This is a genomic window from Streptomyces sp. NPDC000983, assembly GCF_040299205.1.
Lineage (GTDB): Bacteria > Actinomycetota > Actinomycetes > Streptomycetales > Streptomycetaceae > Streptomyces.
Window position 1 is genome coordinate 286,380 of record NZ_JBEPBM010000005.1, and the last position, 40,721, is coordinate 327,100.

A 40,721-nucleotide genomic window follows, 5' to 3' on the forward strand; every position below is an offset into this window, starting at 1 on the left:
GTTCCCACTGCCGGCAGCAAGCACCTTCCCCCCGACGCGCGCTACATGGAGGCCCTGAGCAGCCAGGGCTACGGCTTCGAGGTAGCCATCGCCGACCTCGTCGACAACTCCATCGACGCCGGAGCGAAGGACGTGGTGATCCACTTCCTCCGGGACGGCGATCAACTCGTCAGCCTCCTCGTGGTCGACGACGGCAAGGGCATGACGGACGAGGAACTGGACATCGCGATGACCGTCGGTGGTCGGCGCGACTACGCCGAGAACGCACTCGGTATGTTCGGCACGGGTCTGAAGTCCGCCTCCCTCAGTCATGCCTCCTCAGTGACCGTCGTCAGCACCACCAAGCGCACGCGTGCCACGGGGCGCCGCTGGCTGATGGAGCGAGCCGTCGCCGGATTCGAATGCGACATCGTGGACCCGTCGTACGCCCAGACGCTCGTCGACCGGTACGCGGAGCGCCCCATCGTCTGGCAGGGCACCGTCATCCGTTGGGACGGCGTCAAGGACTTCCCGAAGCACGGCGGGGGTGGCCAGACCGACCGCTACCTGCAACGCACCATCAACAAGCTCGGCCTTCACCTGGGTCTGTACCTGCATCGGTTCCTGGCACGGCCCGACTTCAACATCACGATCGCCGTCGAGGACGTACGAACGGGCACCGTCTACCTGGACTTCGGCGTCGAGCCCCTGGACCCGTTCGGCTACCCGGTCAGTGGCCACCCCGAGTACCCGCGCCGATTCCTGGCGACGCTGCCCTCGGTGGGAGACGTGTCGCTCTCGGCACATGTGTGGACGCCGAAGTCGAACCTCGACGAGTACAAGGCCGTCGGTCCCGTCACCGAACGTCAGGGCTTCTACTTCTACCGGCACAACCGCCTGGTCCAGGCGGGAGGGTGGAACAACTTCCGGCAGCCCGAACAGCACCTCTCCCTGGCGCGCGTCGCCATCGATCTGCCCGGCACGACCGGCGACGTATTCCGGCTCACCGTGAAGAAGGCAGGTGTCGATGCCTCGCCCGAGTTCTCGGCCGCCCTGGAGAGTGCCGCCGACTCCGGCGGGCGCACCTTCCTCGACTACCTGACCGAGGCGGACGGCGTCTATCGCGACGCGCGAAAGCGGGCAGGCACCACACGCAAGGCCGTGATCCCCCCGGGCAAGGGATTCGACCCCACCGTGCGCGAGACGATCGCCGACGAACTCCCCACGATTCCGCACGAGGAGCCGATCTCCGTCCGCTGGCAGAAACTGGACAACAGCCTCTTCTTCGACATCGATCGAGGCATCCGCACCATCACCCTCAACCAGCACTACCGGACGGCCATCCTGGGAGGTCGCCGCGGCGGTCTCAACGACGCCCCGCTGCTGAAGTCCCTGCTCTACATCCTCCTGAACCAGGTCTTCGAGAAGGAGTACAGCGGCAGCCGAGAGAAGGACAACCTCCTGTTGTGGCAGTCGATCCTGGTCTCTGCCGCCCGGGCCGAACTCGACAAGGTGGCGGACGATGACTGAAGGCCCCCATGTCGCGTGGACCGAGGTCGAGTACTTCCTCGGCAAGGGACAGGCCACGACCTTCCCCCTCTCACCACGCTCGGTCCGTCCTGAGGTCTCGTACGTCGTCGGCCACGGAGGCCGGGACATAGCACTGCATGTGGAACTGGACCGACGCCACCGGCCGCCCCGCTCCTCGTTGCCCACGATCCGCATCGAACAGATCGCGGATCGGACGGGCAAGCGACTGGCACGCATCAGCACCACCCAAGTCACGCTGATGCGCGACTTCCACGACTTGTTGACCGCGGTCGCCGACCGCATCGTGACGCACGGCCGCACCCTTGACCAGGCATTCGAGGAAACCGTACGCGCTTGGAACGCGCTGCTGAGTCGCCCCCGCGGCCTGAGTGCGCAGAAACGTCTCGGCCTGTTGGGGGAACTGGCGACAATGCGCTGCGTCGCCGGCGAGCACGGTTGGGAGACGGCCGTCGAGTCATGGACCGGTCCGGACGGCGAGGAGCACGACTTCGGTCTGCCGGACTACGACCTGGAGGTGAAGACGACGGCGGCGGAACGGCGGCGGCACACCGTACACGGCATCGGTCAGCTCGACTCCGCCCCCGGACGTCCGCTGTGGTTCGTCTCCGTTCAGCTCACCCGGGGCGGCGCCAACGGACGAACCCTGTCCGAGTGCGTCCGAGCCGTACGCGCGGCCGTGGCGGAGCAAGCACCCGCTTCGCTGAACCGTCTGGACCGGCAACTGGCGGCATCGGGTTGGACGGAGGACATCCCCGACGACGAACGCTGGACACCTCGGTCGGAGCCGACGGTACTCGACGCTCCGTCGTTGCCTCGCCTGGACACCTCGTCGTTCTCGGACTCGGCACGGGATCGCGTCACCGACGTCCAGTACACGATCGACGTCACCGGCCTCGACCCGACCCTCGAACCCCCCTCCGTACTGGCTGACTTCCGCCTCCCCTAAGAAGCCTCGAGGAACGCTCTCCATGAACAACGACGACATCGTGCGCATCACGCTCCACAGATCGGCCCTCGGAGGAATGCAGGCCAACCGTCCCAAGAACCTTCAGCGCGCGCTCGCCTACCAGGCGGAGGACGAGGGACCCGAGGCTGAGTCCCTGGCCGACGAGGCGGACTTCCAGCGCGCGCTCGACGCCTCGCACTCCACGGACCAACTGGTGGTGCTGTGGCGCAAGCAGCTGACCCAGTGGGACTACGCGGAAGGGCCCGTCTGGTCACACACGGAGCCGCGCACCGAGGAACGTCGAAGCGAGGTGTTCGAGCTACTGGGGCTGCGGGAGGAGACCCGCCGGCTGCTGACCTCCTTGGTACCGGTGCCGCACGAGGCCGGTGACGTGGTCATCAGCAATGATTTCGAGCCCTGGTACACACCTCAGTCGCAGCAGGGGCGCAGTTGGTACTGGCCCGCCTACCGGCGCCTGCTGGAGGACAAGGGGTGGCCCGAGACCGCGGTCGCCGCGCTGGACACCGCCTCGGACCATGTCGTCGAGCGGCTGGCGAATCCGACCGACGAGGCCGCCTACCAGTCCAAGGGACTGGTCGTCGGATACGTGCAGTCCGGAAAGACCGCCAACTTCACCGGTGTCATCGCCAAGGCGGTGGACGCCGGCTATCGCCTGGTCATCGTGCTCGGCGGCACGCTCAACCTCCTTCGTGCCCAGACGCAGCGCCGCCTGGACATGGAACTGGTGGGGCGCGAGAACATCCTGCGCGGAGCGGCCCAGTACGAGTCCGACTACGCGGACGACCCCGCCTGGTCTCAGGGCAAGTTCCTCTCCCACAAGGGGCTTCCCTCGACTCTCGGCGCCTTCGACATCGTCCGTATGACGACCAGGGACAACGACTACAAGAGCCTCCTCCAGGGGATCGTCGCTCTCGAGTTCGAGAAGCGGGAGCCCGCGCTCCCGCTCCACCACCCGCAGAACCTGCACCGTTCCTCGGCACGCCTGATGGTCGTCAAGAAGAACAAGACGGTCCTCACCAAGCTGGTCCAGGACCTCAACAAGATCAAGACACCGCTCTCCGAGATCCCGGTGCTCATCATCGACGACGAGTCCGACGAGGCTTCGGTGAACACGGCCAACCTGAGCAAGCCCGACTCCGAGCGCACGGCCATCAACCAGAAGATCTCGGAACTCCTGCACATGCTGCCGCGGGCCCAGTACGTCGGGTACACCGCCACGCCCTTCGCGAACGTCTTCGTCGACCCCAGCGACACGGAGGACATCTTCCCGAAGGACTTCATCGTGTCGCTGCCACGCCCTGACGGATACATGGGGGTGCAGGACTTCCACGACCTGGACTCCGTGATCCCCTACGAGGAGCGGACGTTCGCCAACTCGAACGAGAAGGCGCACGTACGCGACGTCGTCCTCACGGACGAGGAGGACGACACCGCCCTGCAGCAGGCCATGGACATGTTCGTGCTCTCCGCCGCGATGAAGCTCTATCGCGAGGAGAACGGCCTGGGCCACCGGTACTTCCAGCACCACACGATGCTCATCCACGAATCCGTCCGCACCTTGGCGCACCGCGAGCTGCTGGGTCAGGTCACGAAGCTGTGGTGGGACGCCGGTTACACGGGAGCGGCCGGCCACGAAAGGCTGCGGAAGCTGTTCGAGTCCGACCTCCTGCCGGTCTCCCGCGAGCGTGCCGACGGACACGCCGTCCCCGAGACGTACGACGACCTCGCACGGCACATCGGAGCCGCCGCGATGCGGATCGGCGGGGACGACCAGCCGATCATCGTCGTCAACGGTGACAAAGACATCGAGACGGGCGAGGCGGACTTCGACAAGCGGTCCATCTGGAAGATCCTCATCGGCGGCCAGAAGCTCGCCCGCGGCTTCACCGTCGAGGGACTCACCGTCACCTACTACCGGCGCCGCACGAACAACGCCTCGACGCTGATGCAGATGGGCCGCTGGTTCGGCTTCCGCAGGGGCTACCGGGACCTGGTACGCCTGTACCTCGGTCGCCAGGAGACCATGGGTGCCAAGGAGGTCGACCTCTACGAGGCGTTCGAGGCGATCTGTCGTGACGAGGAGACCTTCCGCCGCGAACTCCAACAGTACGCGAAGCTCGTCGACGGCAGACCGCAGGTGACGCCCGCCCAGGTGCCGCCACTCGTCTCCCAGCACCTGTCGTGGCTGCCGCCAACCAGCCGCAACAAGATGTTCAACGCGCGACTCGTCAACAAGAGGTCGCCGGGGCAGTGGGAGGAACCCACTGCCTACCCCGAGAACGCTCCCGCGCTCCGCCACAACACCGGTCTGTGGTTGCCCGTGCTCGAATCCCTGTCGTCGACACCGACCGATTTCTCGTACGCGCACTCCGACGCGACCCATCGGTTCGCCGCGCTGACCGGCCGACTCACCGCGGACGACTTCCTCACCCTGGTCCGCTCGCTGAAGTGGGGGGTGCCGTCACAGTTCGAACCTCATCTCGCCTATCTCGAAGAGATCTGCGGATCGTCTCGGCCGGCGGTCGACGACTGGATCGTGCTCGCCCCTCAGCACGCGACAGGGAACAAGAAGCTCACGATCGGCACATCGAGTCGCCCCCTCTCGTGGTTCGCGCGTGACAGGCGGCGGGGTCCGCTGTTCGGCGCCATTCGGGATCCCAAGCACACGGCCACCGCGTACCGCATCGCGGGCGCGCTCCCGGCGAGCGGCGATGCCGCGACGGAACGGTACGTCGCGGAGCGGCGAGGGGCCGTGGTGCTCTATCCGATCGTCGAACGACGACACCGGGAGGAGATGGCGGGTTCCGGCGCGATCGATCCGGGCAAGCTGGTGATGGCGTTCTCCTTCGTGGCGCCGGCCTCCGCCCACGGCCGTGACGGCAAGGCCGTGCTCTTCACCACGATCGACTCCTCCCCAGACGCGATCATCACCAGGACGGGGCCCGATCCCTCCTGACCTGAATCAATCGTCCTGCGGGGTGCGCCGCCCCCGGTTGCGCCCCGCAGGACCTCGCGAACCCGCTCGTCGCCCTACCCTGAGAACTGCGCGGTCGGTCGTGCGCAGGGGGCGGGGGACACAGACGTATGCAGGAACACCGATTCACCGTGATCGACCTCTGCGCGGGAGTGGGGGGCCAGGCTCTGGGTCTCGAGGAAGCCGGCTTCGAGGTGACGGCGGCGATCGACATCGACGCCGACAGCTGCGGCACGATCTCCGGCAACCGGCCCCACTGGTACACCGTCCAAGCCGACCTGAAGCGCCTGGAGCCACTGGATCACGCGCCACTGGACCACGCCGACGTGCTGAGCTGCGGTCTGCCCCGTTCCCCCTACACGATCGCGGGCAAGCAACTCGCCACGGTGGACAAACGGGACACCTTGCAGGCGGTCCTCGACATGGCATCCTTCGTGCGCCCGCGCGTGCTCCTCATCGAGAACATCCCGACCTTCGTCCGGGCCGACAAGTTCGAGGCCGAGCGGCAGAAGGTGCGGGAGGCGGTGGAGGACCTCGGCTACCGGATGACCTCGGGCGTGCTCACGGCAACGGACTTCGGAGTTCCACAGCATCGAGCGCACGGCTTCATGATCGCCATGCATCCGGAGGATCTGGCCTGCTTCGTATGGCCCGACCCGACCGCGACACGATGCCCGACCCTCGGGGAGACCTTGCTGGAGTCCATGGCCTCCCGAGGGTGGCCAGAGGCAGCGGAGTGGGCCGAACGCGCCTGCGAGCCCGCACCGCTGATCATGGGCGGCGCCACCGGGCGCGGAGGCGCCGACCTTGGCGCCAGTCGAGCGAAGTCCATCTGGGCCCGGTGGGGCGTCTACGGCGGAAGCATCGCCGACACCGCACCTGGACCGGACTTCCGGCTGAATCACGAGATCGAGCCCCGCTTCGGTCTCCCGCGCCTCACGGTCGACCAGGTGGCTCTGCTCCAGGGCTTCGCTCCGGACTGGAAGATCGCCGGCCGGAAGACCTCCGCCTACCGACAGATCAGTCAGACGACGCCACCACCGGTCGCGGCCGCTCTGGGGCACCGGATCGCCGAGGCACTGCGCAGGTCGCCGCGCAGATGATCGGGGAACAGTCGCCGCGACGGACGCTGATCGCCCCACCCCCGGCGCCGCGGGAGTGCCCTCCGCCTTCTGCTTGATCGCCTAAACTCTCATCCCATGGCCAGCCTCCCGTCCGACCCCGCAGCCGGTGCCGTTCCGGCCGAATCGTCGATCACCGTGGTCGATCTGTTCTCCGGGGCCGGCGGATTCTCGGCGGGATTTCGCGCCTACGAGCCCGACGGCCCTGGTTCCTCGCCGTTCCGATCCATCGCCGCGGTCGAGTTCGACGAGGCGGCGGCAGCCACGTACGCGGCAAATTTCGGTGGCTCGCACGTCGCCAATGTGGACATCGCGCTGTGGGATGCGAAGCCGTACGCGGGCAAGGTCGACGTGATCATGGGCGGGCCGCCGTGCCAGGGCTTCTCCGGACTCCACCGGAACAACCCCGAGAAGCCGAAGGCCGACGATCCACGTAACCGCCTGTGGGTGGAGTACGTGCGAGTGGTCAAGGACATACAGCCCAAGATCTTCGTTCTGGAGAACGTGGACCGCTTCTTGACCTCCCAGGAGTTCGCCGGCCTGAAGGGGGCCACCGCGGAGGGCGGTCCGCTGGCCAACTACACCCTTCGTTGGAAGGTATTGAACTCCGCGGACTACGGCGTCCCTCAGGCGCGAAGGCGAGCCATCGTCATCGCGACCCGCAATGACATCGGGGAACCGCTGGAGCATCCACGGCCTTCGCACTCCCGTGACGGCGGCCCCGCCCAACCCGGCCTCGACGAGCCGGAAGGTTCGTCCTGCGAGCTCCTGCCCTGGGTCCCGGTCGGCCCTGAGGTCTTCGCCCTCACGCCGAAGGACGCACCGCAGCTCGATCTCCCGGACAGTACCGACAAACCGCTGGGCGTCGTGCTGCCCGGTCCGTTCAAGACCACCGAACTTCACATCGGGCGCAGTCCCACGGCTCTGTCGAGAGCGCGCTACAGGGCCATTCCCCCGGGTGGAAACCGTCACGACCTGAGAAACAAGTGGGAAGTGATCGAGGGGGTCGACACCTATCTGTCGACCCCGAGCTGGGACCGGCACAACAGCGGTTCCGGGGACGTCATGGGACGCATGCACTTCGATCGCCCGTCCGTGACGATCCGCACCGAGTTCTACAAGCCCGAGAAGGGGCGCTATCTCCATCCGAGGAGCAACCGGCCGATCACTCACTACGAAGCCGCGTTGATCCAAGGCTTTCCAGCCGATTTTCAGTGGTACGGAAGCAAAATCCAGATTGCTCGACAGATCGGCAACGCGGTTCCGGTCGGCCTGGGCCGTTCGTTGGCCCAGGCCATCCACAAGCGCCTAAGAAGGTGAGTACGGCTTGTCGAGGCTGACGCCCCGACTCGGCACGGCCGGTATCGGCTGCTCCTTCTCCCGCCCTCGAATCGGAGCCTCGGTGAAGAGTTCCGCGAAACGACGGACCAGGGCGTCCACCGATTCGGATGGAATCCGGCCGTCGTCAGGACCGGTGGGCAGGTTGTCCAGGGGCACCGGGCCCGCGTTCTCGGCCTCGTCCGTCCAGTACCGTCGTGCCCCGGCGTCCGGACCCTCGTCGGGTGCGAGCACGTCGTACAGGAGAGTGCTCGCCGCGGTGTTGATCGCCGTGGCCAGTCCGTTCACCTCACGACCCGTGCTGACAACGCCCTTCTCCAGCAGTCGCACCACGGCTCGAGCCGTCGGCCGGTGGTCGATGACCTCCAGGCGAAGGATGGTGTTCAGGACGTCCTGGTTGCCGCAGGCGACTCGGACGGGCTCGTAGTCGTCTCCGTCCCTGAACATCTCGGCGGCCCACCACAGACGGGCGAAGGTCTGTTTGTAGTGCACACCGACGAAGCGGTCGGCCGTCGCCCGCTCGCCCTCCTTGGTGTGCCCCTTGTGTCGCCAGAGAACGTAGTCAGGGGCCACGACCAGGGCGAGAAAGTTCCAGAGCCCGGAATCCGCCGCTTCTCGCCGCGTCATCCTGAGGCTCGCGTGCAGCCTCGGAGCCAGCCAGGCATCGGCCGCCGCACGATCGTCCCGGTGCCGGCGCGCCGCCGCGTCGATCAGTTGCCGCACGGGGAGTACGTTCCAGCGCGCCGCGGTTGGCTCGATCGACCGGCTCGCTCTTACGAGAGCCACTCGTGGTGGGAGTTCGCTCCCCGAGAGAACCCCGTGGGTGAGGTGCTTGGAAGCGGCGATGTCCGACAGCCGGGCCATCTGCTCGGGGAGGTCCATGGAAGCACGGTTCACAGCTGGTCGCCCTCCATTGCCCGGCTCATCGCCCGCAGCCCGTTGCCGATGTTTCTGGGAGCCTTCGCCCGCTTGGCGGCCGCGTACTGGATGCGGGGCTGCAACTCCTGCCAGCCACCTTCCTTGCGGCGAAGGTGGATCTCCACGAGGGCGTCGCTCGCCGACAGTTCGGGCAGGACGTCGGCCAGCATGGAGCGCAGCACTCCGTCCTTCCACCCGGCGGGCCACTGCGGCGACCCGTCGTCGTCCCATTCCAGGTCGCCGACGGCGGCGTGGAACATGGCCGTCCATGCCTCGGTGGCGATCTGAGCCGCCAGCATGCCGCGCACGCCCTTCTCGACGGCACTGCCGCCACCGCTCAGGAACTCGGTGAGCCCTTCGAATCCGGTGTTCAGATGGACGGTGGGCATGTCACCACTCGTCTCCACGACCCACGGAGCGTCCTGGAACTGCTGCAGCCATTCGAGGGGTCCGGACCGGAAGTCCACCTCGTGGACGTTCAGTTCCTGCTTGCGGGTGGGGGCACGCTCGTTGAGTTCGACGGACCACGCCTCGTCCGCGGTGCCGATCACTCTGCCTGCTTCTCCGTCGACCGTGGCAACCACGACGACCGTGAGCGCGGCCCGCGTGTGGTGGGCGTCCCGGGCGAACACGAGGCTGCCGCCCCACCCGCCTCGGTCCGTGGGAGCCAGCCTCTCCACGGTCCGAGCATTTGTCGCGGACTCCGTCAGCACCGCGAGACAGGCGACGTCCGTCCAGGTGCCCCCCGCGAGTTCCCGCTCCGGCAGCGTCGCCCGGATGTCGAGGCGGGCCTCGTCCCATACGGACCGCTCGGCCTCGTGCAGGGCCACCACTCTCTGGTCTCGCGAGATCATCGTCAGCGGAAGGGCACGGCCGTCGAGTCGGGCGGACGTGACCTCGAGGGCGACGTCTCCGGCCAGGGTGCTGTAGGGAAAGACGATGTTCACGCCGTGCCTCCCTTCGTCTTCTGCAGATCCACGATCAGTCGGGCCATACGTCCTGTCACGGGGTGACCGGTCACGTCCGTCACACCGCTGAAGGAGGCGCTGCCGGCTCCGGGCTCGAAGTACAGCGTGCCGTCCTCGACTCGGCAGTTCTCGCCCGCGATGAGTTCGGCCCAGGCGACGACGGGCCTGCCTCCCGAGCGCACGTCGAACTTGGCCACCGGTGTCAGCGACCAGGGATCCGCCCTCCTCGGCAACTTCACCTCGACCCTCACGTTCCACGCGCCGCGTGCGTCGACCTCCCCCTCCACATGACGCACGACGGGATGCCTCTCCGGCCGACGTGCGGCGCCGGGGGCGTCGATCCGCAGCAGCTCCCTGAGCACCGCGGGCCCACCCGTGTTCCGCACCTCTCGACGACCGACGAGCGTCCGGACCGCGGTGGTCATTTCTTTGCGGAAGTCCTCGATGCGCTGACGGGCGCCACGGGCGTACGTGGTGACGAGATCCTCGGTCCTGGTCCAGTCGTTGTGCTCCGGGGGCTCGGCGGCTCGCAGGAATCGCTCCGCCAGTTCGGCGTCCCGACCGCCCGATCCCGTCGCCCTGCCGGCGAGGAGGACCGCCTGAAAGGCATCCGTGCTCAGGGGCAGGTCGGTCACACGACGCGTCATGACGGTCATGCGGTTCCCTCGCATGCAGACAAGGCGATTCGGCTCCCGGTCGTTGTCGTCCGCCGCTGTCACCAGCAGAACCGCTCTGTGCTCCGTATTCGTGGCGCCGCGGCCCTCGCCCTTCTCCGGTGGCACGCGGAGCGACACGTGTGCCATGGCGACCTGCGTGGTGTCCGTCCGCTGCTCGACCGCCTCACCGTTGAGAAAGGCTCTGAGCGCGCGTGTACGAGCGGGTTGATGGTCGGCGGGATCGACCCGCTGCTCGGGGATGACGACCCGTCCGTTGCGCAGTGTGGTGACCGACGCCTCCAGTACGGGGCTGCTGTCCCGTCCGGAGGTCATCGCGGCCCAGAAGTTGTCCGCGAGCGCTTTGACCAGCTTCTCGTGCATCTCCTGAAGGCTCTGTGCGTCGCCCGCGGCGTCATGCGCACCGACGATCAGGAAGGACGTGCCGGGATCACGGTTCTCACGTTTCAGGCGGAGGGATTGGACCGTCTCCTCGTCGGCCCACCATGATCGAGCCGTGCCTTCGCGTCCCGGCTGCGTCTCCGTCTCCCCGAACGCGGCAAGGCCTGCGCAGGCGCCCTCCGGTCCTTCGTGCCAGGGCAGTTCGAGACGACCGTAGAGACGACGCTCGGTACGCCCCTGGTACGGGGTGGAAAGGGTGCTGTTGACCAGGACGAGGCCGAGGCGACTCGTGGCCCAGAGCGTGATCTTTCCCAGGCCGTACGAGCCGCCCGCCGTTCCGGTTCCCTTGTGGCTGTTGAGTTGGTCGCGCAGGACAGCGGCGAATTTGCTGTCGTCCCCGTGGTCGGCGCCGGTCAGCCCCGTGCAGTTGTAGTCGTCCACCCGCAGGAGCAGCAGCGAGTCGGACTCGCGCATCTCGCGCAGCCCTTCGGCGATGACCCTGCCCACTTTGTGTCGCTGACTGGCGGCAGCCTCGAAGTGGGGCTCGATTGCTTCCCATTGGAGTGCGTCCAGAAAGGCTCTGCGGTGCTCGCCCGAGAGTTCGTCGAGCGTGTACCGAACGCGCACGGGCCGATTAGGGTCGTTCTGCTCGTCAAGGCTGTTCTGCGTGGCCTCGCGGGCGAGCACGGCGACATCGGCGTCGAAGGCGAAGGCGGCCGCGTTCCCGAACTCCCGCCCGCCGTCCGCATGCGCGGGCCGATGATGCCACTTCAGGGACGACGCTCCGGCGACTCCCGCGGCACGACGCAGAGCGGCCTCCTCCTCCAGGCCGAGCACGACCGCCACCGCCCTCTTCCTGTCCTCGCGCGGCTCGGCCCGCCCCGTGATCCAGGCGGACACGGCCGCCGGAGTGACCTCGAGGGCGTCCGCAAGCGCCGTCTGCGTCATCTGCCTTATTTGGAGCTGTCGCTCCAACCAGACGCCGAAGTCCTCTCTTCGATCGACCACGGTTTCCGCCCCCTTGATCAATTGATCAATCAACCCCAGAGAGCGATCATACTCAAAGACATTTGAAGGCGGTCGGGATCAACAAAAACGATTGCCGAGCCACTTGAAAGGCGAAGACCGCCTCACTCGGTGGTCTTCTCCGGCCAGCCAAGCACTGTCGCACCACCCGCTTCCGCCTCGAAGTGAGTCTGTGCGCGATCCAACACGTCGTCCACGTCGTGGCCGTGTGCTCGGAGCCAGTGGAGAAGGTCGGCAATGGCCTTCACCACTGCGCCTTCTTCCACACGTGAGTCGAGTCGGTTCGATCGTGTCCGAGGCGGGTGATTCGCCTCCGCATGGGCTCGGAGCAGCATGTCGGCACGCGACACCCCAGGTGTGTCCACATGGCCGGTCGACGCGGAGAGCCCGGTCGCCAGCTCGCACCAGGTGATCTTCCGGTCGGGGCGCAGCAGGACACCCCAGCGGTCGGCGACCGCGTTCACCAGTGCCATCCCTCTGCCGCACTCCGCCTCGGGTGCCGCGTCGAGGAGGGTAGGCAGCGCACGTGTGTCGGGGTCGTGCACCTCGATGCGGAGGTACGTACCGCTCATCGAGACCGCCAGGGTGGCCGGTGTGCCGTGACCGGTGTGGGTGATGACGTTGGTGACGAGCTCGGTCATGCACAACTGGGCCGCGTCGAGGGTGCCGTGCAGTCCCCAGATGCCCAGGTGCAGTCGTAGGACACGGCGCAGTGCGGCCACTTCGTGAGGTTCGGCGGCGAAGGCCAACTCCCAGGGCCTTCGCGACATGCACGCTTGATGAGTCACAAGACTCCTCTCGTCGCAGCGACTCCGGACAGCAACTACGCGGCATAGCGCGCTCCCACGATGAGGTGCCGCGCATACCCAGAGTGACGAATGCGCATCCCGTCTTGCAATGTGCAGGTCGGGATTCCCACTTATGAGTGATTGGTTTCAACCACCCTCGGCGCAAGACTGAACGTCCGCTATGTGAAAGAGGGTTGGGATGGCCGAGTCACCGACGGCCCGTCGCCGGCGTCTGTCGATCGAGCTCAAGAAGCTCCGCGAGGGGAGTTCACTGACGTGCGCCCAGGTCGGTGAGGCTCTGGACTGGAGTGGCTCGAAGGTGAACCGGATGGAGACGGGCAGTGGTCGGGTCCAGTCCTCGGACATCGACGCGCTGTGCCGCTTCTACGACACCAGCGACGAGTTGCGCGAGTTCCTCAAGTCGCTGGCCCGCCAGGCCAAGGTGCGCGGCTGGTGGCAGGTGCACGGCACCGGTGTCCCGGAGTGGTTCAACGTCTACGTCGGTCTGGAACAGGACGCCACCACGCTCCGCCAGTACCAGTGCGAGGTGATTCCCGGCCTGTTGCAGACGGAGTCCTACGCCGGCGAACTCCACACGGCCGGCGCCCACATGCGCACGGAGGACATCGCCCGCGCGGTGCACGTGCGCATGGAGCGTCAGACGATCCTCGCCCGACCCGACGCCCCGGACGCCTGGTTCATCGTGGGCGAGGGCGCACTGCGCCATGTCATCGGTGACCGCGCGGTCATGCGGGATCAGTTGGAACGCGTCCTTCGATGCGCCGAGTTGCCCCGGGTGACCTTGCAGGTTCTGCCCTTCGACTCGGGCACCTACCCGGTCACCGGCTCGTTCACCATGCTGGGCTTCCCCGCCCCGGAGGACCCGGACATCGTGTACCGGGACGGCATCACCGACGCCGTGTACTTGGAGGGCGAGCATCATGTCCGTGAGTACACCCGGGCGTTCGACGGGCTTCGGGCAGCGGCCCTCAGCCCTCAGCGCTCCCCCCGGTTGATCGAATCGATCTTGGAGGAATACTCAAGGTGAGCAGTGCAGCGTCCGGCGAACGCAACGCCCCCGAGTGGTTCAGCTCGTCGTACAGCAATGGCGCCGGGGGTGAGTGTGTCGAGTGTGCGGTGAGCGACGACCACGTACTCGTGCGCGACTCCAAGGCAGCGAGCGGTCCGGTGCTCACTTCGCGCCGCGGGCCCTGGCAAATCTTCATAGGAGGGGTCGTGCGGGGACCCTTCCGGAAATCAGTGGGGCAGGGTCACTGAGGGCGCTCGACCGGCGTCCGTCCCGTGCCGCCCACGCCCCGGTCCGGCCCGGCCCGGCCGGGAGCGAAGAAGGCCGGGGTGCTGGTGCGCACCCCGGCCGTCGACGTCACATACCGCTCGTCAGAGCTGACCCGACGCCGCGATGGTGATCTTCGCGGAGGTCCGGCCGCTGTCGGAGCCGAGTGCCTCGATCTTCTTCACGAGCTTCATGCTGTCCTCGTCGGCGACCTCGCCGAAGACCACGTGCTTGTTGTCCAGCCAGCCCGTCACGATCGTCGTGATGAAGAACTGCGAGCCGTTGGTGTTCGGGCCCGCGTTGGCCATGGAGAGCAGGCCCGGGCGGTCGTGCTTGAGCTTGAAGTTCTCGTCGGCGAACTTCTCGCCGTAGATGCTCTTGCCGCCCGTGCCGTTGCCGGCGGTGAAGTCGCCGCCCTGGAGCATGAAGGCGGGGATGACACGGTGGAAGGAGGACCCGGCGTAGCCGAAGCCCTTCTCGCCCGTGGCGAGGGCGCGGAAGTTCTCCGCCGTCTTCGGGACCACGTCCTCGAAGAGGTTGAAGTTGATGCGCCCGGCGGGCTCGTCGTTGATGGTGATGTCGAAGTAGACCTTGGTAGTCATACCCCCATCCTGCACCCTCCGGCACGGTGCCACCGTCACAGGGCCTCGTGTACGGGGTCCGCGGCGGCTTCGCAGCCGCCTCGGCGCGGAGCTTCGAACACGCCTTCGCACCCGCCGCGCCCGCCGCGCCCGCCTTCAGGGGTCCTCGACCGGGCGTCGAGCGCGCCGACTAGCCTCGTGCCCGACAGTCGCACCCCGCGCGCCCCTCGGCGCGCGACGGCAGGAGGCAGGCAGACATGGCGAGGATTCCCAGCGCGGTGATCGCGGCCGGCGGGCTGGTCGGCGGGTACGGCGTGGCCCGGTGGACGAAGAAGCGGCCGCTCGGCGGAGCGGTGCTCGCCGCCGCCGGGGCGGCCGCGGCGCAGCAGTGGCGGCAGCGGGCCGGCGGTCCGGCCGCGGGCGCGCTGACCGCGGCGTACGTCGCCGCCTTCGCCGGGTCCCACCCGCTGGCCAAGAAGGTCGGCGCCTGGCCGGCCGTCGTCGGCGTGGCCGGCGCCGTCGCCCTCGCGTCCTGGGCCGTCGCCGACCGCAACGCCGGCTGAGGCCGAGCGCAGAGCGGGCTGACGGCGACCACCACGCGGGCTGAGGCCGACCGGGGGGACCTCACCCCCGGCGGCCCCAGCCCCCAGGTCCCGGGCGCCAGGCCCCGGCCCCGCAAACTCAGCCGAACATGCCCACCACGTAATCCCCCGCCGGCTGCCGAAGCAACACGTTGACCCGGTTGTACGTGTTCATCACCGCGATGATCCCCACCAGCGCCCCCAGCTGCTCCTCGTCGTAGTGCTTGGCCGCGTTCTCCCAGACCTCGTCCGGGACCCCGCCCGCCGCGTCCGCGATCCGGGTGGCCTGCTCGGTCAGTTCCAGCGCGGCGCGCTCCGCCTCCGTGAAGACCGTGGCCTCGCGCCAGACCGCCACCAGATGCAGACGCTGGGCGCTCTCCCCGGCCGCCGCGGCGTCCTTGGTGTGCATGTCGGTGCAGTAGCCGCAGCCGTTGATCTGGCTGGCGCGGATCTTCACCAGTTCCAGCGTCGCGGGCGGCAGCGTCGAGTCGCCCAGCACCTTGGCGGCCGCGTTGACGTGCCGGAAGAACGTGCTCAGGACCGGGTTCTCGAAGAGGTTCATACGGGCTTCCATGGCGGACTCCTCTGCGTCAAAGCCGTCGGGCGTGCGTGCCCACGCCCCTATGACGAGAGGGCCCCGCCCCCTGTGACACCCGCCGACGTGACCCGCGTCACCCCCGCGCCCGCCCCTGCGCTACGCCCCCAGCGCCCGCGAGACCGTATAGATCACCAGCCCCGCCAGCGACCCCACCACCGTGCCGTTGATCCGGATGAACTGCAGGTCGCGGCCGATATGGGCCTCGATCTTCTTCGTGGTGTGCTCGGCGTCCCAGCCCGCCACGGTGTCCGTGATCAGGGAGGTGATCTCCTTGCGGTACGTCGTCACGACGTACACCGCCGCACCCTCCACCCAGCTGTCGACCTTGCCCTGGAGCCTTGCGTCGACGGCCATCCGGGCGCCCAGCGACAGCAGCGAGGCCCGGACCCGCAGCCGCAGTTCGCTGCGCTCGTCCTCCGCCGCCGACACGATCATCGACCGTACGGCCGTCCACGCGGACGCGATCAGGTCCTGGACCTCGCCCCGCCCGAGCACCTCGCCCTTGAGCCGCTCCACGCGCGCCCGGGTCTCGGTGTCGGACTGCAGGTCGGAGGCGAAGTCGCCGAGGAAGCGGTCGAGGGCGCCGCGGGCCGGGTGCGAGGGCATGTCGCGCATCTCGGTGACGAAGCGCAGCAGCTCCTTGTAGACGCGCTCACCGACCCGCTTGTCGACGAAGCGGGGCGTCCAGCCCGGCGCCCCGCCCTGCACGGCGACCATGACCTGCTCGTCGTGGAGGACGAGCCAGTCGTGGGCGCGGGCGACGACGAGGTCGACGACGCGCTTGTGGCCGCCGTCCGCGACCACCTTCTCCAGCATCTTGCCGATGCCGGGCGCGATCTCCTGCGCGTCCGCCCGCCGGGTGATCGCCTCGCCGACCACGGCCTGCACGTCGGAGTCCCGCAGCACGGTCAGCGCGCCCCGCAGCGCCGCCGACAGCTCCGCCGTCACCCGGTCGGCGTGCTCCGGCTCGGCCAGCCACGCGCCGAGCCTGCTGCCGATCCCGACGGACCGCAGCCGCTGCCGTACGACGTCCTCGGAGAGGAAGTTCTCGCCGACGAACTCGCCCAGCGAGACACCGAGCTGGTCCTTCTTGGTGGGGATGATCGCGGTGTGCGGGATCGGGATGCCGAGGGGGTGCCGGAACAGGGCGGTGACGGCGAACCAGTCGGCCAGCGCGCCGACCATGCCGGCCTCCGCGGCCGCGGCGACGTAGCCCGCCCAGGCACCGGCGCCCTCGTTCGACGCCCATTTGGCCAGGACGTACACCACGGCGACGAAGAGCAGCAGGCCGGTCGCGGTGAGCTTCATCCGGCGTACGCCGCGCTGCTTCTCCTCGTCGGCCTCGCTGAACGTCGTCATCGCACGGACGGCCGACGCCGGGACGCCGGCCCGATTGGCCGAGGTGCCGCGCCGGGCATGCTCCCCCACACCCGACGACTCCGAGTCCGAGTCCGACTCCGAGAGACCCGACTCCACGCCCGACGACGCCGACTCAGGGCCCGGCACACCCGACGGCCCCGAAGATCCCGTTTCGCCTGAATTCGATCGTTCCATCCGCTCCACCCGTTCACGATCCCCGTACACATTGTCCCTTCCTGACCGACTCCTGGAACGAAACGAGAGTTCCCGACGTCTGAACCGGGAGGGGGAGCACACTGGGGAACTCCACGGCCCAATGGGGGGTCCGTTCACGTCCCCCTGTCCTCATGACGCATCATGAGGTGATCACATCGGAGCCTCGGGGCTCCCATCGCCCGAGGAGACACGCACCGCATGACCAGGCGTCACGGTTATGCCCTGCTTTCCGCCATCGTCGCCCTGATCCTGGGCATGTCCGCCGCGATCTACATGGGAGTCGCCGCGGACGACGGCAGCGGCGGCCCGTCCGCGGTGCGCGAGGGCAACACCCCGCGCAACCAGGCGGCACCGGTGTCCACCGGCACCTGGGTCGGCGCCTGGTCGGCCTCGCCGGCCGGGGCGGAGCCGGGCACCGAGACGGAGGGCCTCGCGGGCCGCTCGGTCCGCAACGTCGTGCACACCTGGGTCGGCGGTACGAGTGCCCGGATCACGCTGTCCAACCTCTACGGCCAGGCCCCGCTGACCATCACGCACGCCTCGCTGGCCGTCGCCGCCGGGGACGGCACCGCGGCCGCGGTGACCCGCACCATGCGTCGGCTCACCTTCAACGGCGGCAACACCACCGTGGTCGTCCCGCCGGGCGGGCAGGCCATGAGCGACGCCGTCCGCATCACCGTCCCGGCCGACGCGGACGTCCTGGTCACCACGTACTCCCCGACCCCGTCCGGACCGGTCACCTACCACCCGCACGCCCGCCAGATCTCCTACCTCGCCCGCGGCGACCGCACCGAGGACGTGACGGGCACGGCGTACACCGAGCAGGTGGCCTACTGGCGCTACCTCACCGCGCTGGACGTGCTCAGCAAGGACTCCGACGGCACGGTGGTCGCCCTCGGCGACTCCCTCACCGACGGGATCTCCTCCACCGAGGGCGCCAACCTCCGCTGGACGGACGTCCTTTCGCAACGGCTGCGCACGGCCGTGGAGTCCGGGCAGGACCTGCCCCGCTACAGCGTCGTCAACCAGGGCATCAGCGGCAACCGCGTCCTGGACGGCGGGCTCGGCCGCCCGGCGGACAACCCCAGCGGCCTCGACCGCTTCCGGCGCGACGTCCTCAGCCGCACCAACGTCAAGGTCGTCGTCATCGACCTGGGCGTCAACGACATCCTGCGCAACCCCGAACTCGCCGACCCCGAGCGCATCCTCGACGGCCTGCGCACCCTCGTCGACCAGGCCCACGCACGCGGGCTGAAGGTGATCGGCGCGACACTGATGCCGTTCCAGGGCCACCGCGGCTACACCGCGGAGCGCGAGGCGGTACGCCAGCGGATCAACGCCGAGATCAGGGACGGCAAGGTCTTCGACGCGGTCGCCGACTTCGACAAGGCGCTGCGCGACCCCTACAACCCCCGCAGGTTCCGCGCCGAGTACGACTCCGGGGACCACCTCCACCCCAGCGACCTCGGCTACGAGCAGATGGCGAACTCCATCGACCTGAAGACCCTCAAGGGCGCGGCCCCCGCGGAACTCTGACCCCGGCGGCGCGCCCGACGCAGCCGGACCTGCCCCCGCCGAGCCGTGAGCCCGGCGGCGACGGACCGTACGCCCGTCGCCGCCCGCGAACCCTCAGTCCTCCGACCGCCGCCCATGCCCCAGCCCGTGCCCGTCCAGGGCCCGGCGGGCCGCCTTGCGGTCCAGCTTCTCCTGGCGGCGCTCCTCGCGCAGCCGCTGCCGCTCCGCGCGGGTGGCCTTGCGCTGCACCCCCACCCCGCCCCAGAACGCGAAGCCGGTGATGATCACCCGGGGCGCGCCGGGCTCCCCCGGAACACCTTCCTCGCGCTGGTCGAACCCGCCCATGATCCCGATACCGCGGACCACGACCTCGACACCGGGCGGCACGATCACATCGATACCGCCCATGATCGCCACACAGTTGATGACGACCTCGCGGTCGACGAAGTTCGCCTCCCGCAGGTCGAGTTGCCCACCGCCCCAGAACACGAAGCCGGTGAACCGGTGCGGCACCGTCCACTGCCCCTTGCGTTCGAACCCGGACATGACGGCCACGCCCCACTGCGAGGACTCCTCGCCACCCGTGATGCGCCCCGCCCAACTCCCGTCCGGCTCCGGCCTCTTGACCAGGTCCACCGGTGAACCCACGGGCAGGTCACGGGTGATCGGGGTCAACTCCCCGTAGGTGCGCGCCTTGTACGTCGCGTCCAGCCGCTCCTCGAACTCCTCCATGTCGAGCCGGCCCTCGGCCACGGCTTCCCGCAGGATCTCGGCAACTCGCTCACGGTCGGCGTCGGAGGCCCGGAGGTCGGGGAGTTCGTCCGTCATGCAATCAGCCTACGAGTTCTCCCCGTCCGGCACTACGCGATGGCCCGGTCGGCATACATACGCGCGATCACCGTCTCGATGTCCGGCTCCCGCACCGACAGGTCCACCAGCGGATAGCGCTCCGCGATCCGCGCCACCAGCCCCGCCGCCGGCTCCCCCGCCGGGAACGCCAGCCACTGCCGCGGCCCCTCCACCCTCACCACCCTGGCCCCCGGGCCCGGATCGACCGGCGGCAGCTCCCGCTCCAGATCCACCACCAGGATCCGCTCACTGCCCCCCGACTCGTGCAGCCCCGCCAGAGCGCCGTCGTACACCATCCGCCCGTGGTCGATGACCATCACCCGGGAACACAACTGCTCGATGTCCTGCAGATCGTGCGTCGTCAGCAGCACCGTCGTACCGCGCTCGGCGTTCAACTCCCGCAGGAACTCCCGCACCTTCGCCTTCGAGATGACGTCCAGACCGATCGTCGGCTCGTCCAGGTAGAGGACCTCCGGATCGTGCAGCAGCGCCGCCGCGATGTCCCCGCGCATCCGCTGCCCCAGCGACAACTGCCGGACCGGAACCTCCAACAGGTCACCCAGCTCCAGCAGTTCCACGCACCGGTCGAGATTCTCCCGGTAACGCGTCTGCGGAATCCGGTACATGCGGTGCATCAGCCGGTAGGAGTCGATCAGCGGCAGATCCCACCACAGCGTGGTCCGCTGCCCGAACACCACCCCGATCCGGTGCGCCAGCCGCGTCCGCTCCCGCGTCGGATCGATCCCCGCGACCCGCAACCGCCCACCGCTGGGCGTCAGGATCCCCGTCAGCATCTTGATCGTCGTCGACTTGCCCGCACCGTTCGGACCGATGTACCCGACCATCTCACCGCGCGCCACCGTGAACGAGATGGAGTCGACCGCCCTCACCTGGCGCCGCTCCCGCTTCATGAACCCGGTCCTGCGGCGCACGTCGAAGACCTTCTCGACCCCGTCCACCTCGATGAACACGCACCCTCGACCCTCCGCGCCCCGGTCCCGCTCCACCCTCAACTCCCCGTACTCCGATAGGCCCGCAACCCCGACCGCCACGCCAGCCCCGCCAGCAGACAGAACCCGCCCGCCACCACCGGCGACATGAACGCCGCCCAATCCGGCAGCCCCAGCGGATACGGCCGCCCCAGCACATACGCGGCGGGCACCCAGTTCACGAACGCCAGCGGCAGCACGAACGTCACCCCGCGCACCAGCCCCGTCCCGAACACCGTCGGCGGATACTGCAACAGCGTGTTGCCGCCGTACGTGAACGCGTTCTGCACCTCCGCCGCGTCCTGCGCCGCGAACTGGAACGCCGCCCCCGCCACGAACACCGCACCGAAGATCAACCCACCGCACACCACCATCACCGGCACCAGCAGCACCTTCGCCAAGGACCACTCGACATCCACGGCCCACAGCGCCCACCCCAGCACCAGCAGCCCCTGCGTGATCCGGCCCAGCCGCCGCAACGCGAACTGGTCCGCGCCGACCTGCGCCAGCACAGGAACCGGACGCACCAGCAGCACGTCGAAGGAACCGTCCCGGATCCGGCCGCCCAGCACATCCATCGAACCGAGCAGCAGATCCGCCAGCCCGAACGACGTCGCCGCCAGCCCGTACAGCAGCGCCACCTCCGCCAGCGTCCACCCGCCCAACGCGTCGACCTGCGAGAACATCAACAGGATCGCCACGAAGTCCAGCCCCGTGATCAACAGGTTGCCGACCACCGTCAGCGCGAACGACGTCCGGTACGCCGTCGTCGAACGGATCCACATCCCCGCGATCAGCCCGTACGCCCGCACCCCCTCGGCGAGCCGCGACACCTCAGCCACCCTGCACCACCACCCGCCGCGTCGCCGCCCCCTGCAACAACCGCCCCGCCGCCAGCAGCACCACCGCCCAACCCGCCTGGAACGCGAACGCGTAACCGACGGACACCTCCCCCATCAGCACATCCGCCGGCATCTGCAACTGTGCCGCCCACGGCAACGCCCCCACGACGTCCCCGAACGGCTCCGGGAACGCGTTCAACGGCAGCACCATGCCCGAGCAGAAGATCCCCAGGATCATCAGCGTCTGGTTCGCACCCCGGTCGTCCATCAGCCAGAACATGCTCAACGCGACCAGATAGCGGATCCCGAAACTCACGGCCATCGCCAGCACCACCGCCACCAGAAACGCCGCCCACGTCACCGCCTCCGAGGGCAACGCCATCGGGAAGAACACCGCACCGAACGCGAACGGCACCACCCCCCGGCCCAGGAGCTGGAACAACGAACGGCCCAAGTCCTGCGAAAACCACCACAGTTGAAGATCAACCGGCCGGTACAGATCGACCGCGATCTCCCCCGTGCGGATCCGCCCCATCAACTCCTTCTCCACGCCGCCGCCCTGGATCGCCAGCGTCGAGTACAGCGCCTGACCCAGCCACGCATAGGTGACCGCCTGCGTCTGGTCGTACCCCCCGAGGTGTGGTCTCTCGTCCCACAGGGCGAGATACGTGTACACCAGGATCACCCCGAAGACCGTGTTGGTGAACACCCCGGCGGCCGTGGCCACCCGATACGTCGCGTACCGTCTGAATCCCCCCGCCGCGACGGCCGCGTACAACCGTCCGGAACCCAAAACCCCACCCCTCCCCGGCCCGACGCACACCAAAGCGCAGGAGCCTACGCGCAGGTGGTGACCCACGCCACGCATTTTCGCCACCCGAAGCGTGCCGTGATCCGGGAACGGAACGCTTGGTGCGAGAGTCTTCAACAGGGGGCGCAGAACGCGTACAGGTCGTACGGGAACGTATGACGACAAACAGGAGTCCGTGCACGACATGAGTGACGAGCCGCAGCCGCAGCAGCCGACCGAAGGCTGGGCACCGACAACCGAGCACCCGGAGGGGAAGAAGCCCAAGCGGCCGAAGCGAACCGGCTGGCGCCGGCTCCTCCCCACCTGGCGCATGCTGCTCGGCACCTTCGTGATCGGCGCCGCACTCCTCGCCGGACTCTTCTTCCTCGGCTACTCCATGGTCAAGATCCCGCCCGCCAACGCGCTCGCCACCAAACAGAGCAACGTCTACCTCTACGCCGACGGCACCGTCCTCGCCCGCGACGGCGAGGTCAACCGCGAGAACGTCAACCTCGCCCAGATCTCCAAGGACGCCCGCAACGCCGTACTGGCCGCCGAGGACCGCGACTTCTACAGCGAGTCCGCCATCGACCCCAAGGCCATGCTGCGCGCCGGCTGGAACACCGCCACCGGCAAGGGCAAGCAGTCCGGCTCCACCATCACCCAGCAGTACGTGAAGAACTACTACCTCGCCCAGGAACAGACCGTCACCCGCAAGGTGAAGGAGTTCTTCATCTCCGTCAAGCTGGACCGCACGGAGTCCAAGGACCAGATCCTGGAGGGCTACCTCAACACCAGCTACTTCGGCCGCAACGCCTACGGCATCCAGGCCGCCGCCCAGGCCTACTACGGCATCGACGCCACCGAACTCACCGCCGCCCAGGGCGCCTACCTCGCCGCCCTGCTCAACGCGCCCAGCGAGTACGACGTCATCGCCCGCCCCGAGAACAAGGCCGCGGCACAGGCCCGTTGGAACTACGTCCTGGACGGCATGGTCAAGGAAGGCTGGCTCCCGGAGTCCGACCGGACCGGCCTGAAGTTCCCCGTGCCGAAGGAAGGGACCGTCTCCACCAGCCTGTCCGGACAGCGCGGCTACATCGTGCGCATCGTCCAGGACCACCTCATCGCCAACAAGATCGTCGACGAGGAGCAGCTGGAGGCCGGCGGCTACCGCATCACCACCACCCTCGAACGCGACCGCCAGAACGCCTTCGTCAAAGCAGTCGACGAACAGCTGATGGACAAGCTCGACCCCAAGTCCCGCAAGGTCGACACCTACGTCCGCGCCGGCGGCGCCTCCGTCGACCCCAGGACCGGCAAGGTCGTGGCGATGTACAACGGCATCGACTACGTCAAGCAGTACACCCCCAACGCCACCCGCCGCGACTTCCAGGTCGGCTCCACCTTCAAACCGTTCGTGTTCACCTCCGCCGTCGAGAACGACTCCACCACCCAGGACGGCGTCACCATCACCCCGAACACCTACTACGACGGCACCAACGAACGCCCCGTACAGGGCTGGACGGGCGAGACCTACGGCCCCGAGAACGAGGACTACGTCTCCTACGGCGACATCACCGTCCGCGAGGCCACCGACAAGTCGGTCAACTCCGTGTACGCGCAGATGGCCGTCGACGTCGGCCCCGAGAAGGTCCGGGACACCGCCGTCGACCTGGGCCTGCCCACCGACACCCCCGACCTCCAGCCCTACCCCTCCATCGCCCTGGGCACCGCCACCGCCAGCGTCCTCGACATGGCCGAGGCCTACGCCACCCTCGCCAACCACGGCAAGCACGGCACGTACACCATGATCGAACGCGTCACCAAGGACGGCGCCGACGTCATCGACCTGCCCGAACGCAAAACCTCCCAGGTCGTCACCCGGGCCGCCGCCGACACCACCACCTCGGTGCTGCAGAGCGTCGTCGAGTCCGGCACCGCCACCGCCGCCCAGGCCGCCGGCCGCCCCGTCGCCGGCAAGACCGGCACCGCGGAGAAGGACCAGGCCGCCTGGTTCGCCGGCTACACACCCGAACTCGCCACCGTCGTCGCGGTGATGGGCCAGGACCCGGTCACCGCCGAACACAAGTCCCTGTACGGCGTGATGGGCCTGCCCCGCATCAACGGCGGCGGAGCACCCACCCAGATCTGGGCGCAGTACACCAAGGACGCCCTCAAGGGCGAACCCGTCAGCGACTTCGACCTGGAGATCCAGGAAGGCGCCGACGTCGTCCAGCAGCCGCCCAGCGAGCCCACCACCGGCCCCGACACCGGCGACCAGGACGAGGAGGGCTCCACCACCGGCGGCGACGAGACCGCCGACCCCACCCCGGGCGCCGCCGAGGGCCAGACACAGGGCCAGACGGGCGGCACCACCGACGGAGGCACCACGGACGGCGGCACCACCACCGACGGAGGCACCACCGACGGCACGACCGGCGAGACGACGACCGGAGGCACCACCGACGGCGGCACCACCGGTGAGACCACCACCGACGGCGGCACCACCGGCGGCACCATCGTGGGAACGACCGAAGGCCCCCTGACCGGCACCCGCAGGGACGACTGACCCCACCGGGGGCAGCGGCCGCTCAGTGCCCGCTGGTCGCCTTCAGACCCACCACGGCCACCAGCAGCAGACAGACGAAGAAGATCCGCGCGGCCGTCGCCGGCTCCCCCAACGCCACCATCCCCACCACCGCCGCACCGGCGGCCCCGATCCCGACCCACACCCCGTAGGCCGTACCGATCGGCAGCGAACGCGCCGCGTACGACAGCAACAGCATGCTCGCGACGATCCCGGCACCCGTGAACAGGCTGGGCACCAGACGGGTGAACCCGTCGGTGTACTTCATCCCGATCGACCAGCCCACCTCGAGCAGACCAGCGATCACCAGCAGCACCCAGGCCACGACAGACACCTCCGAGAGACAGGCCCTGCGACAGGGCCGGCGACAGAACTGACGGCGGTGCGTCGTCTTGTCCTTGTCCCGGTACGGCGCGTCTCGTCGGGGTTGCCTTCAAACCTAGCAAAGAAACGCCAAAAGAGGCTGGTGACCACGGTCACCAGCCCCTTCCAGCCTCTGATCCAGAGGCACACCACAGCCCTACAGATACAGCCCCGTCGAGTCCTCGGACCCCTCGAACCGGTCCGCGGCCACCGCGTGCAGATCGCGCTCACGCATCAGCACATAGGCCACGCCCCGCACCTCCACCTCGGCCCGGTCCTCCGGATCGAACAACACCCGGTCCCCCGGCTCGACCGTACGCACGTTCTGACCCACCGCGACCACATCGGCCCAGGCCAGCCGACGACCGACCGCCGCCGTCGCCGGAATCAGGATCCCGCCGCCCGAACGCCGCTCGCCCTCACTGGCGTCCTGCCGCACCAGAACCCGGTCGTGCAGCATCCGGATCGGCAGCTTGTCGTGCTGGGGGGTGTCACTTCTCTTGACGCTCACAACCCGAACCTACCTGCCCTCGACACGACCGTACGCAGCCGGGTCAGCGCCCGCGGCGCCGCGTCCCCACCGCCAGCAGCCCCACCACACCCACCACGAGCAGCGCCACCGGCACCACCCGCTCCAGACGCGGCGCGCCCTCCTCGTCCACGAACTGCGCCTTCACATCACTGACGACCCGATTGACCTGGACGTAGGCACGGCCCAGGGTGTGATCGACGTTGGAGGCGACCTTGGCCTTCACATCACCGACGATGGTCTTCGGGTGGACCCGCACCCCGATCTCGTCGAGCGTCTCGGCCAGCGCCTCGCGGCGGCGCTTGATGTCCGCCTCGATCTGCGCCGGGGTTCTGGTGTCCGACGTTTCCGCCACCGTACGGCCTCCGTAGTCCACTGATGCTGTTCCGGACAGTCTGTCAGTTCCGCGCGCCGCCGCACTGTCAGGACCCCCCGTTACGCTGTCGGGATGAGCGAGCGACTCCAGCCCGGGGACGTGGCCCCCGCCTTCACCCTCCCCGACGCCGACGGCAACGACGTCTCCCTCGCGGACCACAAGGGCCGCAAGGTGATCGTCTACTTCTACCCCGCGGCGCTTACCCCCGGCTGCACCAAGCAGGCCTGCGACTTCACCGACAACCTGGACCTCCTGGCCGGCGCCGGGTACGACGTCATCGGCATCTCCCCCGACGCCCCCGAGAAGCTCGCGAAGTTCCGCGAGAAGGAGTCCCTGAAGGTCACCCTGCTGGCCGACCCCGAAAAGACGGTGACCGAGTCCTACGGCGCCTACGGCGAGAAGAAGAACTACGGCAAGACCTACCTGGGCGTGATCCGCTCCACGATCGTCGTCGACGAGGAGGGCAAGATCGAACGCGCCCTCTACAACGTCCGAGCGACGGGCCACGTAGCCAAGATCATCAAGGACCTGGCCATCTGATCCGCCCCTCCCCACGGAATCGGCCCGCCCCGGCACTCGGGCGCGGGCCGTCCTCACACTCCGGACGCGGTGCTCCGACCATCGGTCTGTTGGCCCATGCGGGCGACGAGAAGGTCGCCGGGCGGAGCCGCACCGCGCGACAACGGCCGGCGGACTCCGCAGCACCCGCGTTCCAACTGTCATGCGTCGGCGGAGACATGGTGCCGTCGAAAGACGAGGGGACCCATCATCGCGCGGTCGGCTCGACCCGTACACTGAACATGACCACTCGGGCATGATGTCCGATTTGGGGCGGTCGTGGCGAAATAGGCGATACGCGCGGGCTTTAGGTGCCCGTGGGAGAAATCCCGTGTGGGTTCGAGTCCCACCGACCGCACACATGAAGAAAGAGGGGCCGCCCGACCTGGCGGCCCCTCTGCCGTCCCTCAGCCCAACAGCTCCCGAACCACCGGTACCAGGGCCCTGAAGGCCTTGCCGCGGTGGCTGATCGCGTTCTTCTCCTGCGCCGACAGCTCCGCGCAGGTGCGGGTGTCGCCGTCGGGCTGGAGGATCGGGTCGTAGCCGAAGCCGTTCGTGCCGGACGGGGCCGTGCGCAGGGTGCCGCGGAGTTGGCCCTCGACGACGCGTTCCGTGCCGTCGGGGAGGGCGAGGGCCGCGGCGCAGGCGAAGTGGGCGGCGCGGTGTTCCTCGGCGATGTCGCCGAGTTGGGCGAGCAGCAGGTCGAGGTTGGCGCGGTCGTCGCCGTGGCGGCCGGCCCAGCGGGCGGAGAAGATGCCGGGGGCGCCGTTGAGGACGTCGACGCAGAGGCCGGAGTCGTCGGCGACCGCGGGGAGGCCGGTGGCCCGGGCGAGGGCGTGGGCCTTGAGGAGGGCGTTCTCGGCGAACGTGACTCCGGTTTCGCGGACGTCGGGGATGTCGGGGTAGGCGTCCGCGCCGACGAGGTCGTGGGGCAGACCTGCGTCGGCGAGGATGGCCTTCAGCTCGGTGATCTTTCCGGCGTTGCGCGTGGCGAGGATCAGGCGGGTCATGCGTCCAGTATCAGGGGGTGCAGACCTTGGTCAGTTCGCCGGCGGCGTCGGTGACGGGGGTGAGGTCGGGGGTCTCGTCGCCGTTCTCGATGGCGGTGCGGACGTTTTCGACGGCGGCGGCGAGGTCGTCGACTGCCTTCTCGACGTCGGCGTTGTCGGTCTTGTCGCCGATCTCGCCGAGGTTCTCGTCGATGGAGGCGAGGGATTCGTCGACCTGGGTCCAGTCGTTGCCGGCGTTCTCGACGGCTTGCTGGAGGTCGGTGACGCTGTCCGCGACGGCTTCGGCGGTCTGGACGCAGTCCAGGGCCTTGCTGACGGCGTCGCAGCCGGTGGTCAGTCCGGTGGTCAGTGCTATGGCTGCCACCGTGGCGACGATGGTGGCATGGCTCCGACGGCGTCGGCTCGCGCCCATGCTGGTGTCCCTCCCGTGCTCAGGCCTTCCACAGGCCCCCGTGCCTGGCCGGGCGTACGACGGTGTGTCGTACGCCCGTACCCCTAGTGACGCGGGGGCGGTCGGCGTGGTTGCCCGTGCCGGACGCCTGTCTTGGTGCGTCCTTTACTTTTCGAGGACGGTATCAAGTGCGGTGCGCTGGATGACAGCGAGTTCCGTGCAGCCCGAAACGGCGAGGTCGAGAAGGGAGTTGAGTTCGTCGCGGGCGAAGGGTTCGGCTTCGGCGGTGCCCTGGACCTCGACGAAGCGGCCGTCGCCGGTGCAGACGACGTTCATGTCGGTGTCGGCCTTGACGTCTTCTTCGTAGCGGAGGTCGAGGAGGGGGATTCCGGCGACGATGCCGACGGAGACGGCGGAGACGGTGCCGGTGAGGGGTTGGCGTCCGGCTTTGATGAGTTTGCGGCCCTGGGCCCAGGTGATGGCGTCGGCGAGGGCGACGTAGGCGCCGGTGATGGCGGCGGTGCGGGTGCCGCCGTCGGCCTGGAGGACGTCGCAGTCGAGGACGATCGTGTTCTCGCCGAGGGCTTTGTAGTCGATGACGGCGCGCAGGGAGCGGCCGATGAGGCGGCTGATCTCGTGGGTGCGGCCGCCGATCTTGCCTCGGACGGATTCGCGGTCGCCGCGGGTGTTGGTGGCGCGGGGGAGCATGGAGTATTCGGCGGTGACCCAGCCTTCGCCGCTGCCTTTGCGCCAGCGGGGGACGCCTTCGGTGACGGAGGCGGTGCAGAAGACCTTGGTGTCGCCGAAGGAGACGAGGACGGAGCCTTCGGCGTGCTTGCTCCAGCCGCGTTCGATGGTGACGGGGCGGAGCTGTTCGGGGGTGCGGCCGTCGATTCGAGACATGGGTCCGAGCGTAGCGGGAGATATGGAAGGGGCCCCTCCCGGTAGGGGGAGGGGCCCCTTTCATGTGAACCGGGGTGGGTTCACATCATGTCTTCGATCTCGCCGGCGATGGGGTCGGCGTCGGTGCCGATGACGACCTGGACGGCGGTGCCCATCTTGACGACTCCGTGGGCGCCGGCGGCCTTGAGGGCGGCGTCGTCGACGAGGGAGGCGTCGCGGACTTCGGTGCGCAGGCGGGTGATGCAGCCTTCGACTTCTTCGATGTTCTCGATGCCACCGAGTCCGGCGACGATCTTCTCAGCCTTGCTGGCCATGTTCTTTCTCCCTGATCCGAACCGCTTTGTCGCAGTAACCCACAGTTGGCCCAACTTTGCGAGCGGTCATGCCGTGTGTGCCGAATGATGGCGATCACGACAGCGGAACCGTCCGCGACTGGTCTACACCACCTGACGGACGGTCGCCAAACCCGCTTCCAGCGAAGGGGTCCTGATGAGTGCCGACGACGCGGTGAGCCCCGCGCGGATGCGCTGGAACAGTCTGTTCCAGGGCCTGCAGAAGATGGGGCGAAGCCTTCAGTTGCCGATCGCGGTGCTGCCGGCCGCGGGCATCCTCAACCGGCTGGGTCAGCCGGATGTGTTCGGGGACGACGGGCTGGGCTGGACGAACGTGTCCAAGGTGATGGCGGGTGCCGGTGGCGCGCTGCTGGACGGTTCGCTGGGGCTGCCGATGCTGTTCTGCATCGGTGTGGCGATCGGCATGGCGAAGAAGGCGGACGGTTCGACGGCGCTGGCGGCGGTGGCGGGCTTCCTCGTCTACTACAACGTGCTGCGTCAGTTCCCCGAGGACTGTCCGCCGGACTCCGTGGCGATCATCAATGTGGGGTGCCTGGCGCCGGCCGAGGACACGGCGGCGGGCTTCTCGTACCAGAACCCGGGGGTGTTCGGCGGCATCGTGATCGGGCTGCTGGCGGCGTTCTTCTGGCAGCGGTACCACCGGACCAAGCTGGTGGACTGGCTGGGCTTCTTCAACGGGCGCCGACTGGTGCCGATCATCATGGCGTTCGTGGCGATCGGGTTCGCGGCACTGTGCCTGTGGATCTGGCCGCCGATCGGTGACGGGCTGGAGAACTTCAGCGACTGGCTGAGCGACGCCGGTTCGTGGGGTGCGGGCATCTTCGGTGTGGCGAACCGGGCGCTGCTGGTGATCGGTCTGCACCAGTTCCTGAACGTGCCCATCTGGTTCCAGTTCGGGACGTACGTGAAGCCGGACGGCACCGAGGTGCACGGTGACATCAACATGTTCCTGGCGGGTGACCCGGACGCGGGTCAGTTCACCTCGGGCTTCTTCCCGATCATGATGTTCGCGCTGCCGGCGGCGGCGTTGGCGATCACGCACTGCGCGAAGCCGCATCGGCGCAAGGAGGTCGGGGGTCTGATGCTCTCGGTGGCGCTGACGTCGTTCGTCACGGGCATCACCGAGCCGATCGAGTACTCGTTCCTGTTCATCGCGCCGTTGCTGTACGCGGTGCACGCGGTGCTGACGGGTGTGTCGATGGCGGTGACGTGGGGGCTCGGGGTGCACGACGGCTTCAGCTTCTCGGCCGGTCTCATCGACTACGTCATCAACTGGAACCTGGCGACGAAGCCGTGGCTGATCATTCCGATCGGTCTGGTCTTCGCGGTCGTGTACTACGTGATCTTCCGGTTCGCGATCACGAAGTTCGATCTGAAGACGCCCGGCCGGGAGCCGGAGGACGAGGTCGAGGACGTGACAAAGGTCTGACCTTTCACTCGCGAATAACGGTTGGGCAACCCGCGGTTCCGGCAACGGAATCGCGGGTTCCTTATGCGCTCTTCATCGTGTACAACAGGTCTACACCACTGAGTGGTGTAGACCACCACCCGATGGAGGAAGTCTATGAGCACCGCCACCGCATCGGCGGCCCCCACGAAGAAGTGGGGATCCGGCCTGTTCCAGGGCCTGCAGAAGGTCGGCCGCAGCCTCCAGCTGCCGATCGCCGTACTTCCGGCGGCGGGCATTCTGCTCCGTCTCGGCCAGGCCGACGTCCAGGAGAAGCTGAACCTGCCCGACAAGGTCACGGCGGTCTTCGCCACGGCCGGTGGCGCGATCTTCGACAACCTGCCGCTGCTGTTCTGCATCGGTGTCGCGATCGGCTTCGCCAAGAAGGCGGACGGCTCCACCGCGCTGGCCGCGCTGGTCGGCTTCCTGGTCTACAGCAACGTCCTGAAGGCGTTCCCGGTCACCGAGGCCAAGGTCCAGGCCGGCGCGGACATAGCCGCGACGTACAACAACCCCGGTGTCCTCGGCGGCATCCTGATGGGTCTGCTGTCCGCGGTGCTGTGGCAGCGCTACCACCGCAAGAAGCTGGTGGACTGGCTCGGCTTCTTCAACGGCCGCCGGCTCGTCCCGATCATCATGGCCTTCGTCGGCACCGCCATGGGCGTGCTGTTCGGTCTGGTCTGGGAGCCGATCGGCGGGGTCATCTCCGACGCCGGCGAGTGGATCACCGGTCTGGGCGCCGCGGGCGCCGGTCTGTTCGGTCTGATCAACCGTGCGCTGATCCCGATCGGCATGCACCAGTTCGTGAACACCGTCTCCTGGTTCCAGATCGGTGACTTCACCAACGCCGCCGGCGAGGTCGTCCACGGTGACCTGAACCGCTTCTTCGCCGGTGACCCGGACGCCGGTCAGTTCATGTCGGGCTTCTTCCCGATCATGATGTTCGGTCTGCCGGCCGCCGCGATCGCGATCGCGCACGCCGCCCGCCCCGAGCGCCGCAAGGCCGTGATGGGCATGATGGTCTCGCTCGCGCTGACGTCCTTCGTGACCGGTGTGACCGAGCCGATCGAGTTCTCCTTCATGTTCATCGCGCCGCTGCTGTACGTGATCCACGCGGTGCTGACGGCGCTGTCCATGGCGATCACCTGGGCGCTCGGCGTCCACGCGGGCTTCACCTTCTCCGCGGGTGCCATCGACTACGGGCTCAACTGGAGCCTGGCCACCAAGCCCTGGCTGATCATCCCGATCGGTCTGGTCTTCGCGGCGGTCTACTACGCGGTCTTCCGCTTCGCGATCGCCAAGTTCAACCTCCCCACCCCGGGCCGCGAGCCCGAGGAGGAGGTCGAGGACCTCACCAAGGCGTGAGCCCCTCCTGACCACGACGACGAGGCCCCCCGGATCTCCTCCGGGGGGCCTCGCCATGTCCTGCGCCGGACCTCAGATCTCGTACGTAGTCCTCGGCGCCGCCAGTTCCACCGGACCGTCGTAGACCTCGCGCGCGTCGGCCAGGTTGATCTGCGGGTCGGTCCACGGCGGGACGTGGGTCAGCACCAGCCGGCGGGCGCCTGCCCGGGCCGCCGTCTCCCCGGCCTCGCGGCCGTTGAGGTGGAGGTCGGGGATGTTCTCCTTGCCGTGCGTGAAGGCCGCCTCGCACAGGAACAGGTCGGTGTCACGGGCGAGTTCGTCGAGCGCGGGGGTGACGCCGGTGTCCCCGGAGTACGCCAGGGACTTCCCGCCGTGCTCGACGCGGATGCCGTACGCCTCCACCGGGTGGGCGACCCGTTCGGTGTGCACGGTGAAGGGTCCGACCTCGAAGGTGGACGGCTTGACCGTGTGGAAGTCGAAGACCTCGCTCATCGAGGAGGCGGAGGGGGTGTCGGCGTAGGCGGTGGTGAGCCGGTGCTCGGTGCCCTCGGGTCCGTAGACCGGTATCGGGGCGCAGCGGCCGCCGTCGTGCCGGTAGTAGCGGGCGACGAAGTACGCGCACATGTCGATGCAGTGGTCGGCGTGCAGATGACTCAGGAAGATCGCGTCGAGGTCGTAGAGACCGCAGTGGCGCTGCAGCTCGCCCAGGGCGCCGTTGCCCATGTCGAGGAGCAGCCGGAAGCCGTCGGCCTCTACGAGGTAGCTCGAGCAGGCCGATTCCGCGGACGGGAACGACCCCGAGCAGCCGACGACGGTGAGCTTCATGAAGCAGAAACCTCCGCTGGCGGGAAATCCGGATGATGGGGGGCGACGGGGCTCGTGCGGTGCGTCGAGCGTAAGGCGCGAAACGTCGGGTCGCTCCTCCGCCAAGGGCTGTTGTGGGGGAACTCACCTGTGGTGTCACCGGTTCGGCTGGTAGCGGGGCGCGTGAGGTGTGCGAGAGGGCGCGCGCCGTCGAGTGCGCGCCGGTAACGTCGTCGTATGGACACGTCCTGGTGGCTGGCGCTCGCGGCGGTGGTGCTGTTGGCGCTGGTCGCCGCGCTCGTGGACGGCTGGGGGCGCAGGTCCTACGGGCGGTGGACCAGGCGTCGGGCGGCGGTGCGGCCGCGGCCCACGGAGATCTGGTGGGCGAGTGTGCCGTTCGAGGACCGGCCCGGTGCGAAGGACCGGCCGTGTCTGGTGCTGGCGGTACGGGGGAAGCGGGTGCGCGTCGCCAAGATCACCAGCCGCTATCACGACGAGCGGGCCGGGGTGATCCCCCTGCCGCCGGGGGCGGTCGGCGATTCGCAGGGGCGGGCGAGCTTCCTGGAGACGGACGAGCTGCGCGAGGTTCCGGTGTGGGACTTCCGCCGGAAGGTCGGCGTGGTGGACCCGGTCCTGTGGGACCAGGTCCGGCACCTCACCGGTTAGGGCCCGTCGAAAGGGCCCTGGAACGCCCCGGGCGGGTCAGGCCCAGAGCTGGCCGTGCAGGGTCTCGATCGCTTCCTCGGTGGTGGCGGCGGTGTAGACGCCGGTGGAGAGGTACTTCCAGCCGCCGTCGGCGACGACGAAGACGATGTCGGCGCTCTCGCCGGCGGTCACGGCCTTGCGGCCGACGCCGATCGCCGCGTGCAGGGCGGCGCCGGTGGAGACGCCGGCGAAGATGCCCTCCTGCTGGAGCAGCTCGCGGGTGCGGGTGACCGCGTCGGCGGAGCCGACGGAGAAGCGGGTGGTGAGGACGGAGGCGTCGTACAGCTCCGGGACGAAGCCCTCGTCGAGGTTGCGCAGCCCGTAGACGAGGTCGTCGTAGCGCGGTTCGGCGGCGACGATCTTGACGTCGGGCTTGTGCTCGCGCAGGTAGCGGCCGACGCCCATGAGGGTGCCGGTGGTGCCGAGACCGGCCACGAAGTGGGTGACCGAGGGGAGGTCGGCGAGGATCTCCGGGCCGGTCGTCGCGTAGTGGGCGCCGGCGTTGTCCGGGTTGCCGTACTGGTAGAGCATCACCCAGTCGGGATGCTCGGCGGAGAGTTCCTTGGCGACGCGTACGGCGGTGTTGGAGCCGCCGGCGGCCGGGGAGGAGATGATCTCCGCGCCCCACATGGCGAGCAGGTCCCGGCGTTCCTGGGAGGTGTTCTCGGGCATCACGCACACGATGCGGTAGCCCTTGAGCTTGGCGGCCATGGCCAGCGAGATGCCGGTGTTGCCGCTGGTGGGTTCCAGGATGGTGCAGCCGGGGGTGAGCCGGCCGTCCTTCTCCGCCTGCTCGATCATGTGCAGGGCGGGCCGGTCCTTGACCGAGCCGGTGGGGTTGCGGTCCTCCAGCTTGGCCCAGATGCGGACGTCGGCGGACGGCGACAGCCGCGGCAGGCGCACCAGAGGGGTGTTGCCCACCGCGGCCAGCGGGGAGTCGTAGCGCATTCGGATCAGACCATGCCGCCGGCCACGGCCGGCAGGATCGTGACGCTGTCGCCGTCGGTGAGCTTGGTGTTGATGCCGTCGAGGAAGCGGACGTCCTCGTCGTTCAGGTAGACGTTGACGAAGCGGCGCAGCTGCTCGCCGTCCACGATGCGGGCCTGGATGCCCGCATGGCGGGTCTCCAGGTCGGTGAACAGGTCGGCGAGGGTGTCCCCGGAGCCCTCCACCGCCTTCTGACCGTCGGTGTACGTGCGGAGGATGGTGGGGATGCGGACCTCGATGGCCATGGCAAGGGGCTCCTGTCGGAAAAAGGGTCTGGTCTCGGTGGGCGCGCGGCGACGGCGCGCCGCGGCAGCGCGGCCGTACGGCTACAGCGGGACGGTCAACAGATGGCGCTGTTCAGCCTGCACAGGTCGACGTGCAGCCGCGCAACGAGCAGCGTGCCCGGCGCCCTGTCGCTCACGTCGAGAAGAACCATGGGGTCATCGTATCGATTCCCGGACCGGCTCCTGGAGTGTGATCTCACCCTTCGGACGGATTCCGTCCAAGCTGCGAGAAACGCAGCTCAGTACGTCTCCACGATCGCGACCTCTTCCTCGGTGACCTCGCCCTCCAGGATGCGGAAGGAGCGGAACTGGAACTCGCCGAGGCCGTCGGTGTCGGCGGTGGAGACCAGGACGTAGTGGGCGCCGGGTTCGTTGGCGTAGGTGATGTCGGTGCGGGAGGGGTGGGCCTCGGTCGCGGTGTGGGAGTGGTAGATGACCACCGGCTCCTCGTCGCGGTCGTCCATCTCGCGGTAGAGCTTGAGCAGGTCGCCGGAGTCGAACTCGTAGAAGGTGGGCGACATGGCGGCGTTCAGCATGGGGATGAAGCGCTCGGGCCGGTCGCTCCCGGCCGGCCCGGCGATGACGCCGCACGCCTCGTCGGGATGGTCCTTGCGCGCGTGCGCGACGATCTGGTCGACGAGGGCCTGGGTGATGGTCAGCATGCGAGCAGGATAGACAGAGGGCCGCCCCGTACCGAAGAGTGGTACGGGGCGGCCCAAATGCCGGACAACTGCAACGTCCCCAGGGGCGCGGGGAACTGCGCGACCAGCCACGACGGCGCCGCAGCCGAAGCCTGCACCCTCCAGCGAAGCCTCTAGCCGACCTTCTCGAACTCCGGCTCGCGCCGCTGCGTGACCTCGGGGTTGCGGGACTTCAGCACGAGCCAGCCCGCGCCCAGCGCCGCCGCCCAGCCCGCCATGACGTACAGGCAGATACGGGAGTCGGCGTCGTAGGCGATGAGGCCGGTGACGAAGAGCAGGAAGACGATGGCGACCCAGCTGCACTTCGCGCCGCCGGGGGCGGGGAAGGAGGAGGCGGGCAGGCGCCCGGCGTCGACCGCGCGGCGGTAGCGGACGTGGCTGATGAGGATCATGAGCCACGTCCAGATGCCGGCGGCGGTGGCGACGGAGACGACGTAGCCGAAGGCCTTCTCGGGGACGACGTAGTTCAGGACGACGCCGATGCCCATGAAGACGACCGAGATGCCGATGCCGAGCGCGGGCGTCTTGGTGGTGGACAGCCTGCTGAAGACCTTGGGGGCCTCGCCGTTGTCGGCCAGCGTGCGCAGCATGCGACCGGTGGAGTACATGCCCGAGTTGCAGGAGGACAGGGCGGCGGTGAGGACGACGAAGTTGACGATGCCGGCGCCGGCCGGGATGCCGATGACGGCGAAGGCCTTCACGAAGGGGCTGACGCCCTCGGCGAACTCGGTCCACTTGACGACGCAGAGGATGACGGTGAGGGCGCCGACGTAGAAGAGGGCGATCCGCCAGGGCAGGGTGTTGATGGCCTTGGGGAGGGTCTTCTCGGGGTTCTCGGACTCGCCCGCGGTGACGCCGACGAGTTCGACGGCGAGGTAGGCGAACATGACGCCCTGGAGGGTCATCAGGGAGGAGCCGATGCCCTTGGGGAAGAAGCCGTCGAAGGCCCAGAGGTTGGAGACGGCGGCGGTGTCACCGGCGGAGCTGAAGCCGAAGGTGAGGACGCCGAGGCCGATGACGATCATGCCGATCAGCGCGGTCACCTTGACCATCGAGAACCAGAACTCGATCTCGCCGAAGAGTTTCACCGAGATGAGGTTCGCGGCGAAGAGCACCAGCAGGAAGACCAGGGCCGTGACCCATTGCGGGACCTGCGGGAACCAGTAGTTGACGTAGATCGCGGCGGCCGTGAGTTCGGCCATGCCGGTGACGACCCACATCAGCCAGTACGTCCAGCCGGTGAAGTAGCCGAAGAACGGGCCGAGGAATTCGCGGGAGTACTCCGCGAAGGAGCCCGAGACGGGGCGGTACAGGAGCAGCTCACCGAGCGCCCGCATGATGAAGAAGATGATGACGCCGGCGAGGGCGTACATGAGGATGAGGCTGGGGCCGGCCTTGGCGATGTTCGCCCCGGCGCCGAGGAAGAGGCCGACGCCGATGGCGCCGCCGATGGCGATCATCTGGACCTGGCGGCTGCCGAGGCCGCGCTCGTAGCCCTCTTCCGGAGCCTTCTCCGTGTCGACCTGAGCGGAGGTCATGTGTTCGTGCGCCTTTCTCCACGCCGGACCGGGCCTTTTGTCGGCCACGGACCGGTTCTCGATCCCCCCGGATTGAATGGAGCGTTGTGCCTGACCGGCGATCTGCCGGTGAGTGGCGCACCCGGGCGGAACAAGGGTGGTGTTCGCCGGGCGGTCGTGAAGATTTATCACGGCGGCAGGATTGATCGTCCTGGCACGCTGTGGCGCATGACACAGGGAGAAGAGGGCAAAGGGGACACAAAAGGGGCACAGCACGCCGGGAGGGTGACGCGATCGTTATCCGGATTTGAGCGTCCGCTGAGCGAACACGGGCGCCCCGGAAAGGGGCGCCCGTGAGGCGTGCCAGATCCTCCGCGGGGCCCTTCGGGGGCCTGCGGAACCGGTTCAGGGCAGCAGGGTGGCGACCAGGGTCTCCTGGAGTCCGCCCAGCCAGAGGTAGGCCATCACCATCGGCTTGCGGGGGTCGTCGTCGGGGAGCCGGTAGAGCAGGTCGGTGTCGTCCTCGTCGATGATGTCCAGCCGTGAACCGATCGCCAGCCGCAGGTCGTTGAGGGCGCTGAGCCACTGCCGGGAGTCCTCGGGGGTCAGCTTCAGCACCGCGCCGCCGTCACCGGAGGAGCTGAGCCCGTCCAGGGTGCGGATCACCGCGAGGGCGTTGTCCCGCTTGCCGGCACGCAGGTCGTTCTCGGTGTAGCGGCGGAACTCGGCGGAGTGCGCGCGCTGCTCCTCGGCCTCCTCGGGGCCGGGGGTGCCCTCGGGGTCGCCGTAGGCGTCCGGGAAGAGCCGGCGCAGCACGGGGTCGGCGGGCGGCTCGCTGGGGCCGTCGGCGAAGAGTTCGGCGAGCGGGTCGTCGGGGGTGTCGCCGCCGGGTCCGGGGCCGATCAGCTCCAGGAGCTGGACGGCCAGTGACCGGATGATCGAGATCTCGACGTCGTCGAGTGCGACGGCGGCGCCGCCGCCCGGGAGCGGTTCGAAGGTTCCTGGCATCAGCGGTGGTCGCTACTTCCGGTCCTGCTGGAGGGTGGCCCACAGACCGTATCCGTGCATGGCCTGCACATCGCGTTCCATCTCCTCGCGGCTCCCGCTGGAGACGACCGCCCGGCCCTTGTGGTGGACGTCGAGCATGAGCTTGGTGGCCTTGTCCTTGGGATAGCCGAAGTACGTCTGGAAGACGTACGTCACGTAGCTCATGAGGTTGACCGGGTCGTTGTGGACGATCGTGACCCAGGGGACGTCGGGCTCGGGAACGGCGAAAACCTCTTCCGCCGACTCGGTGCGTTCGATCTCTACGGGAGCGGGTGACGTCACATGGCCCATGCTGCCACGCGCACGATAAATCGTCACACTGACGCGAAGTCGGTGTAGCATCGTCGTCATGAACACAGCGGACCTTGGGCTGCCGGTGGACGTTCCCTCTACGGCGCTCTTCACGGACCAGTACGAGCTGACCATGCTCCGGGCGGCTCTGAAGGCGGGCACGGCCGAGCGGCGGAGCGTGTTCGAGGTCTTCACCCGGCGGTTGCCGGACGGGCGCAGGTACGGCGTGGTGGCGGGCACCGGCCGGGTGCTGGACGCGGTGGAGAACTTCCGCTTCGACGCGGACGTCATCGCCTTCCTGCGCGAGCGGGCCGTCGTCGACGAGGAGACCCTCGACTGGCTGGCGGGCTACCGCTTCGGCGGCGACATCTGGGGCTACCCCGAGGGCGAGGTGTACTTCCCCGGCTCGCCGATCATGCGGGTCGAGGGCTCCTTCGCCGAGTGCGTGCTGCTGGAGACGGTGATCCTGTCGATCCTCAACCACGACTCGGCCATCGCCGCCGCGGCCTCCCGGATGTCCTCGGCGGCCGGGGAGCGGCCGCTGATCGAGATGGGGGCCCGGCGCACCCATGAGCTGGCCGCGGTCGCCGCCGCGCGCGCCGCGTACATCGGCGGCTTCGCCACCACCTCCGACCTCGCGGCCGGGTTCCGCTACGGCATCCCGACCGTCGGCACCTCCGCGCACGCCTTCACCCTGCTGCACGACCGGGAGCGGGACGCCTTCCAGGCCCAGGTGGACTCGCTCGGCCGAGGCACCACCCTGCTGGTGGACACCTACGACGTGGCCGAGGCGGTCCGTACGGCCGTGGAGGTCGCCGGGCCCGAGCTGGGCGCGGTGCGCATCGACTCCGGTGACCTGCTGCTGGTCGCGCACCGGGTGCGGCAGCAGCTGGACGAGCTGGGCGCCCGGAACACGAAGATCGTCGTGACCTCGGACCTCGACGAGTACGCCATCGCCTCGCTGGCCGCCGCGCCGGTGGACGCGTACGGAGTGGGCACCCAGCTGGTGACCGGCTCGGGGCACCCGACCTGCTCGATGGTCTACAAGCTGGTCGCCCGCGCCGAGTCCGCCGACCCGGCGGCACCGCTGGTGCCGGTGGCGAAGAAGTCCTCCGGCGGCAAGACCTCCGTCGGCGGCCGCAAGTGGGCGGCCCGCCGGCCGGACGCGTACGGCGTGGCGGAGGCCGAGGTGGTCGGCACCGGGCCGGTCCCCGAGGAGCTCGCCGACCGGCAGCTGCTGGTGGAGCTGGTCAAGGGCGGCCAGGTGGTGACCCGGGAGCCGCTGGACGTCGTACGGGACCGGCACGCGGCGGCGCGGGCGGGGCTGCCGCTGTCGGCGACACAGCTGTCGAGGGGGGAACCCGTCCTTCCGACGGAGTACCTCACCGGGCGCTCGGGTAGCTAATGCGGGTGCGCCCTCCCGCAGTGCCCTCGAAGTCCCTAGGCTCGTAAGTTCACCCTCCCCCGGTTCCGGAAGAACCGGGGGCCCATCGAAGGACGTCCACCATGCGCCGCGCCTTGATCGTCGTCGACGTGCAGAACGACTTCTGCGAGGGGGGCAGCCTCGCGGTGGCCGGCGGCGCGGATGTCGCCGCCGCCATCACCGAGCTGGTCGGGCAGGCCGCCGGCAGCGGGTACCAGCACGTCGTCGCCACCCGGGACCACCACATCGCCCCCGGCGGTCACTTCGCCGACAACCCCGACTTCGTCCGCTCCTGGCCCGCGCACTGCGTCGCCGGGACGGAGGGGGTCGGCTTCCACCCGAACTTCGCCCCCGCGGTCGCCTCCGGCGCGGTCGACGCCGTCTTCGACAAGGGGGCGTACGCGGCGGCGTACAGCGGGTTCGAGGGGGTCGACGAGAACGGCGCGACCCTGGCCGACTGGCTGCGGGCCAGGGAGGTCACCGAGGTGGACGTGGTGGGCATCGCCACGGACCACTGTGTACGGGCCACCGCCGTGGACGCCGCCCGCGAGGGCTTTCGTACGCATGTTCTGCTCGACCTGACGGCCGGTGTCGCCGAGGAGACCACCGAGCGGGCGCTGGAGGAGATGCGCACGGCCGGCGTCGAGCTCACCGGCAAGCCCGTCGTCGCCTAGGGCGTGTTTCGAAAGTCCCGTCGTCCGCCCGAAGGGCGGGCCCCGCGGCGTCTGGTGCGTGCGATCGCAAGGCGCCGGAGCGCCCTAATAGCGGAGCTATTCGGGCG

Annotated in this window: 42 protein-coding genes, 1 tRNA gene and 1 riboswitch (1 of these 44 only partly in view); of the genes, 17 read left to right on the top strand and 26 right to left on the bottom strand. The window is 68.7% G+C overall.

What is annotated here, in order from left to right; translation table 11 throughout:
* The 5 genes from ABT296_RS08325 to ABT296_RS08345 form a co-directional block, all read left to right on the top strand.
* A protein-coding gene (locus tag ABT296_RS08325; RefSeq protein ID WP_351924572.1) for an ATP-binding protein crosses the window boundary here: on the top strand, window positions 1-1,509 show its 3' portion. Its footprint begins 24 nt before the window's first position; 1,509 of the gene's 1,533 nt are visible here — the last part of the coding sequence; its start codon lies beyond the left edge, outside the window; its stop codon occupies window positions 1,507-1,509.
* A complete protein-coding gene (locus ABT296_RS08330) occupies window positions 1,502-2,476 on the top strand; it encodes a PD-(D/E)XK motif protein (protein ID WP_351924574.1) in 975 nt (324 codons plus the stop codon). Before ABT296_RS08325 ends, ABT296_RS08330 begins: the two co-directional genes overlap by 8 nt.
* 22 nt (window positions 2,477-2,498) lie before the next feature.
* Window positions 2,499-5,453, top strand: a complete 2,955-nt coding sequence (locus ABT296_RS08335) for a Z1 domain-containing protein (RefSeq protein WP_351924576.1) — start codon at window positions 2,499-2,501, stop codon at window positions 5,451-5,453.
* 128 nt (window positions 5,454-5,581) lie between these two features.
* Window positions 5,582-6,574 (top strand): DNA cytosine methyltransferase, encoded by a 993-nt coding sequence (locus ABT296_RS08340; RefSeq protein WP_351924578.1) that lies wholly within the window; start codon window positions 5,582-5,584, stop codon window positions 6,572-6,574.
* A 96-nt stretch (window positions 6,575-6,670) separates the two neighbouring features.
* On the top strand, window positions 6,671-7,912 hold the full coding sequence (locus ABT296_RS08345; protein WP_351924580.1) for a DNA cytosine methyltransferase: 1,242 nt from the start codon (window positions 6,671-6,673) through the stop codon (window positions 7,910-7,912).
* On the opposite strand, the gene ABT296_RS08350 is transcribed toward ABT296_RS08345, so the two are convergent.
* From ABT296_RS08350 to ABT296_RS08365, 4 genes are all read right to left on the bottom strand, one after another.
* Window positions 7,901-8,827: a DUF6339 family protein gene (locus ABT296_RS08350; protein WP_351924582.1), complete on the bottom strand. Its 927-nt coding sequence runs from the start codon at window positions 8,825-8,827 to the stop codon at window positions 7,901-7,903. The two genes, ABT296_RS08345 and ABT296_RS08350, sit on opposite strands and share 12 nt — an antisense overlap.
* Window positions 8,824-9,795, bottom strand: a complete 972-nt coding sequence (locus ABT296_RS08355; RefSeq protein ID WP_351924584.1) for a hypothetical protein — start codon at window positions 9,793-9,795, stop codon at window positions 8,824-8,826. The genes ABT296_RS08350 and ABT296_RS08355 overlap by 4 nt, the downstream gene beginning before the upstream one ends.
* Window positions 9,792-11,819, bottom strand: a complete 2,028-nt coding sequence (locus tag ABT296_RS08360; RefSeq protein ID WP_351924662.1) for a helix-turn-helix domain-containing protein — start codon at window positions 11,817-11,819, stop codon at window positions 9,792-9,794. The genes ABT296_RS08355 and ABT296_RS08360 overlap by 4 nt, the downstream gene beginning before the upstream one ends.
* A 182-nt stretch (window positions 11,820-12,001) precedes the next feature.
* Window positions 12,002-12,667 (bottom strand): ATP-binding protein, encoded by a 666-nt coding sequence (locus ABT296_RS08365; protein ID WP_351924586.1) that lies wholly within the window; start codon window positions 12,665-12,667, stop codon window positions 12,002-12,004.
* Between the two features lie 217 nt (window positions 12,668-12,884).
* Here ABT296_RS08365 and ABT296_RS08370 point away from each other — a divergent pair, with 217 nt between their 5' ends.
* A complete protein-coding gene (locus ABT296_RS08370; protein WP_351924588.1) occupies window positions 12,885-13,733 on the top strand; it encodes a helix-turn-helix domain-containing protein in 849 nt (282 codons plus the stop codon).
* A complete protein-coding gene (locus ABT296_RS08375) occupies window positions 13,730-13,963 on the top strand; it encodes a DUF397 domain-containing protein (RefSeq protein ID WP_351924590.1) in 234 nt (77 codons plus the stop codon). The genes ABT296_RS08370 and ABT296_RS08375 overlap by 4 nt, the downstream gene beginning before the upstream one ends.
* Window positions 13,964-14,083: 120 nt before the next feature.
* Here ABT296_RS08375 and ABT296_RS08380 read toward each other — a convergent pair whose 3' ends face one another.
* Entirely contained in the window at window positions 14,084-14,581 is a 498-nt protein-coding gene (locus tag ABT296_RS08380; protein WP_351924592.1) for a peptidylprolyl isomerase, read from the bottom strand.
* A gap of 236 nt (window positions 14,582-14,817) precedes the next feature.
* Between ABT296_RS08380 and ABT296_RS08385 the strand changes: the two genes are divergently transcribed.
* A complete protein-coding gene (locus ABT296_RS08385; RefSeq protein WP_351924594.1) occupies window positions 14,818-15,123 on the top strand; it encodes a hypothetical protein in 306 nt (101 codons plus the stop codon).
* Window positions 15,124-15,241: 118 nt separating this feature from the next.
* On the opposite strand, the gene ABT296_RS08390 is transcribed toward ABT296_RS08385, so the two are convergent.
* Both ABT296_RS08390 and ABT296_RS08395 read right to left on the bottom strand, forming a co-directional pair.
* Window positions 15,242-15,715 (bottom strand): carboxymuconolactone decarboxylase family protein, encoded by a 474-nt coding sequence (locus tag ABT296_RS08390; protein ID WP_351924596.1) that lies wholly within the window; start codon window positions 15,713-15,715, stop codon window positions 15,242-15,244.
* A 120-nt stretch (window positions 15,716-15,835) separates the two neighbouring features.
* A complete protein-coding gene (locus ABT296_RS08395) occupies window positions 15,836-17,323 on the bottom strand; it encodes a DUF445 domain-containing protein (RefSeq protein ID WP_502977204.1) in 1,488 nt (495 codons plus the stop codon).
* A 189-nt stretch (window positions 17,324-17,512) separates the two neighbouring features.
* Between ABT296_RS08395 and ABT296_RS08400 the strand changes: the two genes are divergently transcribed.
* On the top strand, window positions 17,513-18,850 hold the full coding sequence (locus ABT296_RS08400) for a GDSL-type esterase/lipase family protein (protein WP_351924601.1): 1,338 nt from the start codon (window positions 17,513-17,515) through the stop codon (window positions 18,848-18,850).
* 93 nt (window positions 18,851-18,943) lie between these two features.
* On the opposite strand, the gene ABT296_RS08405 is transcribed toward ABT296_RS08400, so the two are convergent.
* From ABT296_RS08405 to ABT296_RS08420, 4 genes are all read right to left on the bottom strand, one after another.
* Window positions 18,944-19,657 carry a DUF1707 SHOCT-like domain-containing protein gene (locus ABT296_RS08405; protein ID WP_351924603.1) on the bottom strand — a complete coding sequence of 238 codons (714 nt, stop codon included), beginning with the start codon at window positions 19,655-19,657 and terminating at the stop codon, window positions 18,944-18,946.
* A gap of 32 nt (window positions 19,658-19,689) precedes the next feature.
* Window positions 19,690-20,589, bottom strand: a complete 900-nt coding sequence (locus ABT296_RS08410; protein WP_351924664.1) for an ABC transporter ATP-binding protein — start codon at window positions 20,587-20,589, stop codon at window positions 19,690-19,692.
* A gap of 98 nt (window positions 20,590-20,687) precedes the next feature.
* Window positions 20,688-21,509 (bottom strand): ABC transporter permease, encoded by an 822-nt coding sequence (locus ABT296_RS08415; protein ID WP_351924605.1) that lies wholly within the window; start codon window positions 21,507-21,509, stop codon window positions 20,688-20,690.
* On the bottom strand, window positions 21,502-22,302 hold the full coding sequence (locus ABT296_RS08420) for an ABC transporter permease (RefSeq protein WP_351924666.1): 801 nt from the start codon (window positions 22,300-22,302) through the stop codon (window positions 21,502-21,504). The genes ABT296_RS08415 and ABT296_RS08420 overlap by 8 nt, the downstream gene beginning before the upstream one ends.
* 202 nt (window positions 22,303-22,504) lie before the next feature.
* Between ABT296_RS08420 and ABT296_RS08425 the strand changes: the two genes are divergently transcribed.
* Window positions 22,505-24,868, top strand: coding sequence for a transglycosylase domain-containing protein (locus tag ABT296_RS08425; RefSeq protein WP_351924607.1), 2,364 nt, complete (start codon window positions 22,505-22,507; stop codon window positions 24,866-24,868).
* A gap of 22 nt (window positions 24,869-24,890) precedes the next feature.
* On the opposite strand, the gene sugE is transcribed toward ABT296_RS08425, so the two are convergent.
* The 3 genes from sugE to ABT296_RS08440 all read right to left on the bottom strand — a co-directional run bounded on the left by sugE (window position 24,891) and on the right by ABT296_RS08440 (window position 26,133).
* Window positions 24,891-25,211 (bottom strand): quaternary ammonium compound efflux SMR transporter SugE, encoded by a 321-nt coding sequence (gene sugE, locus ABT296_RS08430; protein WP_351924609.1) that lies wholly within the window; start codon window positions 25,209-25,211, stop codon window positions 24,891-24,893.
* Window positions 25,212-25,267: 56 nt separating this feature from the next.
* A riboswitch (guanidine-III (ykkC-III) riboswitch) is annotated at window positions 25,268-25,335 on the bottom strand.
* A gap of 71 nt (window positions 25,336-25,406) precedes the next feature.
* A complete protein-coding gene (locus ABT296_RS08435) occupies window positions 25,407-25,760 on the bottom strand; it encodes a GroES family chaperonin (RefSeq protein ID WP_351924611.1) in 354 nt (117 codons plus the stop codon).
* Window positions 25,761-25,803: 43 nt separating this feature from the next.
* On the bottom strand, window positions 25,804-26,133 hold the full coding sequence (locus ABT296_RS08440) for a DUF3618 domain-containing protein (RefSeq protein ID WP_351924613.1): 330 nt from the start codon (window positions 26,131-26,133) through the stop codon (window positions 25,804-25,806).
* 93 nt (window positions 26,134-26,226) lie between these two features.
* Here ABT296_RS08440 and bcp point away from each other — a divergent pair, with 93 nt between their 5' ends.
* Both bcp and ABT296_RS08450 read left to right on the top strand, forming a co-directional pair.
* Window positions 26,227-26,694 (top strand): thioredoxin-dependent thiol peroxidase, encoded by a 468-nt coding sequence (gene bcp, locus ABT296_RS08445; RefSeq protein ID WP_351924615.1) that lies wholly within the window; start codon window positions 26,227-26,229, stop codon window positions 26,692-26,694.
* Window positions 26,695-26,985: 291 nt separating this feature from the next.
* Window positions 26,986-27,070, top strand: a tRNA-Leu gene (locus tag ABT296_RS08450).
* 49 nt (window positions 27,071-27,119) lie between these two features.
* Here ABT296_RS08450 and rdgB read toward each other — a convergent pair.
* The 4 genes from rdgB to ABT296_RS08470 form a co-directional block, all read right to left on the bottom strand.
* Window positions 27,120-27,722, bottom strand: a complete 603-nt coding sequence (rdgB, locus tag ABT296_RS08455; RefSeq protein WP_351924617.1) for an RdgB/HAM1 family non-canonical purine NTP pyrophosphatase — start codon at window positions 27,720-27,722, stop codon at window positions 27,120-27,122.
* Window positions 27,723-27,732: 10 nt separating this feature from the next.
* Window positions 27,733-28,134: a hypothetical protein gene (locus ABT296_RS08460; RefSeq protein WP_351924619.1), complete on the bottom strand. Its 402-nt coding sequence runs from the start codon at window positions 28,132-28,134 to the stop codon at window positions 27,733-27,735.
* A 144-nt stretch (window positions 28,135-28,278) separates the two neighbouring features.
* On the bottom strand, window positions 28,279-29,016 hold the full coding sequence (gene rph, locus ABT296_RS08465; RefSeq protein WP_351924621.1) for a ribonuclease PH: 738 nt from the start codon (window positions 29,014-29,016) through the stop codon (window positions 28,279-28,281).
* Between the two features lie 80 nt (window positions 29,017-29,096).
* Window positions 29,097-29,330: a PTS sugar transporter subunit IIB gene (locus ABT296_RS08470; RefSeq protein ID WP_351924623.1), complete on the bottom strand. Its 234-nt coding sequence runs from the start codon at window positions 29,328-29,330 to the stop codon at window positions 29,097-29,099.
* Between the two features lie 175 nt (window positions 29,331-29,505).
* Here ABT296_RS08470 and ABT296_RS08475 point away from each other — a divergent pair, with 175 nt between their 5' ends.
* Window positions 29,506-30,798 (top strand): PTS transporter subunit EIIC, encoded by a 1,293-nt coding sequence (locus tag ABT296_RS08475; RefSeq protein WP_351924625.1) that lies wholly within the window; start codon window positions 29,506-29,508, stop codon window positions 30,796-30,798.
* 135 nt (window positions 30,799-30,933) lie between these two features.
* Window positions 30,934-32,181 carry a PTS transporter subunit EIIC gene (locus ABT296_RS08480; protein ID WP_351924627.1) on the top strand — a complete coding sequence of 416 codons (1,248 nt, stop codon included), beginning with the start codon at window positions 30,934-30,936 and terminating at the stop codon, window positions 32,179-32,181.
* 72 nt (window positions 32,182-32,253) lie between these two features.
* On the opposite strand, the gene ABT296_RS08485 is transcribed toward ABT296_RS08480, so the two are convergent.
* Entirely contained in the window at window positions 32,254-33,006 is a 753-nt protein-coding gene (locus ABT296_RS08485; RefSeq protein ID WP_351924629.1) for an MBL fold metallo-hydrolase, read from the bottom strand.
* A 216-nt stretch (window positions 33,007-33,222) separates the two neighbouring features.
* On the opposite strand from ABT296_RS08485, the gene ABT296_RS08490 reads away from it, so the two are divergent.
* Window positions 33,223-33,651 (top strand): type II toxin-antitoxin system PemK/MazF family toxin, encoded by a 429-nt coding sequence (locus ABT296_RS08490; RefSeq protein WP_351924631.1) that lies wholly within the window; start codon window positions 33,223-33,225, stop codon window positions 33,649-33,651.
* 36 nt (window positions 33,652-33,687) lie between these two features.
* Here the strand turns inward: ABT296_RS08490 and ABT296_RS08495 are convergent, their stop codons facing one another.
* The 7 genes from ABT296_RS08495 to clpS form a co-directional block, all read right to left on the bottom strand.
* On the bottom strand, window positions 33,688-34,638 hold the full coding sequence (locus tag ABT296_RS08495; RefSeq protein ID WP_351924633.1) for a PLP-dependent cysteine synthase family protein: 951 nt from the start codon (window positions 34,636-34,638) through the stop codon (window positions 33,688-33,690).
* 5 nt (window positions 34,639-34,643) lie between these two features.
* Window positions 34,644-34,922, bottom strand: a complete 279-nt coding sequence (locus tag ABT296_RS08500) for a MoaD/ThiS family protein (RefSeq protein WP_269659680.1) — start codon at window positions 34,920-34,922, stop codon at window positions 34,644-34,646.
* A gap of 95 nt (window positions 34,923-35,017) precedes the next feature.
* Window positions 35,018-35,113, bottom strand: coding sequence for a putative leader peptide (locus tag ABT296_RS08505; protein ID WP_336298799.1), 96 nt, complete (start codon window positions 35,111-35,113; stop codon window positions 35,018-35,020).
* An 87-nt stretch (window positions 35,114-35,200) separates the two neighbouring features.
* On the bottom strand, window positions 35,201-35,623 hold the full coding sequence (locus ABT296_RS08510) for a M67 family metallopeptidase (protein ID WP_351924636.1): 423 nt from the start codon (window positions 35,621-35,623) through the stop codon (window positions 35,201-35,203).
* 152 nt (window positions 35,624-35,775) lie between these two features.
* Entirely contained in the window at window positions 35,776-37,200 is a 1,425-nt protein-coding gene (locus ABT296_RS08515; RefSeq protein ID WP_351924638.1) for an amino acid permease, read from the bottom strand.
* Window positions 37,201-37,584: 384 nt separating this feature from the next.
* Entirely contained in the window at window positions 37,585-38,187 is a 603-nt protein-coding gene (locus ABT296_RS08520) for a DUF2017 domain-containing protein (protein WP_351924640.1), read from the bottom strand.
* Between the two features lie 12 nt (window positions 38,188-38,199).
* Window positions 38,200-38,517, bottom strand: a complete 318-nt coding sequence (gene clpS, locus ABT296_RS08525; RefSeq protein ID WP_351701234.1) for an ATP-dependent Clp protease adapter ClpS — start codon at window positions 38,515-38,517, stop codon at window positions 38,200-38,202.
* A gap of 58 nt (window positions 38,518-38,575) precedes the next feature.
* Between clpS and ABT296_RS08530 the strand changes: the two genes are divergently transcribed.
* Complete coding sequence (locus ABT296_RS08530; protein WP_351924643.1) at window positions 38,576-39,922, top strand: nicotinate phosphoribosyltransferase; 1,347 nt, start codon at window positions 38,576-38,578, stop codon at window positions 39,920-39,922.
* A gap of 101 nt (window positions 39,923-40,023) precedes the next feature.
* The gene (locus ABT296_RS08535; RefSeq protein WP_351924645.1) at window positions 40,024-40,614 is read left to right on the top strand and encodes an isochorismatase family protein; all 591 of its coding nucleotides are present in this window, start codon (window positions 40,024-40,026) and stop codon (window positions 40,612-40,614) included.
* Window positions 40,615-40,721 lie beyond the last annotated feature (107 nt).

Bases quoted from the DNA above. Each gene is read 5' to 3' on its own strand.
- ABT296_RS08330 (WP_351924574.1), top strand. From the start codon at position 1,502: ATGACTGAAGGCCCCCATGTCGCGTGGACCGAGGTCGAGTACTTCCTC.
- ABT296_RS08335 (WP_351924576.1), top strand. From the start codon at position 2,499: ATGAACAACGACGACATCGTGCGCATCACGCTCCACAGATCGGCCCTC.
- ABT296_RS08340 (WP_351924578.1), top strand. From the start codon at position 5,582: ATGCAGGAACACCGATTCACCGTGATCGACCTCTGCGCGGGAGTGGGG.
- ABT296_RS08345 (WP_351924580.1), top strand. From the start codon at position 6,671: ATGGCCAGCCTCCCGTCCGACCCCGCAGCCGGTGCCGTTCCGGCCGAA.
- ABT296_RS08360 (WP_351924662.1), bottom strand. From the start codon at position 11,819: ATGACGCAGACGGCGCTTGCGGACGCCCTCGAGGTCACTCCGGCGGCC.
- ABT296_RS08365 (WP_351924586.1), bottom strand. From the start codon at position 12,667: ATGTCGCGAAGGCCCTGGGAGTTGGCCTTCGCCGCCGAACCTCACGAA.
- ABT296_RS08370 (WP_351924588.1), top strand. From the start codon at position 12,885: ATGGCCGAGTCACCGACGGCCCGTCGCCGGCGTCTGTCGATCGAGCTC.
- ABT296_RS08380 (WP_351924592.1), bottom strand. From the start codon at position 14,581: ATGACTACCAAGGTCTACTTCGACATCACCATCAACGACGAGCCCGCC.
- ABT296_RS08385 (WP_351924594.1), top strand. From the start codon at position 14,818: ATGGCGAGGATTCCCAGCGCGGTGATCGCGGCCGGCGGGCTGGTCGGC.
- ABT296_RS08390 (WP_351924596.1), bottom strand. From the start codon at position 15,715: ATGGAAGCCCGTATGAACCTCTTCGAGAACCCGGTCCTGAGCACGTTC.
- ABT296_RS08400 (WP_351924601.1), top strand. From the start codon at position 17,513: ATGACCAGGCGTCACGGTTATGCCCTGCTTTCCGCCATCGTCGCCCTG.
- ABT296_RS08405 (WP_351924603.1), bottom strand. From the start codon at position 19,657: ATGACGGACGAACTCCCCGACCTCCGGGCCTCCGACGCCGACCGTGAG.
- ABT296_RS08410 (WP_351924664.1), bottom strand. From the start codon at position 20,589: ATGAAGCGGGAGCGGCGCCAGGTGAGGGCGGTCGACTCCATCTCGTTC.
- ABT296_RS08425 (WP_351924607.1), top strand. From the start codon at position 22,505: ATGAGTGACGAGCCGCAGCCGCAGCAGCCGACCGAAGGCTGGGCACCG.
- bcp (WP_351924615.1), top strand. From the start codon at position 26,227: ATGAGCGAGCGACTCCAGCCCGGGGACGTGGCCCCCGCCTTCACCCTC.
- rdgB (WP_351924617.1), bottom strand. From the start codon at position 27,722: ATGACCCGCCTGATCCTCGCCACGCGCAACGCCGGAAAGATCACCGAG.
- ABT296_RS08460 (WP_351924619.1), bottom strand. From the start codon at position 28,134: ATGGGCGCGAGCCGACGCCGTCGGAGCCATGCCACCATCGTCGCCACG.
- rph (WP_351924621.1), bottom strand. From the start codon at position 29,016: ATGTCTCGAATCGACGGCCGCACCCCCGAACAGCTCCGCCCCGTCACC.
- ABT296_RS08470 (WP_351924623.1), bottom strand. From the start codon at position 29,330: ATGGCCAGCAAGGCTGAGAAGATCGTCGCCGGACTCGGTGGCATCGAG.
- ABT296_RS08475 (WP_351924625.1), top strand. From the start codon at position 29,506: ATGAGTGCCGACGACGCGGTGAGCCCCGCGCGGATGCGCTGGAACAGT.
- ABT296_RS08480 (WP_351924627.1), top strand. From the start codon at position 30,934: ATGAGCACCGCCACCGCATCGGCGGCCCCCACGAAGAAGTGGGGATCC.
- ABT296_RS08485 (WP_351924629.1), bottom strand. From the start codon at position 33,006: ATGAAGCTCACCGTCGTCGGCTGCTCGGGGTCGTTCCCGTCCGCGGAA.
- ABT296_RS08490 (WP_351924631.1), top strand. From the start codon at position 33,223: ATGGACACGTCCTGGTGGCTGGCGCTCGCGGCGGTGGTGCTGTTGGCG.
- ABT296_RS08495 (WP_351924633.1), bottom strand. From the start codon at position 34,638: ATGCGCTACGACTCCCCGCTGGCCGCGGTGGGCAACACCCCTCTGGTG.
- ABT296_RS08500 (WP_269659680.1), bottom strand. From the start codon at position 34,922: ATGGCCATCGAGGTCCGCATCCCCACCATCCTCCGCACGTACACCGAC.
- ABT296_RS08505 (WP_336298799.1), bottom strand. From the start codon at position 35,113: ATGGTTCTTCTCGACGTGAGCGACAGGGCGCCGGGCACGCTGCTCGTT.
- ABT296_RS08510 (WP_351924636.1), bottom strand. From the start codon at position 35,623: ATGCTGACCATCACCCAGGCCCTCGTCGACCAGATCGTCGCGCACGCG.
- ABT296_RS08515 (WP_351924638.1), bottom strand. From the start codon at position 37,200: ATGACCTCCGCTCAGGTCGACACGGAGAAGGCTCCGGAAGAGGGCTAC.
- ABT296_RS08520 (WP_351924640.1), bottom strand. From the start codon at position 38,187: ATGCCAGGAACCTTCGAACCGCTCCCGGGCGGCGGCGCCGCCGTCGCA.
- clpS (WP_351701234.1), bottom strand. From the start codon at position 38,517: ATGGGCCATGTGACGTCACCCGCTCCCGTAGAGATCGAACGCACCGAG.
- ABT296_RS08530 (WP_351924643.1), top strand. From the start codon at position 38,576: ATGAACACAGCGGACCTTGGGCTGCCGGTGGACGTTCCCTCTACGGCG.
- ABT296_RS08535 (WP_351924645.1), top strand. From the start codon at position 40,024: ATGCGCCGCGCCTTGATCGTCGTCGACGTGCAGAACGACTTCTGCGAG.